At 63.1% G+C, this 56,554-nt stretch carries 52 protein-coding genes, 1 tRNA gene and 3 pseudogenes (1 of these 56 cut by a window edge); 26 read left to right on the top strand and 30 right to left on the bottom strand.

What is annotated here, in order from left to right; all coding sequences use genetic code 11:
* The 5 genes from NKI63_RS19010 to NKI63_RS18990 form a co-directional block, all read left to right on the top strand.
* On the top strand, window positions 1–2,196 hold the 3' portion of the coding sequence (locus tag NKI63_RS19010; RefSeq protein WP_352822848.1) for a [protein-PII] uridylyltransferase. The gene continues 603 nt to the left of window position 1, outside the view; only the last 2,196 of its 2,799 coding nucleotides appear in the window; its start codon lies off the left edge, out of view; the stop codon is at window positions 2,194–2,196.
* A gap of 46 nt (window positions 2,197–2,242) precedes the next feature.
* A complete protein-coding gene (murJ, locus tag NKI63_RS19005; RefSeq protein WP_352822846.1) occupies window positions 2,243–3,841 on the top strand; it encodes a murein biosynthesis integral membrane protein MurJ in 1,599 nt (532 codons plus the stop codon).
* A 281-nt stretch (window positions 3,842–4,122) separates the two neighbouring features.
* Window positions 4,123–5,199 carry a tryptophan--tRNA ligase gene (trpS, locus tag NKI63_RS19000; RefSeq protein ID WP_352822844.1) on the top strand — a complete coding sequence of 359 codons (1,077 nt, stop codon included), beginning with the start codon at window positions 4,123–4,125 and terminating at the stop codon, window positions 5,197–5,199.
* Between the two features lie 185 nt (window positions 5,200–5,384).
* Window positions 5,385–5,876: a universal stress protein gene (locus NKI63_RS18995; RefSeq protein ID WP_352822841.1), complete on the top strand. Its 492-nt coding sequence runs from the start codon at window positions 5,385–5,387 to the stop codon at window positions 5,874–5,876.
* Between the two features lie 138 nt (window positions 5,877–6,014).
* Window positions 6,015–6,584, top strand: a complete 570-nt coding sequence (locus NKI63_RS18990; RefSeq protein ID WP_023676386.1) for a NifU family protein — start codon at window positions 6,015–6,017, stop codon at window positions 6,582–6,584.
* A 110-nt stretch (window positions 6,585–6,694) separates the two neighbouring features.
* Here the strand turns inward: NKI63_RS18990 and NKI63_RS18985 are convergent, their stop codons facing one another.
* The gene (locus NKI63_RS18985) at window positions 6,695–7,312 is read right to left on the bottom strand and encodes a L,D-transpeptidase (RefSeq protein WP_352822838.1); all 618 of its coding nucleotides are present in this window, start codon (window positions 7,310–7,312) and stop codon (window positions 6,695–6,697) included.
* Window positions 7,313–7,536: 224 nt separating this feature from the next.
* On the opposite strand from NKI63_RS18985, the pseudogene NKI63_RS18980 reads away from it, so the two are divergent.
* Window positions 7,537–7,750 (top strand): annotated as a pseudogene (locus NKI63_RS18980) (MerR family transcriptional regulator); the annotation flags it as partial.
* A gap of 138 nt (window positions 7,751–7,888) precedes the next feature.
* Here NKI63_RS18980 and NKI63_RS18975 read toward each other — a convergent pair.
* Window positions 7,889–8,215 (bottom strand): GYD domain-containing protein, encoded by a 327-nt coding sequence (locus tag NKI63_RS18975; protein ID WP_352822836.1) that lies wholly within the window; start codon window positions 8,213–8,215, stop codon window positions 7,889–7,891.
* Between the two features lie 192 nt (window positions 8,216–8,407).
* Between NKI63_RS18975 and NKI63_RS18970 the strand changes: the two genes are divergently transcribed.
* The 3 genes and pseudogenes from NKI63_RS18970 to NKI63_RS18960 all read left to right on the top strand — a co-directional run.
* Complete coding sequence (locus NKI63_RS18970; RefSeq protein WP_352822833.1) at window positions 8,408–8,707, top strand: DUF1330 domain-containing protein; 300 nt, start codon at window positions 8,408–8,410, stop codon at window positions 8,705–8,707.
* 164 nt (window positions 8,708–8,871) lie between these two features.
* Window positions 8,872–8,945, top strand: a tRNA-Cys gene (locus NKI63_RS18965).
* A 16-nt stretch (window positions 8,946–8,961) separates the two neighbouring features.
* A pseudogene (locus tag NKI63_RS18960) lies at window positions 8,962–9,060 on the top strand (IS1595 family transposase); the annotation flags it as partial.
* 41 nt (window positions 9,061–9,101) lie between these two features.
* Here NKI63_RS18960 and NKI63_RS18955 read toward each other — a convergent pair.
* The gene (locus tag NKI63_RS18955; protein ID WP_352822830.1) at window positions 9,102–9,518 is read right to left on the bottom strand and encodes a hypothetical protein; all 417 of its coding nucleotides are present in this window, start codon (window positions 9,516–9,518) and stop codon (window positions 9,102–9,104) included.
* On the bottom strand, window positions 9,515–9,886 hold the full coding sequence (locus NKI63_RS18950; protein WP_352822828.1) for a hypothetical protein: 372 nt from the start codon (window positions 9,884–9,886) through the stop codon (window positions 9,515–9,517). Before NKI63_RS18950 ends, NKI63_RS18955 begins: the two co-directional genes overlap by 4 nt.
* A gap of 64 nt (window positions 9,887–9,950) precedes the next feature.
* Between NKI63_RS18950 and NKI63_RS18945 the strand changes: the two genes are divergently transcribed.
* Both NKI63_RS18945 and NKI63_RS18940 read left to right on the top strand, forming a co-directional pair.
* Entirely contained in the window at window positions 9,951–10,676 is a 726-nt protein-coding gene (locus NKI63_RS18945) for a hypothetical protein (RefSeq protein ID WP_352822825.1), read from the top strand.
* Between the two features lie 291 nt (window positions 10,677–10,967).
* Window positions 10,968–11,468 (top strand): MmcB family DNA repair protein, encoded by a 501-nt coding sequence (locus NKI63_RS18940; RefSeq protein ID WP_352822951.1) that lies wholly within the window; start codon window positions 10,968–10,970, stop codon window positions 11,466–11,468.
* Between the two features lie 423 nt (window positions 11,469–11,891).
* On the opposite strand, the gene NKI63_RS18935 is transcribed toward NKI63_RS18940, so the two are convergent.
* From NKI63_RS18935 to NKI63_RS18895, 9 genes are all read right to left on the bottom strand, one after another.
* Window positions 11,892–12,254, bottom strand: coding sequence for a nuclear transport factor 2 family protein (locus tag NKI63_RS18935; RefSeq protein ID WP_352822823.1), 363 nt, complete (start codon window positions 12,252–12,254; stop codon window positions 11,892–11,894).
* Between the two features lie 85 nt (window positions 12,255–12,339).
* A complete protein-coding gene (locus tag NKI63_RS18930) occupies window positions 12,340–12,813 on the bottom strand; it encodes a carboxymuconolactone decarboxylase family protein (RefSeq protein WP_352448517.1) in 474 nt (157 codons plus the stop codon).
* 111 nt (window positions 12,814–12,924) lie between these two features.
* Complete coding sequence (locus NKI63_RS18925; protein ID WP_352822820.1) at window positions 12,925–14,481, bottom strand: alpha/beta fold hydrolase; 1,557 nt, start codon at window positions 14,479–14,481, stop codon at window positions 12,925–12,927.
* Window positions 14,482–14,582: 101 nt separating this feature from the next.
* Window positions 14,583–14,891, bottom strand: a complete 309-nt coding sequence (locus NKI63_RS18920) for a formate dehydrogenase subunit delta (RefSeq protein WP_352822817.1) — start codon at window positions 14,889–14,891, stop codon at window positions 14,583–14,585.
* Complete coding sequence (fdhD, locus tag NKI63_RS18915) at window positions 14,881–15,711, bottom strand: formate dehydrogenase accessory sulfurtransferase FdhD (protein ID WP_352455049.1); 831 nt, start codon at window positions 15,709–15,711, stop codon at window positions 14,881–14,883. The genes NKI63_RS18920 and fdhD overlap by 11 nt, the downstream gene beginning before the upstream one ends.
* Before the next feature lie 3 nt (window positions 15,712–15,714).
* Window positions 15,715–18,627 carry a formate dehydrogenase subunit alpha gene (gene fdhF, locus NKI63_RS18910; RefSeq protein ID WP_352822813.1) on the bottom strand — a complete coding sequence of 971 codons (2,913 nt, stop codon included), beginning with the start codon at window positions 18,625–18,627 and terminating at the stop codon, window positions 15,715–15,717.
* Window positions 18,628–18,640: 13 nt separating this feature from the next.
* Window positions 18,641–20,197: a formate dehydrogenase beta subunit gene (locus NKI63_RS18905; RefSeq protein WP_352506068.1), complete on the bottom strand. Its 1,557-nt coding sequence runs from the start codon at window positions 20,195–20,197 to the stop codon at window positions 18,641–18,643.
* Entirely contained in the window at window positions 20,194–20,673 is a 480-nt protein-coding gene (locus tag NKI63_RS18900; RefSeq protein WP_352506069.1) for a formate dehydrogenase subunit gamma, read from the bottom strand. The genes NKI63_RS18905 and NKI63_RS18900 overlap by 4 nt, the downstream gene beginning before the upstream one ends.
* Window positions 20,674–20,806: 133 nt before the next feature.
* Complete coding sequence (locus NKI63_RS18895; RefSeq protein ID WP_254816176.1) at window positions 20,807–21,706, bottom strand: LysR family transcriptional regulator; 900 nt, start codon at window positions 21,704–21,706, stop codon at window positions 20,807–20,809.
* Window positions 21,707–21,899: 193 nt separating this feature from the next.
* Between NKI63_RS18895 and NKI63_RS18890 the strand changes: the two genes are divergently transcribed.
* Entirely contained in the window at window positions 21,900–22,541 is a 642-nt protein-coding gene (locus NKI63_RS18890; RefSeq protein WP_254816177.1) for a DUF47 domain-containing protein, read from the top strand.
* On the top strand, window positions 22,541–23,545 hold the full coding sequence (locus NKI63_RS18885) for an inorganic phosphate transporter (protein WP_352506070.1): 1,005 nt from the start codon (window positions 22,541–22,543) through the stop codon (window positions 23,543–23,545). Before NKI63_RS18890 ends, NKI63_RS18885 begins: the two co-directional genes overlap by 1 nt.
* Before the next feature lie 41 nt (window positions 23,546–23,586).
* Here NKI63_RS18885 and NKI63_RS18880 read toward each other — a convergent pair whose 3' ends face one another.
* On the bottom strand, window positions 23,587–23,964 hold the full coding sequence (locus NKI63_RS18880) for a VOC family protein (RefSeq protein ID WP_352506071.1): 378 nt from the start codon (window positions 23,962–23,964) through the stop codon (window positions 23,587–23,589).
* 196 nt (window positions 23,965–24,160) lie between these two features.
* Here NKI63_RS18880 and NKI63_RS18875 point away from each other — a divergent pair, with 196 nt between their 5' ends.
* The 4 genes from NKI63_RS18875 (at window position 24,161) to chrA (ending at window position 29,881) form a co-directional block, all read left to right on the top strand.
* On the top strand, window positions 24,161–25,345 hold the full coding sequence (locus tag NKI63_RS18875; RefSeq protein ID WP_352476039.1) for an Mrp/NBP35 family ATP-binding protein: 1,185 nt from the start codon (window positions 24,161–24,163) through the stop codon (window positions 25,343–25,345).
* Window positions 25,346–25,579: 234 nt separating this feature from the next.
* Window positions 25,580–27,385, top strand: a complete 1,806-nt coding sequence (locus NKI63_RS18870; protein ID WP_352506072.1) for an IlvD/Edd family dehydratase — start codon at window positions 25,580–25,582, stop codon at window positions 27,383–27,385.
* 271 nt (window positions 27,386–27,656) lie between these two features.
* A complete protein-coding gene (locus tag NKI63_RS18865; RefSeq protein WP_352822809.1) occupies window positions 27,657–28,496 on the top strand; it encodes a chromate resistance protein ChrB domain-containing protein in 840 nt (279 codons plus the stop codon).
* Entirely contained in the window at window positions 28,493–29,881 is a 1,389-nt protein-coding gene (gene chrA / locus NKI63_RS18860; RefSeq protein ID WP_352822806.1) for a chromate efflux transporter, read from the top strand. Before NKI63_RS18865 ends, chrA begins: the two co-directional genes overlap by 4 nt.
* A 3-nt stretch (window positions 29,882–29,884) precedes the next feature.
* Here the strand turns inward: chrA and NKI63_RS18855 are convergent, their stop codons facing one another.
* Window positions 29,885–31,474, bottom strand: coding sequence for a trimethylamine methyltransferase family protein (locus tag NKI63_RS18855; protein WP_352506075.1), 1,590 nt, complete (start codon window positions 31,472–31,474; stop codon window positions 29,885–29,887).
* A gap of 191 nt (window positions 31,475–31,665) precedes the next feature.
* A complete protein-coding gene (pdxR, locus tag NKI63_RS18850; RefSeq protein ID WP_352506076.1) occupies window positions 31,666–33,159 on the bottom strand; it encodes a MocR-like pyridoxine biosynthesis transcription factor PdxR in 1,494 nt (497 codons plus the stop codon).
* Between the two features lie 254 nt (window positions 33,160–33,413).
* Between pdxR and pgi the strand changes: the two genes are divergently transcribed.
* Both pgi and NKI63_RS18840 read left to right on the top strand, forming a co-directional pair.
* Window positions 33,414–35,057 (top strand): glucose-6-phosphate isomerase, encoded by a 1,644-nt coding sequence (gene pgi, locus NKI63_RS18845; RefSeq protein WP_352822801.1) that lies wholly within the window; start codon window positions 33,414–33,416, stop codon window positions 35,055–35,057.
* 5 nt (window positions 35,058–35,062) lie between these two features.
* Window positions 35,063–35,785: an HAD family hydrolase gene (locus tag NKI63_RS18840; protein WP_352506078.1), complete on the top strand. Its 723-nt coding sequence runs from the start codon at window positions 35,063–35,065 to the stop codon at window positions 35,783–35,785.
* Here the strand turns inward: NKI63_RS18840 and NKI63_RS18835 are convergent.
* Window positions 35,769–36,503, bottom strand: a complete 735-nt coding sequence (locus tag NKI63_RS18835; protein ID WP_352822798.1) for a class I SAM-dependent methyltransferase — start codon at window positions 36,501–36,503, stop codon at window positions 35,769–35,771. The genes NKI63_RS18840 and NKI63_RS18835 overlap by 17 nt on opposite strands.
* A 7-nt stretch (window positions 36,504–36,510) precedes the next feature.
* On the bottom strand, window positions 36,511–38,142 hold the full coding sequence (locus NKI63_RS18830) for a long-chain-fatty-acid--CoA ligase (RefSeq protein WP_352822795.1): 1,632 nt from the start codon (window positions 38,140–38,142) through the stop codon (window positions 36,511–36,513).
* A gap of 16 nt (window positions 38,143–38,158) precedes the next feature.
* On the opposite strand from NKI63_RS18830, the gene NKI63_RS18825 reads away from it, so the two are divergent.
* From NKI63_RS18825 to NKI63_RS18800, 6 genes are all read left to right on the top strand, one after another.
* Window positions 38,159–38,857 carry a hypothetical protein gene (locus NKI63_RS18825; RefSeq protein WP_352822792.1) on the top strand — a complete coding sequence of 233 codons (699 nt, stop codon included), beginning with the start codon at window positions 38,159–38,161 and terminating at the stop codon, window positions 38,855–38,857.
* Between the two features lie 94 nt (window positions 38,858–38,951).
* Window positions 38,952–40,544: an ABC transporter substrate-binding protein gene (locus tag NKI63_RS18820; RefSeq protein ID WP_254816244.1), complete on the top strand. Its 1,593-nt coding sequence runs from the start codon at window positions 38,952–38,954 to the stop codon at window positions 40,542–40,544.
* A gap of 58 nt (window positions 40,545–40,602) precedes the next feature.
* Window positions 40,603–41,610, top strand: coding sequence for an ABC transporter permease subunit (locus NKI63_RS18815; protein ID WP_254816243.1), 1,008 nt, complete (start codon window positions 40,603–40,605; stop codon window positions 41,608–41,610).
* Between the two features lies 1 nt (window position 41,611).
* Window positions 41,612–42,529, top strand: a complete 918-nt coding sequence (locus NKI63_RS18810; RefSeq protein ID WP_023676823.1) for an ABC transporter permease subunit — start codon at window positions 41,612–41,614, stop codon at window positions 42,527–42,529.
* Window positions 42,530–42,533: 4 nt separating this feature from the next.
* Window positions 42,534–43,409, top strand: a complete 876-nt coding sequence (locus NKI63_RS18805; RefSeq protein WP_352822789.1) for an ABC transporter ATP-binding protein — start codon at window positions 42,534–42,536, stop codon at window positions 43,407–43,409.
* Window positions 43,406–44,236, top strand: a complete 831-nt coding sequence (locus NKI63_RS18800; protein ID WP_352506083.1) for a dipeptide ABC transporter ATP-binding protein — start codon at window positions 43,406–43,408, stop codon at window positions 44,234–44,236. Before NKI63_RS18805 ends, NKI63_RS18800 begins: the two co-directional genes overlap by 4 nt.
* A 22-nt stretch (window positions 44,237–44,258) precedes the next feature.
* Here the strand turns inward: NKI63_RS18800 and NKI63_RS18795 are convergent, their stop codons facing one another.
* A complete protein-coding gene (locus NKI63_RS18795) occupies window positions 44,259–45,179 on the bottom strand; it encodes a LysR family transcriptional regulator (RefSeq protein ID WP_352506084.1) in 921 nt (306 codons plus the stop codon).
* 93 nt (window positions 45,180–45,272) lie between these two features.
* On the opposite strand from NKI63_RS18795, the gene NKI63_RS18790 reads away from it, so the two are divergent.
* Complete coding sequence (locus tag NKI63_RS18790) at window positions 45,273–46,145, top strand: NAD(P)H-dependent oxidoreductase (protein WP_352506085.1); 873 nt, start codon at window positions 45,273–45,275, stop codon at window positions 46,143–46,145.
* Here NKI63_RS18790 and NKI63_RS18785 read toward each other — a convergent pair.
* The 11 genes and pseudogenes from NKI63_RS18785 to NKI63_RS18735 all read right to left on the bottom strand — a co-directional run.
* Window positions 46,076–47,368, bottom strand: a complete 1,293-nt coding sequence (locus NKI63_RS18785; RefSeq protein WP_352506086.1) for a cysteine desulfurase-like protein — start codon at window positions 47,366–47,368, stop codon at window positions 46,076–46,078. The two genes, NKI63_RS18790 and NKI63_RS18785, sit on opposite strands and share 70 nt — an antisense overlap.
* Before the next feature lie 71 nt (window positions 47,369–47,439).
* Window positions 47,440–48,114: an amino acid ABC transporter permease gene (locus NKI63_RS18780; protein WP_292656040.1), complete on the bottom strand. Its 675-nt coding sequence runs from the start codon at window positions 48,112–48,114 to the stop codon at window positions 47,440–47,442.
* A gap of 108 nt (window positions 48,115–48,222) precedes the next feature.
* Window positions 48,223–49,014 carry an ABC transporter substrate-binding protein gene (locus tag NKI63_RS18775; RefSeq protein WP_352506087.1) on the bottom strand — a complete coding sequence of 264 codons (792 nt, stop codon included), beginning with the start codon at window positions 49,012–49,014 and terminating at the stop codon, window positions 48,223–48,225.
* Window positions 49,015–49,190: 176 nt separating this feature from the next.
* Window positions 49,191–49,586 carry a RidA family protein gene (locus NKI63_RS18770; RefSeq protein ID WP_352506088.1) on the bottom strand — a complete coding sequence of 132 codons (396 nt, stop codon included), beginning with the start codon at window positions 49,584–49,586 and terminating at the stop codon, window positions 49,191–49,193.
* 73 nt (window positions 49,587–49,659) lie between these two features.
* Window positions 49,660–50,808, bottom strand: a complete 1,149-nt coding sequence (locus NKI63_RS18765; RefSeq protein ID WP_352822782.1) for an acyl-CoA dehydrogenase family protein — start codon at window positions 50,806–50,808, stop codon at window positions 49,660–49,662.
* Window positions 50,809–51,045: 237 nt separating this feature from the next.
* On the bottom strand, window positions 51,046–51,858 hold the full coding sequence (locus tag NKI63_RS18760; protein WP_352506090.1) for an enoyl-CoA hydratase family protein: 813 nt from the start codon (window positions 51,856–51,858) through the stop codon (window positions 51,046–51,048).
* A complete protein-coding gene (locus NKI63_RS18755; protein WP_254816232.1) occupies window positions 51,855–52,325 on the bottom strand; it encodes a MarR family winged helix-turn-helix transcriptional regulator in 471 nt (156 codons plus the stop codon). The genes NKI63_RS18760 and NKI63_RS18755 overlap by 4 nt, the downstream gene beginning before the upstream one ends.
* On the bottom strand, window positions 52,319–53,092 hold the full coding sequence (locus NKI63_RS18750; protein ID WP_352506091.1) for an SDR family NAD(P)-dependent oxidoreductase: 774 nt from the start codon (window positions 53,090–53,092) through the stop codon (window positions 52,319–52,321). Before NKI63_RS18750 ends, NKI63_RS18755 begins: the two co-directional genes overlap by 7 nt.
* Window positions 53,089–55,383, bottom strand: coding sequence for a bifunctional salicylyl-CoA 5-hydroxylase/oxidoreductase (locus NKI63_RS18745; RefSeq protein WP_352506092.1), 2,295 nt, complete (start codon window positions 55,381–55,383; stop codon window positions 53,089–53,091). The genes NKI63_RS18750 and NKI63_RS18745 overlap by 4 nt, the downstream gene beginning before the upstream one ends.
* A 143-nt stretch (window positions 55,384–55,526) precedes the next feature.
* Window positions 55,527–56,126, bottom strand: coding sequence for a VOC family protein (locus NKI63_RS18740; RefSeq protein ID WP_352822778.1), 600 nt, complete (start codon window positions 56,124–56,126; stop codon window positions 55,527–55,529).
* 80 nt (window positions 56,127–56,206) lie between these two features.
* Window positions 56,207–56,554: pseudogene (locus NKI63_RS18735) on the bottom strand (ABC transporter ATP-binding protein); the annotation flags it as partial.

Raw genomic sequence — 56,554 nt, 5'->3', positions numbered from 1 at the left:
GAAGTGGTGCGCACTACCGGGCCCGAATATGTTCAGGCCAAGCTCGCCGAACGCGACGAGCGCCACGCCAAGGCCGGCGAGAGCCGCTATCTGGTCGAGCCCAACGTCAAGGACGGCAAGGGCGGCCTGCGCGACCTGCAGACGCTGTTCTGGATCGGCAAATATTTCTACCGGGTGCGCACCGGCGAGGAACTGGTCGAAAAGGGTGTCTTCACCGACGCCGAATACAGGGAATTCCAGAAGGCCGAGGACTTCCTGTGGGCGGTGCGCTGCCACATGCATTTCCTCACCGGCAAGGCCGAGGAGCGGCTGCATTTCGACATCCAGCGCGACATTGCCAAGCGGCTCGGCTACACCACCCATCCCGGCCTGTCGGCGGTCGAACGCTTCATGAAGCACTACTTCCTCGTCGCCAAGGATGTCGGCGACCTGACCCGCATCTTCTGCGCCGCGCTAGAGGAGGAGCAGGCCAAGCATGTGCCGGGCTTCAACCGCATCTTTCTCACCTTTTCGCGGCGCAAGCGCAAGCTCGCCGGCACGGCCGATTTCATCGTCGACAACCACCGCATCAACATTGCCGACGACGAGGTGTTCGAGCGCGATCCGGTCAATCTCCTCAGGCTGTTCTGGTTCGCCGACAAGCACGGCCTGGAATTCCACCCCGATGCGCTGAAGCTTTTGACCCGCTCTCTCGGCCTCGTCGGCAAGGCGCTCAGGCGCGACGAGGAGGCCAACCGGCTGTTCCTCGATATCTTGACCTCGGACCGCAACGCCGAGCTCAATCTGCGGCGCATGAACGAGGCCGGACTGCTGGCAAAGCTGATCCCGGATTTCGGCAAGATCGTCGCCATGATGCAGTTCTCGATGTACCACCACTATACGGTGGACGAGCACCTCATCCGCTGCATCGGGGTGCTGGCCGAGATCGAGCGCGGCGACGGGGAAAAGATCCATCCACTCGCCCACTCGCTGATGCCGGGGCTGAAGAAGAGCCGCGAGGCGCTCTATGTCGCCGTGCTGCTGCACGACATCGCCAAGGGCAGGCCGGAGGACCATTCGCAAGCCGGCGCCAGGATCGCCCGGCGCATCTGCCCGCATATGGGGCTGTCGCCGGCCGACACCGAAACGGTCGCCTGGCTGGTCGAGAACCACCTCGTCATGTCGATGACGGCGCAGACCCGCGATCTCAACGACCGCAAGACGATCGAGGATTTTGCCGCCATCGTGCAGTCGGTCGAACGGCTGAAGATGCTGCTTGTGCTTACCGTCTGCGATATCCGCGGCGTCGGGCCTGGGGTCTGGAACGGCTGGAAGGGCCAGTTGCTGCGTACGCTCTATTACGAGACCGAGCTTTTGTTGACCGGCGGGTTTTCGGAGGTGTCGCGCGCCAAACGGACGGCGGCGGCGCGCGAACAACTGGCCGAGGCGCTTGCCGACTGGCCGGAAAAGGCCCGCAAGCGTTATGTCGGCCAGCACTACGAGAACTATCTGCTGGCGGTCGATCTTCCCGACCAGCTCCGCCATGCCGAATTCATCCGCGAGGCCGATCACGCCGGCAAGAAGCTCGCCACCATGGTGAAAACCCACCAGTTCGAGGCGGTGACCGAGATCACCGTGCTGGCGCAGGACCATCCGCGCCTGCTCTCGGTGATTGCCGGCGCCTGTGCCGCGGCCGGCGGCAACATCGTCGACGCGCAGATCTTCACCACCTCGGACGGCCGCGCGCTCGACACCATCCTGATCTCGAGGGAGTTCGACCGCGACGAGGACGAGCGCCGCCGTGCCGAGCGCGTCGGCCGGCTGATCGAGGACGTGCTGTCGGGCAAGAGCTGGCTGCCCGAAATGATCGAGAAGCGCACCAAGCCGCGGCGCGGCGCCAAGGTTTTCCGCATCCCGCCGCGCGCCGAGATCCGCAACACGCTGTCGAACCGTTTCTCGGTGATCGAGGTCGAGGGGCTGGACAGGCCGGGCCTTCTGTCGGAGATCACCGGCATGTTGTCGGACCTGTCGCTCGACATCGCCTCGGCCCACATCACCACCTTCGGCGAAAAAGTCATCGACACGTTCTACGTCACCGATCTCACCGGCCAGAAGATCGACAGCCCGTCGCGTACGGTGACCATCCGCAACAGGCTGATCGCGGTGCTCGAGGGCACGGCGTCCGAGCGCGGCAAGACCAAAACGGCCGCCGAGTGACTGTTACCTTCCATTTGCCCCAATCGCACAGGCAGTCTTCAAGCGCATGAGCCTTGTCAAGAAATTCGCCACGGTCGCTTCCGGCACGCTGATGAGCCGCGCCCTCGGTTTCGGCCGCGAGATGCTGATGGCTGCCGCACTTGGCACCGGGCCGATCGCCGACGCCTTCAACGCCGCCTTCCAATTTCCCAACACCTTTCGCCGGCTGTTCGCCGAAGGCGCCTTCAATGCCGCCTTCGTGCCGCTGTTCGCCAAGGAGATCGAGACACACGGCACCGACGGCGCCAAGCGCTTTTCCGAAGAGGTGTTCGGCGTCTTGTTCACGGCGCTTCTGGCGCTGACCATCGCCATGGAACTGGCGATGCCGCTGATCGTGCGCTACCTGGTGGCGCCGGGCTTTGCCGATACGCCGGGAAAATTCGAGACGACGGTGGCGCTGGCGACCGTCATGTTCCCCTACCTGATCTGCATGTCGCTCGGCGCCATGATGGCCGGCATGCTGAATTCGCTGCGCCGCTATTTCGCCGCTGCGGTGGCGCCGGTGTTCCTCAACGTCATCCTTATCGCCGTGCTTGCCTATGCCTGGTACAAGGGTTCGGACGCCCGCACCGTTGGTTTCGGCCTGGCCTGGGGCGTGCTGGCGGCCGGCCTGGTGCAGCTGGCGATCGTCTGGGTGGCGGTGCGCCATGCCGGCATTTCGATCGGCTTCCGGCGGCCGAAGATGACGCCGAACGTCAAGCGGCTGCTGATCCTGGCGCTGCCGGCGGCGATCACCGGCGGCATCACCCAGATCAACCAGTTGATCGGCACGGCGATCGCGTCGGCGCAGGACAGCGCGGTGTCGTCGCTGGCCTATGCCGACCGCGTCTACCAGCTGCCGCTGGGCGTCGTCGGCGTCGCCGTCGCCATCGTGCTGTTGCCGGAACTGTCGCGGGCGCTGAAATCAGGCAATCTGGTCGAGGCCGCCAATCTGCAGAACCGCTCGGTCGAGTTTACCCTTTTCATGACCTTGCCGGCGGCGGCCGCGCTGCTGGTCATGTCCGAGCCGATCGTGCGGCTGGTCTATGAGCGCGGCGCCTTTGCCGCCAACAATTCGACGCCGACGGTCGCGGCAATCCTGGCGATCTTCGGGCTCGGCCTGCCGGCCTTCGTGCTGATCAAGGCGTTCACCCCAGGCTATTTCGCCCGCGAGGACACGCGCACGCCGATGATTTTCGCCGCCATCTCGGTCGCGGTTAACATTGCGACGGCACTGACGCTGTTTCCGACGATGGGCGCGCCCGGCATTGCCGTTGCCTCCGCTGTCGCCGGCTGGGTCAATGCGGCGATGCTGCTCGCCGTGCTGATCCGGCGCGGCCATTGGGGCCGCGACGTGCCGCTCATGAAACGCATCCCGCGGCTGGTGCTGTCGGCGGCGGTGATGGCGGCGGCGCTCTATTTTGCCGAACACTGGTTCGCCGCAAGGCTCGCCTCCGGCTCGCCGCTGGTGATCAAGGCGGTAACCCTGCTTGCGCTCGTCGCCGGCGGGGCGCTGCTTTACTTCGTCACCGCCTTCGCCACCGGCGGCGCCGATTTCGGCATGATCCGCCGCAATATCGGGCGCAAGGGCTCCCAGCCGGTCAAGGAGCAATCTCCGGATCCGTGAGGGGGAAAATTCATCAGCGCCAATTTTGTTCTTGCTTTGTGCCGGCAGCTATGCTATTAATCTCGGTATGGTGCTAATTGGCTCCAACGACCCGCCCACCGAGGCGGGTTTTTGTTTCTGGTCGGCGCCATCCCTCAAACAGCCTTCTGTTCGGCCGACGTCAAAGCCTGCGCGCCCTGGCCAACGCCCCTCTTGATCGTCTCCTCGCTCTCGTCCATAAGCGCGCCGTCGCAAGACTTTCGCCGCGCGCGAAACGGCCCTCCACAAGCCAGGGAAACACCATGACCGATCAGCCCCCCTTCAAACCACTCGTTTTTTCCGGCGTCCAGCCAACTGGCAATCTGCATCTCGGCAATTATCTCGGCGCCATCAAGAAATTCGTCGCCCTGCAGGACACCTCCGACTGTATCTACTGCGTCGTCGATCTGCATTCGCTGACCGCACAGCTCGTCCATCAGGATCTGCAGGACCAGACGCGGTCGATCACCGCGGCGTTTCTCGCCTCCGGCATCGACCCGACCAAGCACATCGTCTTCAACCAGTCGCGGGTGATGCAGCACGCCGAGCTTGCCTGGATCTTCAACTGCGTGGCGCGCATCGGTTGGATGAACCGCATGACGCAGTTCAAGGACAAGGCCGGCAAGGACCGCGAGAACGCCTCGCTCGGCCTGCTCGCCTATCCCTCCCTGATGGCCGCCGACATCCTCGTCTACCGCGCCACCCACGTGCCGGTCGGCGACGACCAGAAGCAGCATCTGGAGCTGACCCGCGACATCGCGCAGAAATTCAACAACGACTTTTCGGACCGCATCGCAGCGCTTGGCGTCGGCGTCGAGATGGAGGTCGGCGAAGAGACGGTGAACGGCTATTTCCCGCTGACCGAGCCGGTCATCGGCGGCCCGGCAGCGCGCATCATGTCGCTGCGCGACGGTTCGAAAAAGATGTCGAAGTCGGACCCGTCGGACCTGTCGCGCATCAACCTGACCGACGATGCCGGCGCCATCTCGAAGAAGATCCGCAAGGCCAAGACCGACCCGGAGCCTTTGCCCGGCGAACTGGACGGGCTTGCCGGCCGGCCGGAAGCGGAAAACCTCGTCGGCATCTATGCCGGCCTCGCCGAAATCTCGAAAGAGGCGGTGCTGAAGGAATATGGCGGCCAGCAGTTTTCGGTGTTCAAGCCGGCGCTGGCTGATCTCGCCGTGGAAAAGCTGGCGCCGATCGCCGAAGAGATGCGCCGCATCTCCGGCGACCGCGCCTATGTCGACGCGGTGCTGCGGGATGGCGGCGAGCGTGCCGGCACATTGGCCGAAGCGACGATGAAGACCGTGCGCGACATTATCGGCCTGCTGCAGGGCTAATGCATGTCGCGCAAAAGTGTGCAGCGGTTTTGCGCTAACGACATGCATAAAACAAGAACCTGAAGCGCGTCGCTGGTCGAACGCGACGCGCTTTAAGCTGCACCAGCATTGCCACAGCCGCCGGTCGCTTGCGGGCGGGCTGAGGCGGTGGCAGATTGCGACCGAAACCATCGAACAGGGTGAATATGGTCTCCAAACGCCTCAGCCGCGAAGCCGGTCATCGCCGCAAGTTCCTGGCGATCATCGACGACACGCCCGAATGCGAGCGCGCCGTCGCCTACGCCTCGAAGCGGGCGCAAAGCACGGGCGGCGTGCTGGTGCTGCTCTATGTCATCGAGCCGGATGATTTCCAGCACTGGCTGGGCGTCGAGAAGATCATGCGCGAGGAGGCGAACGCCACGGCGCGTGCCGCACTGGACAGCTACGCCAACAAGGTGCGCCAGAAGCTCGGCATCGAGCCGGAACTGGTGGTGCGCGAAGGCAAGCCGACCGAAGAGATCCACAAGCTGATCGAGGAAGACCAGGACATCGCCATCCTGGTGCTGGCGGCAGGCGCCGGCAAGGAAGGGCCTGGGCCGCTGGTCGGCGCGGTCGCCGGCAAGGGCGCCGCCTTTCCGATTCCCGTCACGGTGGTGCCGCAGAATCTGACGGACGAGGAGATCGACAGCCTCGCCTGAGCGCGCCTCGCGCAAGGCAGGGGTAAAACATTCCGCCTGCCGCTACCGCCGACGATGCCTTTCGCTTGAATGTCGGGCGGATAAAGCCTAATTAGAATTATTCCAAACTAGCTGCCCCAAACGGGCACGGAGACGGCCATGTTCATCCAGACCGAGTCGACGCCAAACCCGGCGACGCTGAAATTCCTGCCCGGCAAGGAAGTGCTGCAAGAAGGCACCGCCGATTTCCGCGATGCCGATAGCGCCGCGACGGCTTCGCCGCTCGCCGGCCGGCTGTTCGAAATCCCCGGCGTCACCGGCGTCTTCTTCGGCTATGATTTCATCACCGTGACCAAGGACGGCCCCGACTGGCAGCATCTGAAGCCGGCTATCCTCGGCGCCATCATGGAGCATTTCATGTCCGGCGCCCCGGTGATGGCCAAGGCCGGCCCCGCCGCCGAGACCAGCCAGACCGGCGAATTCTACGACAAGGCCGACGAGGAGCTGGTCGTCACTATCAAGGAGCTGCTCGACACGCGGGTGCGCCCGGCGGTGGCCCAGGACGGCGGCGACATCACCTTCCGCGGCTTCGAGAACGGCACCGTGTTCCTGCACATGAAGGGCGCCTGCGCCGGCTGCCCGTCGTCGACGGCGACGCTGAAGCACGGCATCCAGAACCTGCTCCGGCACTTTGTGCCGGAAGTGCAGCACGTCGAACAGGTCTCCTGACGCGACGTTCCATCGTCAACATCGATAGACAACAAAAAACCGGGCCAAAGTGCCCGGTTTTCTGTTCGCGACGTCTGTGTTGTTGCCTAGACGGTCCGCGTATAAGGGTTTTATATCACAATGACCTTGGCGCCGACCGAGGTGCGGTCGTAGAGGTCGATAATGTCCTGGTTCATCAGCCGGATGCAGCCCGACGACATCGCCTTGCCGATCGAATTCCATTCCGGGCTGCCATGCAGGCGATAACCCATGTCGCCGCCCTTGTTGAACAGGTACATGGCGCGCGCGCCGAGCGGGTTCTTCAACCCCGGCTCCATGCCACCGGCAAACTTGGCCAACTCCGGCTGGCGCTTGATCATCTGCGAAGGCGGTGTCCAGGTCGGCCATTCGCGCTTCAGCGCGATATGGGCGGTGCCGTGCCATTCGAAACCCTCACGGCCGACGCCGATGCCGTAGCGCATCGCTTCGCCGTCACCCATGACGAAGTAGAGGAACTTGTTCTGCGTATCGACGATAATGGTGCCCGGCTTTTCCCTGGTGTCGTAGTCGACGATCTGCCGGCGATATTTGAATGGCACCTTTTCGATCGGAACGCGCGGCAGGTGATAGCCGGCATCGGTCACCGCGCCATAATTGTTGGTGAAGACCTGCGAGCCGATGGTGCTGCAACCGGCGACAGCCGTCGACAGCGCCAGGGCCGCGACGATTGCAAGTGACTTTATGCGCATGAAAAGGTCCGATGCCCCGCCTAAACAACAGCGGCTCGAGTCGGCCGCTTTTTCATCTTCATTCATGCTGGCATTTGCTTTGCTTGCCAAGCGGGCGAAGCCTATATCCTTGGGCTTGCATGCCGGTAAACCTGCGACTATGGCATTTCGGCAACAGCCCCCGCAGGATTATGCTGCAAAATCAATGGGCCAGGAACAAGGACCCGCAGACGAGGAAATCACCCATGAATGTCGGTGACGCTGCCCGGCGCTCTGGCCTGCGGCCAAGATCATCCGTTGCAACGAGGAGATCGGCCTGATCTCGCCTGCGCGCGCCGGCAATGGCTACCGCTACTATTCCAGCGACGACGTCCATCGGCTGACGTTTCTGCGCCGGTTTTTTCTATCGACGATTGCCGCCAGTTGATGGCACTCTACCAGGACCGCCGCCGCGCCAGCCAAGGATATTGCGCGGGCGGCGCCGGCAGGCGAGAAGCGTGCTTCTGCGACCGCATAGGACCACGTCGACGAGTTCACGATGCAGCAGGGCGCGGCTGGCGGCTATGCCTCGAAAATCTGCAAAGCCGCAAGGCGTCCTTATGAGCCCGGCGGGCGATACCGGATCGACTTCGCCCTCCCAAGGGCGTCCATTGTCTCTTCGACACTTAACAGCACGGTGGTCTGGTACGAGCTGAGCGCTCCTCCCGCACCGATGGCGAGCATGACGGATGCCATCGACACGTTGTCCGGCGCCTCCCACAGGTTCCAGCCGTCGTACTCGCCGAAGGCATACCAGAACCCGTGCAGCTTTCCGCCGACCGACTCGATATAGGAACGGGCAGCCTCGCGTCTGTCCTCGGGATTATCCATCAAGCGCGCCCAGGTTTCGGGCCTGTAGCTGAATCGCGTGAGATACATCGGCATGGTTCGTCTCCTCCCAGAGCTTCCCCTACGAAGACAGTTAAGCGCCCCAATCCGGGCGAAGGCGAGTCGTTTCCGAGGCGGTGTGGCAAAAATATACGGCCGGCCATCCCTCACTGCCGGGTAGTTCGGCCGGCTTAGTTGCAGGAATGCTAATGGACGTGCTTCAATCCCCTCCTTGAGGGAGTAAGATCAATGACAGCATATCTTATTGCCGATGTTGCCATAACCGACGCCGCCGTGTTCGAGGAATACCGCCGGGAAGTGCCGGCAACCGAAGCGCGCTACGGAGGAAGATACATCGCTCGTGGCGGAGCCACCAGAGTGCTGGAGGGCGACTGGGAGCCTCATCGCCTCGTCATTGTCGAGTTCCCGGACATGGCCTCCCTCATGGCGTGGTACGATTCTCCAGAATACGGCCGGCTCAAAGCCATCCGCGAACGCTGCGCAAAGACCAGGATCATTGCTCTGGAGGGGATGATGCCGGTTAGTTAAAAGTCGAATATCTACGCATGTCACGGCGACGATAGGCCCGACTGCCCGATTTTGGAGGATATGCGGGGTGGCGGACGGCTGGTGACAAGCGTGCTTCGGCGACGGCTGGGTATCCTGGCATCGACGGGTTGACTGCGCTGATGGATTGGGCATAGAGGCACCGAGGTCTGAGGGCGGGACGGTGACGCATCGGTCTGCAAAACCGACGTAGTGGGTTCAATTCCCACTCAGACCTCCAGCCAGCCCACCGGCGCCTTCTAGTCTCGGATGCAGAACGCGCCTCAGACTTGCTTCGCATAGCCCGCGACAAGCGCCTTACCTATCGGCGGATTGGTGAAGCCGGTCACGCCTAAACAGAAGGCGCGAAACCTCCAGATGCTCCGAAAAAGAGCAGCTAAGAAACCAAAACCAACCAAACCAAAACCATAGATCCAGCGAGGACAACGTATTGTTTGGCTTCGAACAAAAACGCGCGCGCCTTGTGCGCGAATTTGTCATCGTCATACAGCTGATCATTCGACTTTTTAGCGTCCTTGATGGACACCCATCCGAACATATACTGGAGGTAATCCATTATGATGGATAGCAGGCCAATCGCCCCCATAGCCATCAGAAGACAACGATGGTCTGCCTTAACGCTCGTAGCAAAAGCTCCGTCTCCCGTCTTGATAGCATAAAAGACCGCAAGCAATCCGAATCCCACCAAGCGGCAGGCATCGCTAATTCGAGCCGTGACCCCCCTCTGGTCGTCTAAGAGGCGGTCGCGGTTCTTCTGGTATTCCTGCTTCGTAACAGTTGCGGTATCGGTCACTTGGTGGGCTCCTTTGGCGCTGAGGGACCACCATCGTCGGTTCCATCGCCAGTTATCTTTTCAAGCTTAAACGCATCTTCAAAGCCGGCATAAGCCACGGGAGGCTTCACCAAGCGGTACGCGCTTCCGTCGCCACAGTTGATGAGGCTCTTGTCTTTCAAAAGTACCCAATAGGCTTCATGAGGGCAGTCGGCGGGCCGCACTTCAAACGTCCCCAGGACAGAACTCATCATGCCAGTGTCGTAGTCGAGAATTTTCGGCGCTGTGCCGTCTTTGGGCGGGATGTACAGCGCGTTGAAATTTGTCTCCGCCGCCAGCGACGGGCACAAAATCCCACACGCAAATACGCCCGCCAACCATATGCGCATGTCATCCCCCTATGTATGTGTAACATAGAAGCACGATGGAGCGGCGGTTGCGAATCAGTTCTGCTTGGTTGACTTAGACGAGGCTGCCTTCGCCGCCTTTGTTGCTGACGACTGTTTCTTCTCAGACTTTTCGTGCGGCGTTGGCGGCGTCTTCAACAGGCGACGCAAAACCTCGTCGCACTTTTCCTGGTCTTTGTCTTTGGGGGTTTCTGACATGATCAATCCTTGGGACCCGTTCCCTTTTCCGCTCTATGGCGACCAAAATGAAGACGAAATTTACCAATGGATCGGTCGCTCTCTAGACGCTTGGGAGCATGTCGAGTTCGAACTAGCCCGAATGTATAGCCTGCTTTGCGGTGATCCTGAATGGGCAAAGATGCAAGAGTACGGCGGCTCCGGGAACATATTCCGAGACCGAATTGGCAATCTCGCTAACGTTGCCGTCTCGTATTTTCGCAGAGACCCGCATCAAGACCATGAGGGCGCGTTGGACGGATTGATAACAGCCTGCAAGGGCTTTGCAGACCGCCGTAACGAAGTGGCGCACGGGATGGTCATGGACGTCCAGACATTCCTATTCTGGCAGGACAAAATGAAAGCGGCCGCTCCAAATGTGCCTCAGCTTCTGGTCGTCCCGCCTTACTATCACGTCCGAAAACATGACAGTTTGGGCTTGCCCGGATTCGGGTATTCATCGTTCGAACTCAGCACTATCACAAATCGCCTGCTGGATTTGAGCAGGGCGATAGATGCGTTCAATTTGCGGGTGTGGCCGCGTGAATCGCGTTGAGAATATTCGTGACCATGGCGCGCGAAAGGTAGGGCTCAACACCTGTTCGCGCTCCAACACTTTCGCACCTTCCATGATGTCGCGAGCGTCCATGCCATCAGGCACCCATACGCCGCGTCCCTCATATCCTTCGATAGCGCCGGCCTGTCGCGACTCAGATGATGTTTTCGATCCTTAGTACGTCAAGTGTATAATGAGGCATATATTTCTATTTCCCGTTAGATTTGTCAAATATAAAATCGCCCGCAAAAACAGGTTCAAACCGTGAACAAAATCTGGCATGGTGCCGCCATGCCGATCATCTCACCTCTACCCCTCAATCCGCTCATCGACGGCCGCCAGTCGGAGCGCGCCATGCTGGTCAGGCGTGGCGTGCAGCGGCTGCTCAAGCAGATGGGCGCGCATGTCTTGCCCGAACTGTCGCTGGCCACCGGGCGCCGCGCCGATCTCGTGGCGCTGACCCGCCAGGGCGACATCTGGATCATCGAGATCAAATCCTCGATCGAGGATTTCAGGGTCGACCGCAAATGGCCGGACTACCAGCTGCATTCCGACCGCTTCTTCTTCGCCACGCATCCCGGCGTGCCTTCCGAAATCTTTCCGGAGGAATGCGGCTTCATTCTCTCCGACGGCTATGGTGCCGAGATTCTGCGCGATGCGCCCGAGCACCGCATGGCGGCGGCGACGCGCAAGGCGCTGATGCTGAGGATCGCACGCGCTGGTGCGTCGCGGCTGCTGGCGGCGGAGCTTGCCGGCGTGTCGGTGCCGGCGCTGGATGGCGAGAGCGAGTAGGGGGTGCGCTCTCCGTACTTATAGACGTCGCGCTGCCCCTCATCCGGCTGCCGCCACCTTCTCCCCGTAAGTGACGGGGAGAAGGGAGTAAGCCGGACTGCTATTCCACGATGCGGTAGATGTTTCATAGGCTGGTGCCCGACACGACGTAGGGCTCCATCTCCTTGCCCCATTTGGCGTGCGCGTCGATCTTGCCGATCCTGGCGAAGAACGCCTCCAACTGGCGAGGCTCTCGACCTGGTGGTGTCACTCGACCGTCGCTTCCCGCGCGCCGATCGATCCGGTCATGATCTGGAACTTGAGGTCGTCGACACCGACCAGCGAGCCGATCTCGCGTTCTTATTCTTTAACAGTTCGAGCACGGTCTGCTTGTGGTCGAACTTGGCGTCGATCTGCCATCTGGCACTGAACATCGCCGCCTCCTTATTCGTCCCAGGCCTGCACGACCGTCTGCCGTGCGATCTGGCCGTTCTTCAGCTCCAGCATCGCCGCGCAGAATACCTTGGTCCCGTCCGGATAGGAGCAGGCCTGGGTGAAGGCGAGGTTGTTGCCGTCGGCAATGGTGGTGTCGACCTCGTGGGTCATCGCCCGGCTGCAAATGTCGTCCCAGAATGTAGTGATCGCAGCGCGCCCGCGGATTTCGCGCGGCTTGCTCGGCGGGTTGTTGCGGTCGATCACCCGCACCAATGCGTCGTCGGCATAGAAGCTCGCCAGCAATTTTCCATCACGGCCCTCAATCGCCTTCTTGATCGCAGCGCCGTCTATCGTGTGTGTCTTGGTCAGCATTTTTTCCTCCATGGGCCTGTCTTCTCGGATCGGGTGGTTGCTTGATCAGGCACTGCCCGGCGCTCGTCGCCGGGCAGTGGCTTCTTCACTGCGACTTCGCCTTGACGGCCGCGAACACCTCGTCGGACTGCTTCTTGAAAGTGGCGAGATCGACCTGGCTGCCGTTGAGCATCGTCGACCAGTGGCGCACGATCGCCGCCATCGCCACCGCCTCCTTGATCTCCTCGTCGCTGGCGCCATTGAGCTTGGCCGCCTGCGTGTGGAAATAGATGCAGTACTGGCAGGGGATCTGCGAGGCGACGGCGAGGCCCATCAATTCCTTGGTCTTGCCGTCGAGCGCGGTGTTCGGGTTGAGCTGCACGCCCTTGATCTCGGCCCAGGCGCCGGCAACGGCGACATCCGGCAGCGTCTTGAACATGTCCGGTACCGAGCCGAGCGTTGCCTGGATGTCCTTGTAGGCAGCCGTCGCCGAGGCGTCTTCGGCCTTGGCAGGAACGATCGCCAACAGCGCGCCAACGCCTGCCGCCAGCACCAGTGATTTGAGTGTCGACTTCAGCATTTTATTCCTCCCTTCGCAGCGCCTTTCCCGGCGACATCCGCCTGGCCTGCATGGGACGAAGTGATAGCGCTTACGCATGCCTGGCCGCTTCGCCCGAAAGCGCCATGGCTGCTATGGCCCGTGCGGGCCAGCATGCCGGGCCGAGAACGCCGCCGCCGCCGCCCGCGACGGCAGGTCCAGCTTGAGCAGAATATTGGCGACGTGGCGCTTGACGGTGTGTTCGCTCAGCCCGAGTTCGGCGGCGATCGCGGCATTGCTCTTGCCGTCGGCGATGAGGTTCACCACCTCGCTTTCGCGCGCCGTCAGTGCGGCCGGCTCGGCAGCCGCCTTGGCCTTCGGCCGGCAGGCCGGCTCCAGGTGCTGTTCCGAGGTCGCCTGCACCAGCGCCAGCGGCTCATCCAGCTCGTCAAGCGCGATGCGCCCGGCGTCATTGAAATGAAGGCCTGAACCGGCGGCGAGGTCGGCGACCAGCCGCGAAGCGAGGATGTCGCCGCGCCCGGCATGCGCGGCAAGCTGCATCGTCACGCGCGCCGTCAACCCCGTCGGCGGCCCACGCAACTCGACCTCGCCGACATGCACGCCCTGCGCGCTGGCGACGCCGATCTCCTGCGCCGCATCGCGCAGCGCTGCCGCGCAGCGTACGGCCCGCGCCGGGCCGTCGAAGCGCGCCATCATCAGCTCGCCATGCGTGCCGGCCGGGCGGCCGCCATGGCGCCCGACCGTAAGCCGCCATGTTTTCTGAAAACGCTGGCTGCGCTCGCTCCACATGCGGTCGCCAAGCCGCGCCGTGTCGTAGATCCGGGTGACCAGCAGTGCAGCCAGCACGCGCTCGGCCTCGGCAACGGCGCGCGCTCCGGTCAGGAATTCCTCTATCAGATCGGCCACCCGGTCGATATCGCCGGTCCAGATCGGGTGGTCGCGCCCGGCCACCTCGACCAGCCGCGAATTCGGGATCTTCCTTGCCAGGAAGCGGCTGGCCTCCGAGTCGACGCGCGCATCGTTGCGGCGATGGATGAGCAGCGTCGGTGCGCTGATCGCCGCCAGCACGCCACGCACGTCGATAGCTGCATTCATGCGGGCCAGGGCGATTGCCGCGGTCGGGCTCGCCGACAGCCGCTCGAAGCGCGCCCACCATGTGGCGAAACGCGGATCGTCGACGCGGCCGGGCGCGAAATGCGGCAGGGTGGCGCCGGTGCCCCATGCGGTCTCCGCCGTCGCGATGAACGCCTCAAGGCGTTCCGGCGGCATCACCCATTTGTGGAAATGCGCATAGCCGCCATAAAGCGCCAGCGCCCGCGTCCGCTCCGGGTAGGTGGCGGCGAACAGCATTGCCATCGGCGCGCCTTCCGAAGCGCCGAGCAAGGCGGCGCGGCCGCTGCCGGTCGCATCCATCACCGCGCGTACATCGTCCATGCGGGTTTCGAGGCTGGGCAGGTGGTGGACATCGACGCGGTCGGACAGACCGGTGCCGCGCTTGTCGAACAGGATCAGCCGTGAGAACGCGGAAAGCCGCTTCAACAGCCTGGTGTAGCCCTCGTCTTCCCAGTGCAGGTCGAGATTGGAGATGAAACCCGGCACGAAGACGAGATCGAGCGATCCCTGGCCGACCACCTGATAGGCGATCCGCACGTCGCCACTGAGCGCGTATCGAGTTTCGATCGGCCTCACGAGTTGTCCGCCCGACCCGACGATTTCTTATCGCCGGATCATAGCAGAGGCGCGCTGCGGCAGATGAAACTTCAGAGAGTGTGAATGTGGGCCCGCGGCGCCTACTTCTGTGACGCGGCGGCAGTCTCGGTGTTCGCTCCGCCGACGCTAAAACCTGCGCCCTCCGGCGCGCCCGGCCGCTTGATCCTGGGCGCGGCCGCGACGACAAGCTCGTTGAACCCCTCGCGCCCGCTGTCCAGCATCTCGAACAATTGCCGGCGCATCCTCGGCTCCCAGAACTTGTTGATGTGCTCGGCGATGCCAGCAATGCCTTGCTCGCGCGGCTTGGAGTGGAAAAAGGCGGCGATCTGGTTGGCCATGCGAACCAGCTTTTCGCTGGTGCTCATGAGGTGGCCCTCGTCATGCGACATGCTTGGCAACTCCGGAAACCACGCGGTCAGGATGGGTGAAAATATCGAAATCGTCGCCGCGCACCAGCGCCACCAGCGTCATGCCGGAATCGTCCGCGGTGCGGATGGCAAGTGCGGTCGGCGCCGAGACGGCGATGATGACGGCCGAGCCGATCGCCGCGGTCTTCTGCACCATCTCGACCGAAACGCGCGACGTGACGACGACGGCCCCCGACCTGCCGTCGATACCGGCTTTGGCCAGCGCGCCAGCCAGCTTGTCCAGCGCGTTGTGGCGGCCGACATCCTCACGCGCCATGACGATGCCCTTGCCGGGGAGGTAAAAACCGGCGGCGTGGACGGCACCGGTCTCGGCGTGCAGCGGCTGCAGCTTCGACAAAAGCTTGACCGAGCGGACGATGTCATCGGCCTGAAGTGTAAGTTGCGACGCACCGACCGGGTTTACCGAGCGCATCGCCTCCTCGATCGATTCGATGCCGCACAACCCGCAGCCGACCGGGCCGGCCAGCCGTCTGCGACGCGCTTCGAAGCGGGTGTTGGCGCTGTCCTTCAGCCGGATCTGGATGTCGATGCCGGCACCGTGATCCTCGACCTCGATCGCTTCGATTTCGTCCGGCGAGGCAATGATGCCTTCGGTCAGCGAGAAGCCGAGCGCGAAATCCTCGAAATCAGCCGGGCTTGCCATCATCACCGCATGCGTGGTGCCGGCAAAGGAGAACGCCACCGGTGTCTCTTCCGGCACCATCCGGTTGGCGGCCGCGGTGCCGCCCGCGCGGCGCGCCAGCCGCGAGATCTGCGCAATGGCTTTGCGGCGCGCGGTCAAGGACTACTCCGCCGCTTCCAACTTCGCGATGCGGCGGCTTTGCTTTGCCTGCTCGTCATAGTCGCGCTGCCATTCCGACGGGCCGTTGGATGCGCCCACCTGCACCGCGGTCACCTTGTATTCCGGGCAGTTGGTCGCCCAGTCGGAGAAGTCGGTGGTGATGACGTTGGCTTGGGTGTCGGGATGGTGGAAGGTCGTATAGACGACGCCTGGCGACACCCGCTCGGTGATCAGCGCGCGCAGCGTCGTCTCGCCGGAGCGGCTGGTCAGCCGCACCCAGTCGCCGTCGCGCAGGCCGCGATTTTCGGCGTCGTGCGGATGGATCTCCAGCCGGTCCTCGCTATGCCAGACCACGTTCTCGGTACGCCGGGTCTGCGCGCCGACATTGTATTGCGACAGGATGCGGCCGGTGGTCAGCAGCAGCGGGAAGCGCGGCCCGGTCCTTTCGTCGGTCGCGACGTATTCGGTGCGGATGAACTTGCCTTTGCCGCGCACGAAGCCGCCAATATGCATGATGGGCGTGCCCTCCGGCGACTTCTCGTTGCAGGGCCACTGCACCGAGCCCACTCTGTCGAGGAGGTCAAAGGAAACGCCGGCGAAGCTCGGCGTCGTCTTGGCGATCTCGTCCATGATCTGCGACGGATGCGTGTAGGTCCAGCCGAGGCCGAGCGCCTTGGCGAGCTCCTGCGTCGCTTCCCAGTCGGCATAGCCGCATTTCGGCTCCATTACCTTGCGCACCATGTTGATGCGGCGCTCGGCGTTGGTGAAGGTGCCGTCCTTCTCGAGGAACGTCGAGCCGGGCAGGAACACATGCGCGTAGTTGGCCGTCTCGTTGAGGAAGAGGTCGTGCACGACGACGCATTCCATCGCGGCGAGACCGGCGGCGACATGCTTGGTGTCGGGGTCCGACTGCAGGATGTCCTCGCCCTGCACATAGAGCCCCTTGAACGAGCCGTCGACGGCCGCATCCAGCATATTGGGGATGCGCAGGCCGGGCTCGTCGTCGAGCTTGACGCCCCACAGGCTCTCATAGATGGCGCGCACCGCGTCGCCTGAAATGTGGCGATAGCCGGGAAGCTCGTGCGGGAACGAGCCCATGTCGCAAGAGCCCTGCACATTGTTCTGGCCGCGCAGCGGGTTCACGCCGACGCCCGGCCGGCCGATATTGCCGGTCGCCATGGCGAGGTTGGCAATGGCGATGACGGTGGTCGAGCCCTGGCTGTGCTCGGTCACGCCGAGGCCGTAATAGATCGCGCCGTTACCGCCGCGGGCGTAGAGCCGCGCCGCGCCGCGTATGTCGTCGGGATCGACATTTGCAAGCTGGCCGATCACTTCCGGGCTGTTTTCCGGCAGCGCCACGAACGATGCCCAGTCCTGGAACTCGTCCCAGTCGCAGCGCTCGCGGATGAAGGCCTCGTCGAACAGGCCCTCGGTGACGATGACATGGGCAAGTGCGGTCAGCATGGCGACGTTGGTGCCCGGCTTCAGCGGCAGATGGAACTGCGCCTCGACGTGGGCCGAGCGCACGATGTCGGTGCGGCGCGGATCGAGCACGATCAGCTTGGCGCCCTCGCGCATGCGCTTTTTCATGCGCGAAGCGAACACCGGATGCGCATCGGTCGGATTGGCGCCGATCAGCAGGATCACGTCCGTCTGCTCGATCGAATCGAAATCCTGCGTGCCGGCTGAGGTGCCGAAGGTCTGGCCGAGACCATAGCCGGTCGGCGAATGGCAGACCCGGGCGCAGGTGTCCACATTGTTGTTGCGGAAGCCCTGCCGGACAAGCTTCTGGACGAGGTAGGTCTCCTCGTTGGTGCAGCGCGAGGAGGTGATGCCGCCGATCGAGGTGCGGCCGTACTGGTATTGGATGCGGCGGAATTCATTCGCCGTGTGGGTGAGCGCCTCTTCCCACGACACTTCGCGCCACGGATCGCTGACCCGCTCGCGGATCATCGGCTTCAGGATACGGTCCTTGTGCGTCGCATAGCCATAGGCGAAGCGGCCCTTGACGCAGGAGTGGCCGTGGTTGGCCTTGCCTGCCTTGTAGGGCATCATGCGGATGACCTCGTCGCCCTTGACCTCGGCCTTGAACGAGCAGCCGACGCCGCAATAGGCGCAGGTGGTGACGGTCGAGCGCTCGGGCAGGCCTTTCGCCAGCACGGTCTTCTCCCTCAGCGCATCGGTCGGGCAGGCCTGCACGCAGGCCCCGCAAGAGACGCACTCGGAATCGACGAACGCCTCGTGCAGGCCGGCCGAGACCCTGGATTCGAAGCCGCGGCCCTCGATGGTCAGCGCGAACGTGCCCTGTACCTCCTCGCAGGCGCGCACGCAGCGCGAGCAGACGATGCATTGCGCCGGATCGTAGGTGAAATAGGGGTTGGATTCATCGCGGGCGATATAGTCGATGGTCAGCGAGCCATGGCCGGGCGCCACGCCGTTTTCCTGCTTGACGTGGTTGCGCCCGTCCACGCCATAGCGGTTCTCGGTCAGGCCGACCGTCCTGACGACCTTGTCGAACTCGCTGGCGCCGGTGCCGGCCTTCTCGCCCCGCGCCACCGGGTGGTCAGAGACGTAGAGTTCCATCACGCCGCGGCGAATGGCGTTCAGCCGGTCGCTCTGTGTGTGCACGACCATGCCCTCGCCGACCGGCGTCGTGCACGAGGCCGGCGTGCCGCCGCGCCCGTCGATCTCGACGAGGCAGACCCGGCAGGAGCCAAACGAATCCAGCATGTCGGTCGCGCACAGCTTCGGGATTTCAACGCCCGCTTCCATCGAAGCGCGCATGATCGAGGTGCCCGCCGGCACCGTCACCGACTTGCCGTCGACTGTCAGCGTTACCTGCTGTTCGGCTTCGGAGGCGGGTGTGCCGTAGTCGATTTCCTGGACCAGCGATTTGATGTCGAATGCCGCGTTCATGCCTTGTCCGCTCCTATTCCGCTGCTTCGGCGACCGGCGTCGGCCGAAAGTCGTCCGGGAAATGGTTGAGTGCACTCATCACTGGATATGGGGTGAAGCCGCCGAGAGCGCAAAGCGAGCCGAACTTCATCGTGTTGCAAAGGTCGGTGACCAGTGCGATCTGCTTTTCCGGTTCGATGTTCTGGGCGAGCCGGTCCAGCACCTCGACGCCACGCGTCGAGCCGATGCGGCACGGCGTGCACTTGCCGCAGCTTTCGATAGCGCAGAATTCCATGGCAAAGCGTGCCTGCTTCAGCATGTCGGCGCTGTCGTCGAAAACGACGATGCCGGCATGGCCGATCAGCCCGTCCTTGGCGGCAAACGCTTCGTAGTCGAATGGCGTGTCGAACAGGGCGCGCGGGAAATAGGCGCCGAGCGGGCCACCCACTTGCACAGCCTTGACCGGACGCCCGGTCGCCGTGCCGCCGCCGATATCGTCGACTATCTCACCCAACGTCATGCCGAACGCCGCCTCATAGAGACCGGGATATTTGACGTTGCCGGCAATCTGGATCGGGATGGTGCCGCGCGAACGGCCCATGCCGAAATCCTTGTAGAAGGCGGCGCCCTTGTCCATGATCACCGGCACCGAGGCCAGCGAGATGACGTTGTTGATCACCGTCGGCTTGCCGAACAGGCCCTTGTGCGCCGGCAGTGGCGGTTTGGCCCGCACCTGTCCGCGCTTGCCTTCGAGGCTGTCGAGCAGCGCCGTCTCCTCGCCGCAAACATAGGCGCCGGCGCCGACGCGGACTTCCATGTCGAATGAATTGGCCGAGCCGAGCACATTGACGCCGAGCACGCCGGCCTTGCGGGCGATCTCGACGGCCTTCTGCATCACCGCCACCGCATGCGGATATTCGGAGCGGATATAGATGAAGCCCTTGGTCGCGCCGGTGGCGATGCCGGCGATCGCCATGCCTTCGATCAGCACGAAAGGGTCGCCTTCCATGATCATGCGGTCGGCGAACGTGCCGGAATCGCCTTCATCGGCATTGCAGACGATATATTTGCGGTCGGCCGACGTATCGAGCACCGTCTTCCATTTGATGCCGGTCGGGAAGCCGGCGCCGCCACGACCGCGCAGCCCGGACTCGGTCACCTGCTTGACGATTTCGGCCGGCGTCATCGCCACTGCATTCTGCAGGCCGTTCAGCCCGCCATGCGCCTTGTAGTGATCGAGCGACAGCGGATCGGTGACGCCGCAGCGCGCAAAGGTCAGCCGCGTCTGCCTCGCCAGGAATGGGATCTTGTCGGGAGCGCCGAGCCAGCGCTTGTGGTGACCGCCGGTGAGGAAGCCGCAGTCGAACAGGCTTTTGACGTCGGATGGCTTCACCGGCCCATAGGCGACACGGCCATTGGCCGTTGCCACCTCGACCATCGGCTCGAGGAAATAGGCACCGCGCGAGCCGTTACGCACGATCTTGGCCTCGATGCCGCGCTCGGCCAATTCCGCCCGAACCGCCTTGGCAACCTTTTCCGCACCCAGCGCCAGCGCGCCGGAATCGCCGGGAATATAGATACGCGGGATCATGAGCGCACCTCGGCAACGATTTCATTGAGCTTTTCGTCGTCGAGCCGCCCGATCACCTCGCCGTCCAGCATCGCCGACGGCGAGCAGGCGCAAAGGCCGAGGCAATAGACCGGCTCCAGCGTCACCGAACCGTCGCGGGTTGTCTCGTGGAAGCCTATGCCCAGCAATGCTTTGAGCCTGGCGGCAATCGCATCCGAACCCATAGACTGGCAGGCTTCCGCCTGGCAGAGCCTCAGCACATGCCGGCCGGCCGGCTGGCTGCGATAATCGTGATAGAAGGTGACGACGCCATGCACCTCGGCCCTGGAGATGTTCAGCGCCTCGGCGATGACCGGCAGCGCACCCTGCGGCACATAGCCGAACTCTTCCTGTATGCCGTGCAGGATCGGCAACAGCGGGCCTTCGAGGCCTTTCAGCTCGTGGATGATCGCCGCGGTGCGCGATGCGATCTCGGTACTTGCAGGCTGCATCGTCATGCAGCGCCCTCCCTGGTCGTGGCGGTCTTCCGCTAAGTGCTTAGGAAATCAGAGGAAACCCGTTAAATCAATAAAGCCGATCCGTTGCTCGATAGAAATTTTCTATCGTTCGCGGTCACCAGCATTGTCTAGCCTAGCGACGGGTGCGGAAATCGTCCGCCAGCGCCATTGCCTCGTCCAACAGCGCCGAGACCAGCGGCGTGTGCGGTTCGCGCGGCGCCGCCACCAGCCCGACGGTGTGGCTGGCATCCGGCTCGACGATCGGGATAGCCCGGATCGGCTCGGAAAAGCCGAACGTTTCCGCAAGGTTAAGCGGCATGATGGACGACCATTTGCCGGTGCGGATATGCGAGAACAGCACGATCATCGAGTTGGATTCCAATGTCGGCCGCACCTGCACGCCGGCTTCGGCCAGATGCTGGTCGATGATGCGGCGGTTCTGCATGTCCGGCGTCAGCAGGCAGAGCGGCAGCTGACTGAGCTCGGCCCATGTCACTTTGTCGCGGTCGAAATACGGGTTCCCGACGGCGGTGATCAGCTGATAGCGCTCGTCGTAGAGCGGCACGCTGGTGACGCGTCCGAGCGGCTCGTTGTCGAGATAGGTGATGCCGGCGTCGATATCGAAATTGCCGAGCAGCGACAGCACCTCGATCGAGGTCCGCGACAGCACCGAGAAGGTGACGCCGGGGTGTTTTGCCCGAAACGGCGTCGTCAATCGCGCCACCATGGCCAGCGCCGTCGGGATCGCCGCGATGCGGATACGCCCTGACAGGCCGTGACGCGCCGCCCGCATCTCCTCGCGCATGGTCCTGCTATCGCCGACGATGCGGCGCGCCCACACCAGCACCTGTTTGCCTTCCGGCGTCAGTCCCTGGAAACGCGAGCCGCGCAGCACCAGCATCACGCCGAGCTGGCCCTCCAGCTGCTTGATGCCGGCCGAAAGTGTCGGCTGGGTGACGCCGCATACTTCGGCCGCCCGGCCGAAATGCTCTTCCTTGGCAAGTGCTATGAAGAATTCCAGCTTGTCGATCATGCCGTCGGGAGCCTGTCACGGACGATATGTCCTATCGTAGCGCGCAAGGTCGTGGAAATCGCCTTCGGCCGCAAGCCGCCTGTGTAAATCGTCCGCATCCACATCTTTCAGCCGGCTTACTGTTTCCCGCAATGGAATGCGGCGCTATGTGGATCAGACGGGGTCGTGGACTGGACACGACGGGAGACCGAACATGCTGGGCTGGTTCCGCAAGCTTTTGCCGCGCGAAGATCGCTTCTTCGACCTGTTCGAGCGGCATTCCCGCACCGTGGTCGGTGGCGCCGAGGCACTGCAGCAGCTTCTGCAGGGGAACGACATCGATCGCTGGTGTCAGACGATCATCGATCTCGAGGACGAAGCCGATCAGATCACCGCGGAGGTGCTGCTTGCGGTGCGGCGCTCCTTCATCACGCCCTTCGATCGCGGCGACATCAAGGACCTGATCCAGTCAATGGATGATGCCATCGACATGATGCACAAGACCGTCAAGACGGTAAGGCTGTTCGAGAAGAAGGAATTCGACCCGCTGATGCAGGAAATGGGAGGCGTCATCGTCGAGGCCGCCAAGTTGGTGGCCGAGGCGATCCCGCTGCTCGGCAAGGTCGGGGCGCACACGGTGCGCCTCAATGCCATCGCCGAGGAAGTCATGCGCGCCGAAGGCCGGGCCGACGACCTGCACGAGCAAGGCCTGAAGGACCTGTTCAAGCGGCATGGCCGCAGCGACCCGATGGCCTATCTGATCGGCAGCGAGATCTACGGCCAGCTGGAGAAGGTGGTCGACCGCTTCGAGGACGTTGCCAACGAAATCAGCGGCATCGTCATCGAGAACGTATAGTGGAAGCCGCGATAGCCTTTCCCGTGCTGGTCGGCCTTGTCGTCGTCGCGCTGTTCTTCGATTTCCTCAACGGCCTGCACGATGCCGCCAACTCCATCGCCACGATCGTCTCCACCCGGGTGCTGCGGCCGCATTATGCGGTGTTCTGGGCGGCCTTCTTCAATTTCATCGCCTTCATGTTCTTCGGTCTCCACGTGGCGGAGACGCTCGGAACCGGCATCATCGACGCCAGCATCGTCACGCCGGCAGTGATCTTCGCAGCACTTGTCGGCGCCATCGTCTGGAACATCGTCACCTGGCTCGTCGGCATCCCGTCCAGCAGTTCGCACGCGCTGATCGGCGGTTTGGTCGGCGCCGGCGTCGCCAAGGCAGGCACCGGCGCCATCGTCTGGGCCGGGTTGGGCAAGACCACGGCGGCGATCGTGCTATCGCCGGCGGCAGGCTTTCTGCTGGCGCTCGTCCTGATCCTCGCGGTCTCCTGGCTGTTCCTGCGGCAGACACCGTTTGCCGTCGACAGCACCTTCCGCGTCATGCAGTTCTTTTCCGCCTCGCTCTATTCGCTCGGCCATGGCGGCAACGACGCGCAGAAGACCATGGGCATCATCGCCGTGCTCCTCTATTCGCAAGGCATGCTCGGCGCGAATTTTTACGTGCCGCTGTGGGTCGTCATCACCTGTCAGTCGGCGCTGGCGCTGGGCACATTGTTCGGCGGCTGGCGCATCGTCCACACCATGGGCTCTAAGATCACCCGGCTGAACCCGATGCAGGGTTTCTGCGCCGAGACCGGCGGTGCGATTACCCTGTTCGCCGCCACCTGGCTCGGTATTCCTGTATCGACCACGCACACGATCACCGGCGCCATCATCGGCGTCGGCGCCGCCCGCCGCGTCTCCGCCGTTCGCTGGGGCATTGCCGGCAACATCGTGGTGGCATGGATCGTCACCTTGCCGGCAACCGCGGCCATCGCGGCTCTCACCTACCTCGCGGTCGGCCTGGCAAAGTGATGCGAACGGGCCAGCGCCTGGAGCCGCCTCTGGCGCGGCGACTACCTGTCCACAAGGTTCAGGATGTTGCCGTCCGGATCCTTGAACCACGCGACCTTCATGCCCTGGCCGACATGGACATCGCCCTCCAGCGCCAGGCCGGGCATATCGTAGTGCTCGAAGGCGACGCCCTTCGATTTCAACGCCTTGACGATTTTGCCGAGTTCGTCGCCGACCGTCCAGGTCACAGCCGTGGCCTTGTTGGTCCCAGCGAAGTTCGAACGGTAGACGTTGATGGCGGTATCGCCGCTTTCATAGACGATCAGTTCCCCACCCTCATTGTGCACCTCTTTCAGGCCGAGCGTTCCTTCGTAAAAAGCCCTGGCCTTGGCCAGGTCCTTCACAGCGAGATTGGCCGTTGCGTTGCTGTTTGCGAGCATGATTCGTCTCCTTCCCTGGCGGTCATTCCATGTCCACTGAAATAGGTTGCGTTGACGATTTGGCGACGGCCACTCCCGCTGGAAATGCTGTCGTATGGTCGCTTCCTCCCCCAATACGCCGCTGCAACTGTTGGTCCATCGCTTGGTTCTGTTCCGGAACTGCATTATCTGGAGCGGAAAAGTAGAGGAAAAACTCATGCCCGCCGCCCATGAAAACGTGACCAAGGAAATGGTTATCGAGCGCCTGAAGACGGTCAATGGGCCGGATTTCACCGGCAATATCGTCGATCTCGGCATGGTTTCCGAGATTTTCATTGCCGATGCCAAGGTGTTCTTCTCGATCACCGTTCCCGCTGCCCGTGCCCAGGAGATGGAGCCGCTGCGTGCGGCGGCCGAACGTGTCGTCAAGGCGATCCCCGGTGTCGCCGGCGCCGTGGTCGCGCTGACGGCGGAAAAGAAGGGCGGCGGCATGGAGGCGCCGGTTCCGCAAAGACCGGCTCAGAGGCCCGCTCCACCAGCCGCACCTGCCCGTCCCGCCCCACAGGCGCCTGCCTCGCACAGCCAGGGCAAGCGCGGCGTACCCGGCATCGAGGCCATCATCGCCGTCGCTTCCGGCAAGGGCGGCGTCGGCAAGTCGACCACCGCGGTCAATATCGCCCTTGGGCTTGCCGCCAACGGGCTGCGGGTCGGCGTGCTCGATGCCGATATTTATGGCCCTTCCATGCCGCGTCTGCTCAACATTCGTGGCAGGCCGCAGACCGTCGACGGCAAGATCCTGAAACCGATGCAGAATTATGGCCTCAAGGTCATGTCGATGGGCTTTCTCGTCGATGAGGAGACGCCGATGATCTGGCGCGGGCCGATGGTGATGTCGGCATTGACGCAGATGCTGCGCGAGGTCGAATGGGGACCGCTCGATGTGCTCGTCGTCGACATGCCGCCCGGCACCGGCGACGCCCAGCTGACCATGGCCCAACAGGTGCCGCTGGCCGGCGCCGTCATCGTCTCGACGCCACAGGACCTGGCCCTGATCGATGCGCGCAAAGGCCTCAACATGTTTAGAAAGGTCGACGTGCCCCTATTGGGTATCGTCGAAAATATGAGCTATTTTCTCGCCCCCGATACGGGAAAACGCTACGACATCTTCGGCCATGGCGGCGCGCGCCGCGAGGCCGAGCGTCTAGGGGTCACCTTCCTTGGCGAGGTGCCGCTCGAGATGGGCATCCGCGAAAGCTCGGATGCTGGCACGCCGGTGGTGGTCTCGAAACCCGATGGCGCCGAGGCGAAAATCTACCGCGACATCGCCGCCAAGGTTTGGGACCGCGTCAATGAAGAGCGCGGCGCGGCCGAGGCTGCAGTGCCGAGCATCGTGTTCGAGTGATGCGGATGTCCTCCCCCAAGGGGACCTTGAGGGGAGGGCGGCCGGAACGGCCGGGTAGGTCCGCGGCGACACGTTCCAGCTTTTCCGGGATAGCGGGCTGACAAACCACGATCCCGACTAGCGCGGAGGCAGATGTGTGTCTATCGCACCAAAGTGCGGATTCGGATGGCGCGTGCCCCTTGCCTGCTCCCGCGCGTTGTCATATCGATTTGTCATACAAATACGGAGACCACGATGGCAGGCGCCCCCACCAGCAAGAAAAAATTTCGCTCGCAGGAGTGGTTCGACAATCCCGACAATCCGGGCATGACGGCACTCTATCTGGAACGTTACCTGAATTACGGGCTGACGCGGGCCGAACTGATGTCCGGCAAGCCGCTGATCGGCATCGCGCAGACCGGCTCGGACCTGTCGCCCTGCAACCGCCACCACATCGAACTGGCCAAGCGCGTGCGCGAAGGCATTGTCTCGATGGGTGGCATCCCTTTCGAGTTCCCTTGCCACCCGATCCAGGAGACCGGCAAACGGCCGACTGCTGCACTTGATCGCAACCTTGCCTATCTCAGCCTGGTGGAGGTGCTCTACGGCTATCCGCTCGACGGTGTGGTGCTCACCATCGGCTGCGACAAGACGACGCCGGCCATGCTGATGGCCGCGGCCACCGTCAACATCCCGGCTATCGCGCTTTCGGTCGGGCCGATGCTCAACGGCTGGCACAAGGGCAAGCGCACCGGCTCCGGCACTATCGTCTGGGAATCGCGCCAGCGCCTGTCGGCCGGCGAGATTGGCTATGACGAGTTCATGGATATCGTTGCCTCCTCGGCGCCGTCGACCGGCTATTGCAACACGATGGGCACCGCCACCACGATGAATTCGCTGGCCGAGGCGCTCGGCATGCAATTGCCGGGCTCGGCCGCTATCCCCGCCCCCTATCGCGAACGCGGCCAGATCGCCTACGAGACCGGAAAGCGCATCGTCGACATGGTGCATGAGGATCTGAAGCCCTCCGACATCATGACCCGTAAGGCCTTCGAGAACGCCATCGTCGTCAACTCGGCGATCGGCGGCTCGACCAATGCGCCGATCCACCTCAACGCCATCGCCCGCCATCTCGGCGTGCCGCTCGACAATGACGATTGGCAGAAGGTCGGCCTCAACATACCGCTCATCGTCAATCTGCAGCCGACGGGCGAATATCTCGGAGAGGACTATCACCATGCCGGCGGCGTGCCGGCCGTGATCGCCGAACTGATGAAGGGCGGTCTGCTGCCCTATCCGGAAGCCACGACCGCTAACGGCAAGACCATCGGCGACAATTGCCGCGGCGCCGTTAACGAGAACCTCGACGTCATCCGCACGGTTGCCGAGCCGCTGAAAGCCAATGCCGGCTTCATCAATCTCAAGGGCAATCTGTTCGATTCGGCGATCATGAAGACCAGCGGCATCTCGCCCGAGTTCCGCGAGCGCTATCTGTCGAACCCGAAGGACCCCGAAGCCTTCGAGGGCAACGCCATGGTCTTCGACGGCCCCGAGGACTATCACGCCCGCATCGACGACCCGGCACAGGGCATCGACGAGCACACCATCCTGTTCATGCGCGGCGCCGGTCCGATCGGCTATCCCGGCGGCGCCGAAGTCGTCAACATGCAGCCGCCTGCCTATCTGATCAAAAAGGGCATCCACGCGCTGGCCTGTATCGGCGACGGTCGTCAGTCGGGCACGTCGGGCTCGCCGTCGATCCTCAACGCCTCGCCGGAAGCCGCCATCGGCGGCGGCCTGGCGCTGCTGAAGACCGGCGACCGCGTCCGCATCGACCTGCGCAAGGGCACCGCCGACATCCTCGTCAGCGACGACGAGATCGCGCGGCGCCGCGCCGAGCTGCAGAACAATGGCGGCTATCACTATCCGAAGCACCAGACGCCCTGGCAGGAAATCCAGCGCGGCATGGTCGACCAGTTTTCCGAAGGCATGGTGCTGAAGCCGGCGGTGAAATACCAGGATGTGGCTCATACAAGCGGCGTGCCGAGGGACAATCACTGACCAGGGTCCATCGCACGGGCCAGCCGTCAGGTCGCCGGTGTTGCGGTCTCCTCATTTCTCCCCGTTAACAGCCCGCTAACGGGGAGAAATGCCCGGCACAGAGTTGGACGCGATCGTTTGTCAAAAACGATTGTCCTGCGATAGCAGGGACAAATGCTTGACAAGCGAGCGTGACAAATCCACGATCATCGCAAGGGGTGCATCGCGACGACCCCGTGAGGCGTCAGCCCAACGTTCGCGTCCAAGCTTCTCTTTCAAGGAGGTGGACGCCATGCCGTCAACAACCGCTATCACTGTATCGCAACTGTCCCGTCTGATTGGGCTGCCGGGTGCACCCGCAATCATCGACGTCCGCATCGATGATGACTACAACGCCGATCCGCGCCTGCTGCCGGGGTCGGATTGGCGTGATTTCAGGACTGTCTCGAACTGGGCTGCCGACTTCGCCGGCAGGCAAGTGACAGTCGTCTGCCAGCAGGGGAAAAAGCTCTCGCAAGGCGTGGCCGCATGGCTGCGGCACGAGGGCATAGCCGCCGAATCGCTCGACGGCGGGTTTGAAGCATGGCGCGATGCCAAGGGCCTTCTCGTTCACGCCGACAAGATACCGCCCGCCGACGCCAAGGGCCGCACCGTTTGGGTGACGCGTACGCGCCCGAAGGTCGACCGCATCGCCTGCCCCTGGCTGATCCGGCGCTTCATCGATCCTCACGCGGTCTTTCTCTTCGTCGAGCCGGCCGAAGTGGCAGCCGTCGCCGATCGCTTTCAGGCCGTGCCTTTCGACATCGAGAACGTGTTCTGGAGCCACCGCGGCGAACGCTGCACTTTCGACACCATGATCGAGGAGTTCGGGCTTAAATCGGAAGCGCTCGATCGCCTGGCCACGATCATACGCGCTGCCGATACTGCGAGCCTCGATCTTGTTCCACAGGCGGCCGGGTTCCTGGCGGCCTCGCTTGGCCTGTCACGGATGTTTCGCGACGATCTGGAGCAGCTCGAGGCCGGCATGCTGCTCTATGATATGTTCTTCCGCTGGTGCCGCGATGCCACCGAGGAGACGCATAACTGGCCGGCCGCCGGCGCAGTCAGTCTCGGCACGGGCAAACCATCGTGAGCGCCGTCCTTTCGAAAAAGCCGGCGGAGATCCGGGAGCCGGTTGTGCCTAGCTTCCGGCAGGCCGTGAAGGTCTGGGCGAAAATCGGGGTGCTCAGCTTTGGCGGCCCGGCCGGGCAGATCGCGCTCATGCACAAGGAACTGGTCGAGGAACGGCGCTGGATCGGCGAACAGCGCTTCCTGCATGCGTTGAACTACTGCATGCTGCTGCCTGGCCCCGAGGCCCAGCAGCTTGCCGTCTATATCGGCTGGTTGCTGCACAAAACGGTCGGTGGCCTTGTTGCCGGCATTCTCTTCGTCGTGCCGGGCGCGCTTGTAATGCTCGTCCTGAGCAGCCTCTATGCGCTCTATGGCGATGTACCACTCGTAGCGGCGCTGTTTTTCGGGGTCAAGGCAACGGTGCTCGCCATTGTCATCGAGGCGGTGATCCGGATCGGCAGACGCGCGCTGAAGAACCCCGTCATGGTGTCGATCGCACTCGCCGCCTTCATCGCCATCTACGCGTTGAACGTACCGTTTCCGCTGATCGTCCTGCTTGCCGGCCTGGCAGGCTGGATCGGCAACCGTAGTGCGCCGGCATTTTTTTCAGGGGCATCACAGGGCAAGGGCTATGTTCCCGACATCAAGGGCGCGGTCGATCTGATGTTCGAGCGCGGCGAACTGACCCACGTCAGGCCGACGCGATGGCATGCGCCGCGCATTTTGGCGATCTGGCTGCCGATCTGGCTGGGGCCTGTTCTGCTCGTCTGGGCTGTCACCGGCCCTGCCAGCGTCTGGACGCAAATCGGTGGCTTCTTCAGTGTCATGGCGGTCGTCACCTTTGGTGGCGCCTACGCCGTGCTTGCCTATGTCGCGCAGGCAGCGGTCGAGTCCTTCGGCTGGCTGGCACCCGGTGAAATGGTCGACGGCCTTGGGCTTGCCGAAACCACGCCCGGCCCGTTGATCCTGGTCTTGCAGTTTGTCGGCTTCGTCGCCGCCTTCCGCCACTCCGGCGCGCTCGCGCCGCTTCTTGCCGGATTGTTTGGAGCGCTGCTTACGCTGTGGGCGACGTTTACCCCATGTTTCCTGTGGATATTCCTTGGCGCGCCTTACATCGAAGCGCTGCGCGGCAACAAGGCGCTGTCGGCGGCGCTCGGTGCGATCACCGCCGCCGTCGTCGGCGTCATCATGAACCTCGCTCTATGGTTCGGCTTGCACGTCATCTTCGGCGAAGTGCGCAATGTCGGGCTTGGAATGGACGTGCCGGTGCTTTCATCGATAGACTGGCGCGCGGCGCTGCTTTCCTGTGCCTCGATGATCGCCATCCTGAAGCTGAAGATCGGCATGCTGCCGACGCTTGCCGGATCGGCGCTGGCCGGTGTCTTGTTGCTGGCGGCGAGCGGGTAACGCTCAGCCGCCCATTCTGTCGCGCGGCAGCTTGATCATATCGCCGAAGCGGGCGCGCAATTTGTCGTCGACCGGTTTTGGCACATGGCGCGGGAAGCGTTCGGCAAGCACGCGTTTCTTCTCGATGATCGCCCGTTGCAGGATATCGGGCCTGCCTTTCTCATTCCATTCCTTCGGCGAAAAGCGGTCGCCGACGGCCGGATAGAAATATTCGGTCTGCATCAGCCGCAGCGTCTGCTCGTTGCCGAGATAATGGCCCGGCCCTTTCAGGCAGACATCGGCGATGGTGTCGATCGACAGCGACTCGTCCGTCACTTCGATGCCGCGCACGCAGCGCAGGCAGTGGCCGAGCATGTCGTTGTCGATGATCAGGCTCTCAAGGCAAAAGCCGAGCAGCGAGGCGTGCATGCCGGCCGACTCATAGACCAGGTTGAGGCCGGCGAGACCGGCCATCACGTCGGTTATGCCCTTTTCGTAGCCGGACTGAATGTCAGGCAGTTTCGAATCTGTCATGCCGGCGGCCGAACCGCCCGGCAGGTCGTAGAATTGCGCCATCTGCGCGCAGGCCGCGGTCAGCACCGCCTGCTCGGCCGAACCGCCCGACATGGCGCCGGTCCTGAGATCCGAGACAAACGGCCAGGTGCCGAAGATCGCCGGATGGCCGGGCTTGATCGCGTTGACATAGATAAGGCCGACGAGCACTTCGGCGACTGCCTGCACCACGGCGCCCGCAATCGCCGCCGGTGCCGTCGCACCCGCCTGTCCTGCCGACAGCAGCAGGATCGGAATGCCGCCCTCGACGCAGGCTTCGAGAACGCCGCAGGCGTCCTCGGCAAACTTCATTGGGGGCACGACGAAGCAGTTCGAATTGGAGACGAAAGGCCGGGCGCGAAAATTCGCTTCGCCGCCCGCGATCGCATAGAGCATATCGAGCGCCGGCTTGACGTTCTCGCGCACGGTAAACGAGGTGCCGACATGCTTCGACGTACCCAAGACGCAGGCGTAGAGCGTGTTGAAATCCATATCGAGCGGGTCGGGAATGTCGCGCGGCACCATCGGCCGCTGGAAGAAATGGATGTTGTCGAGCCCTTCGACCAGGCGCGCGGCATCGTAAATGTCCTGCAGCAGCGACTCGCGATACTCACGCTTTTCGACATCGACCAGATGCACCGCAGCACCAGCCGTGCCGTAATGCACACGCTTGCCCTGGATCACCATGTCGTGCTTCGGATACTGGCCGTGCAGGGTGAAATGCCGCGCCGCTTTCTTGATGGTGTCGAGCACAAGGCCGCGAGGAAAGCGCAGGCGGCCGTCCTCACCGAGGGTCGCACCCGCCTTGGTCAGTGCCTCGATGCAGGAGGGGATGGCATTAGCGAAGCCGACCGTCTCCAGAAGGGTAAGCACGGCCTCGTGGATACGTTCGCAATCATTGCCGCTGAGCGGGCTGTAGCTCCCGCCTTCGAGGCCGGCGCGCACCGGCTTGACGTCGTCGGCAAGCGGTGCCGCCCGCATGGCGCGGCGCGCCTCGCGCCCGCCGGACCGCCGCGAACGCTGGTCTGCGGACACGTCCTGCTTCTCATGGGCCATTGGCATGAAGGCACTCCAACTTTAGCTGCGGAGCGGGCGCGGCGGTTGGTCCACCATCTGCCTGCTTCGTCCCCTATACTCCGACTATGCCGCCGGCATTGGCACAGCCTATGTGCCAGCCGATCCCGTCGCATATGCCAAGGTGCTAAAGAACCGGAGCCGCGCCACATGCGCCGGCTCCGGTCGGGGAAGGGTGATCAAGCCGCTGCCGGCCTGCGTCCAGCTGCCGTCGCCAGTTCGCGGATGCCGGGTTCGATGTGCTGCAGCGCGATCGATGAAATGCCCAAGCGCATGAAACGCGAAGGCTTTTCGGTGCGGTCGAAGAAGCGGTCGCCGGGCTCGATGATGACGCTGCGCGAGGCCGCGGCCTCCGCCAGTCCGCGCGAATCGGTGCCGCGCGGCCCCTCGAGCCAGAGCGACGTACCGCCGGCCGAATCGGTCGAGCGCCACTCAGGCAGGAAGGCGGAAATCGCATGGACCAGACGCTTGCGCCGCTCGTCGAAGGCGCTCGACAGCCGTCGCACCAGCGCCTCGTGATGGCCGAGCGACAGGAAGAGCGCCACGGCACGCTGGTTGTTGGCCGGCGGATGGCGCAGCATGAAGCGGCGTAGCGCCCGAAGCTCGGAGATCAGCCCGGCCGAGGCGACGATGTAGCCGAGCCTGAGGCCGGGAGCCAGCGTCTTCGACATCGAGCCGACGTAGACGACGCGGCCGGACCGATCGAGGCTCTTCAGCGCCTGCTGCGGCGCCTCGTCCAGGAGCTGGCTGTCATAGCCGTCCTCGATGATGATCTGGTTGTGCCGGTTGGCGCGCGCCAGAAGATCCTGCCGCCGCTCCGCCGACAGCGGCACCATGGTCGGGCAATGGTGGCTGGGCGTGACGAAGACGAAGCCGGAATCAGTGGGAATAGCAGAGGTTACGATGCCGGAGTGGTCGACTGGAACCGGCTGAATATCGGCGCCGGCCAGCCGGAAGATCGAGCGTGCATCGGGATAGCCGGGGTCTTCCATCGCCACCTTGGAGCCCTTGGTCATCAACAGCGTGGCCAGCATGTAAAGCGCGTTCTGCGCGCCCAGCGTCACGATGATCTCGTCCGGATTGGCGAAGATGCCGCGCCGCGGCAGCAGCCGGGCCTGGATCTGCTCGATCAGGAGCGGATCGTCGCGGTCGACCATGTCGGATGCCCAGTTGCGGATTTCGAGCACCGCCAGCGCCATGCGGTTGCACTCGCGCCATTCGGCGGTCGGGAACAGCGCCGGGTCGAACTGGCCGTAGACGAAGGGGTAGGACGACTTGATCCAGTTGTCGTGCTTGGCCGGCGGTGGCATGTCGCTCGCTGCGATCTGCCGGCGCGCCTTCCAGTCGATCTCGTTGGCCTGGTCGGGCGCCTTCTGGTGCGGCTTGGCCGGCGTCGCCAGCACCTCGGGATTGACAAAATGGCCGCGGCGCTCGCGCGCCACCAGAAAGCCCTGGTCGACCAGCTGCTGGAACGCCAGCACCACGGTGCCGCGCGCTACGCCGAGTTTTTCCGCAAGAATCCGGCAGGACGGAAGCGGCATCGAAGCCGCGATCTGCCGGTCGAGGATGGCGGCGACGATCGCCTGGCGGATCTGCGCCTGCAGGGTCTGACCGGAGTCCGCCGAAATCCGGAACAGGCCGGACCATATGGCCGTGTCGTTTCGCTGTGGCATGGGAGATGTTCCTCGATGGCCAGCTTTTTTCACTTGGCTGGACCAGTCGAATGTACCGGTGGCACAAGGTGTTGCACCAATCAATTTTTCTGATCGCTGGGATTTATGCCAGTGATCCTTTGCGCCGGCCCGCGCTGCGCTGCGGCATCGCTGCGCATTGAAACAGATGGAATTCGACCCGATAGTTTGCCGCGACGACACGCGCCGGAAACATCCGGCCTGATAAGATGCACCTCAAGAACCGGAGCGAGGCAGTGGATCAACCGTCCTTTCAAAAGCAGCTCGGCGCGTTGCGCGATCATCGTGCGGCCAAATCGGGCTCGATGCGCGAGGCTTTCGCCGCCGATCCGCAGCGCTTCGAGAAATTCTCCGCCAGCGACGGCGACGTGCTGCTCGACTGGTCGAAATGTGCGGTCGATGCGCGGACGATGGAGTTGCTGGAGAAGCTGGCCGAGGCCGCCGACCTCGAAGGCCGGCGCGACGCGATGTTTGCCGGCAAGAAGATCAATGTCACCGAAGGCCGCGCCGTGCTGCACACGGCACTACGCAACCTGACCGGCAAGGGCATCGTGCTCGACGGCCAGGACGTGAAGGCGGAAGTCCTTGCCGTACTCGACGCGATGGGTGCCTTCGCCGACGCGGTGCGTTCCGGCAAGGCGGCCGGCGCGACCGGCAAGAAGATCACCGACATCGTCAACATCGGCATCGGCGGCTCCGATCTCGGCCCTGCCATGGCGACGCTGGCGTTGGCGCCCTATCATGACGGGCCGCGCGCGCATTACGTATCCAATATCGACGGTGCGCATATCCACGACACGCTGAAGGGACTTTCCGCCGAAACCACCCTGTTCATCATCGCCTCCAAGACCTTCACCACGGTCGAGACTATGACCAATGCCGAGACCGCGCGCGGATGGGTCGAGAAGGCGCTCGGCAAGGAAGCGGTCGGCAAGCACTTCGCCGCCGTCTCGACGGCGCTCGACCTGGTCGCCAAGTTCGGCATCGCGCCCGATCGCGTCTTCGGCTTCTGGGACTGGGTCGGCGGCCGCTATTCCGTCTGGGGTGCGATCGGCCTGCCGGTGATGATCGCCATCGGCCCGAAGGATTTTCGCGCCTTTCTCGAAGGCGCCCATGAAATGGACGAGCACTTCCGCACCGCGCCGCTGGCGAGGAACCTGCCGGCGCTGATGGGGCTGATCGGCTGGTGGCACCGCGTGATCTGCAAATACCCCGCTCGCGCCGTCATCCCTTACGATCAGCGTCTGTCCAGGCTCCCGGCCTATCTGCAGCAGCTCGACATGGAATCGAACGGCAAGAGCGTCACCCTGGACGGCGGCGCTGTGACGACGCCGACCGGCCCGCTGGTCTGGGGTGAGCCCGGCACCAATGGCCAGCACGCCTTCTTCCAGCTTCTGCATCAGGGCACCGATTTCATTCCAGTCGAATTCCTCGCCGCTGCCGTAGGCCACGAGCCGGAACTGAAGCATCACCACGACCTTCTGCTTGCCAATTGCCTGGCGCAGTCGGAAGCCTTCATGAAGGGCCGCACGCTGGAGGAAGCCCGCGCACAGATGCTGGCGAAAGGCATGAAGCCGGCTGATGTCGACAGGATTGCTCCGCACCGCGTCTTCTCCGGCGACCGCCCCTCGGTGACGATCCTCTACAGAAAGCTCGACCCCCACACGTTCGGACGGCTGATTGCGCTCTACGAGCACCGCGTCTTCGTCGAAGGCACGCTGTTCAACATCAACTCCTTCGACCAATGGGGCGTCGAACTCGGCAAGGAACTGGCGACCGGGCTGCTGCCCGTCGTTGAAGGCAAGGAGAACGCCGCAAAGCGGGACGCCTCGACTGCCGGACTGGTGGAATACATCCACCGCTTGCGCGGCCTGGAGTGAAAAGCTTGGCGGACATCAAGGGAATATTGTTCGACAAGGACGGCACGCTCGTAGATTTCAACGCGACATGGCTGGGCATCGCCGACTTCATGGCGATGGATGCGGCCGAAGGCGATCGCTGGAAAGCAGACAGGCTGCTTGCGGCGGCGGGCTTCGACTTCGCCAGCAAGCGCTTCAAGCCGGATTCGATTTTTGCCTCGGGGACCAACATGGACGTCGTCGAGCTGTGGTTTCCACGGCTGTCCGACGAGGACCAGATGCTTGCCGTCGCCCGCTTCAACGCCATCACTTCGGCGCAGGGATCGGCAATGGCAGTGGCGCTACCGGGCGTGGTCGAGACGCTTGGCCTGCTTCACAGAAAATCCTACCGGCTTGGCGTCGCCACCAACGATTCGACCAGCGGCGCGGAAAAGACCTTGGTCACTCTGGGCGTCGCGCAGCTTTTCGACGCCGCCTATGGTTACGATGCGGTGGCCAATCCAAAACCGGCGCCGGATACGATCCTTGCCTTCTCGGATCTGACAGGGCTCAGGCCGGCGACGATCGCAATGGTCGGCGACAATCGCCACGATCTGGAGATGGCGCGGGCCGGCGGCTGTGGCCTGGCGATCGGCGTGCTGTCCGGCACCGGCACACGGGAATCGCTGTCGCAGATCGCCGACGTCATCCTCGATTCAGTTGCCGATCTGCCCGATTTTCTTGCGGCCCGAGTCAGCGAGACGGTCTAGACTCGCAGCTAAACTGTCCGAACGAGAACACGCCACTCGGTTTCATCGCCGCATTCCTGCCTTCGCCGACATCCGGCACCTCGTATTCGGCCAGCAGGCGAAGCCGCGAGCGGGGCAGATAGGCGCGGCCCGGATCGCCGACCAGCACCTCGATGCCGGCAGCGAGGCAGCGGTCGAGGAAGGGAACGACCCGGCCGGCAAGATCATGGGCGTAAAACAGGTCGCCGACCACCACGACATCCACCGGTGGCGGCGGACCGCTGGTTATGTCCCCGCCGATCGTCGCAATCACAACGCCGTTCGCCATCGCATTGAGGCCGATCGCGGCAACGCCGTTGCGGTCGATCTCGGCCGCGATCACCGCGCTTGCGCCGGCTTTTGCCGCTGCGATGCCGACGAGGCCCGAGCCGGCGCCGAGGTCGAGCACGCGACGGCCGGTCACGGTCTCCGGCCGGTCGAAAATATAGCGGGCGAGCACCGCGCCGCCGGCCCAGACATAGGCCCAATACGGTGGCTCCGGTTCAGGTCCGTCTTCTTCGGTAGCGTGTTGGTTCCACTCGACAAGCCGCCTGAGCCCGCTTCCCGGATGGGCGGTGTAAAGCCGAATTTCGGGAATCGCAGGTACTGCCGCGATCCGCATGTTCGCCCGGATGAACTCTGCCGGATCTGGGCGCGAGCCTATACCCACCGCATTGGCGCCGGCGATGCAATCGCTCAAGCTGCGCCTAGCCCCGCAACGCCCGTCGCAGGATCTTGCCGACCGGTGTCTTGGGCAGCTCGGTGCGGAACTCGATATGCCTGGGGCGTTTGTAGCCGGTCAGGTTCTCTTTGCAATAAGCCGCCAGCGCTTCGGCGGTCAGCCCAGGGTCCTTCTTGACGACGAACAGCTTCGGCACTTCACCCGAATGCTCGTCCGGCACGCCGATCGCCGCCACTTCGAGTACGCCCGGATGCTGCGCCACCACTTCCTCGAGTTCGTTCGGATAGACGTTGAAGCCGGAAACCAGGATCATGTCCTTCTTGCGGTCGACGATCTTGGTGTAGCCAAGCTCGTCCATGAAGCCCATGTCGCCCGACTTGAAGAAGCCGTCCTCAGTCATCACCTTGGCGGTCTCGTCCGGCCGGTTCCAGTAGCCGGCCATCACTTGCGGTCCGCGGATGCAGATTTCGCCGACTTCGCCGAGCGGCAAATTGTTGCCGTCGTCGTCGCGGATGGCGATCTCGGTCGAGGGCAGCGGCAGGCCGATCGTGCCGGTGTAAACGCCGTCGCTGAATTTGTTGATGGTTGTCCCCGGTGAGGTTTCGGTAAGCCCGTAGGCCTCGCTGATCGGGCAGCCGGTCAGCGCCTTCCAGCGTTCGGCGATGGCCCTCTGCACCGGCATGCCGCCACCCAGCGTCAGGATCAGCGGCTTGAAATCGAGCTTGCGAAAATCCTCATTGTTGAGCAGCGCATTGAACAGCGTGTTGAGGCCCGGAAAGATGTGGATCGGGTATTTCTGCAGCTCTTTGACGAAGCCGGGAATGTCGCGCGGATTGGGGATGAGGACATTCTGTGCGCCTTGCTGCATGCCTACCAGCACGTTCGCCGTCAGCGCAAAAATGTGATAGAGCGGCAGCGCGCAGAGGAAGTTCAGATGCGCCGGCTTAGGCTTGACGGTAAAGGCGTCTTCAGCCCACAGCGCGTTCTGCGCGACGTTCGCCAAAATGTTGCTGTGCAAAAGCATCGCGCCCTTGGAGATGCCGGTCGTGCCGCCTGTGTATTGCAGGAAGGCGATGTCGTCGGCCGCGACCTTTGCGGGCCTGAAGGCCATGCCGGCGCCTGCCTTCAGCGCGGCGCTGAATTTGACATGGCCGGGCAGCGACCATGCCGGGACCATCTTTTTGACGCGGCGTACAACGAAGTTGACGATCGTTCCCTTGAGCCCGCCTAGCATGTCGCCCATCGAGGCGACCACGATATGCTTGACTGCGGTCCTGGCGATCACCGCCTGCAGGGTGCAGGCGAAATTTTCGAGGATGACAATGGCTTGAGCGCCGGAATCCTTGAGCTGGTGCTCCAGCTCGCGCGGCGTGTAGAGCGGATTGATATTGACCACGACATAGCCGGCGCGAAGCACTGCCATGATCGCCACCGGATATTGCAGCACATTCGGCATCATCAGTGCGACGCGCGCGCCCTTCTGCAGCCCCGTTGATTGCAGATAGGCGCCGAAGGCGGCCGACTGTCGCTCGAGGTCGGCATAGGTGATCGATTTGCCCATGCAGACGAAGGCCGGCCGATTCGCAAATTGCTTGCACACGGTGACGAGAAAGTCGCCGATCGAGCTGGAGGGCAGAGCGCCGATCTCGGCCGGCACGATCTTTGGATAACTCTTGAGCCACGGTTTTTCCGGCAGGCCGGCGGCCAGCGACGTGATCGCCTTTGGTAATCTCTTGGCCGGACCTGCCGACGGTCGGGGCGCTGTCGGCACTGCCTTCGCCGCCGGCTTGCCGGCAGACTTTGCAGCAGGCGCCGTCTTGCGGGTTGCCGGTTTAGCAGCCGTTCCAGCCGTGGTCTTCGCCGCCGGCTTCGCGCTTGCCTTCGCGGTAGCCGCCGGCTTGGCGTCGGCCGCTTTTGACTTGACTGCTTTCGATGTTGCCTCGGCCTTTGCTTTCGCCGCGCTGGTTGTCTTTGCCGGTTTTGCCACCTGTCGCTCCCTCAATCGTTCTTATTGTTTCGGCATGCTTGCGCGCCACCACCGCCCTGATCAACAAAGATATCCCAACGCTTGCCGCAATGCCCGAAACCCGGGAAAATTCGGCACGCTGCCCATCTATCTATGTATTGCCACAAGCGGCGGCCATGCAAGCCTTCGCCACCAGGAGTGCGGTAAGACTTGCCGTCAAACCTCTAGGCCGCGACCGGTTTTCGGACGCGGGTCTCTTGAACCGAAAGGCTCGATTCCCACAATTGGCGGCATCGCCGATCAACAAAAAATTGAAGTCGCTAATAATGTCGTGATCTGCGGATTCGGCTCGTTTTTTCCACAATTTGCCGCGTGCCGGAATTTTTTTCTGCTTCCCGTGGGTTAGGCAAACAAGCAGTTCCAAAGCTAGAAAAACGGTGCTTATATGCGGCCTTCGCGAGCCTGATAGAGGGGCTTGGAAGAACATCAGGGAGTGCTCAATGAAAAAGAAACTGACTTTTGCAGCCGCGTTGCTGGCTGCAAGCGTCCTCGGCGGCATGGCCAACGCAAAACAACTGGTCTATTGCTCGGAGGCTTCGCCGGCCGGCTTCGACCCGTCGCCATGGAGCGGCGGCAACGACTTCGACGCCTCGTCGCGCACCATCTATTCGCGCCTGGTCGAGTTCGAGCATGGCAAGACCACCATCTCCCCCGGCCTGGCAGAGAGCTGGACGGTTTCCGACGACGGTCTCGAATACACCTTCAAGCTTCGCCCTGGTGTGAAATTCCAGACGACCGATTATTTCACGCCGACGCGCGACCTCAACGCCGACGACGTGATCTTTTCCTTCGAACGCCAGTGGAAGAAAGAAAGCCCGTGGTACAGCTATCTGGAAGGCACCGGCTGGGAATATTTCACCGGCATGGGCTTCCCCGATCTCCTGAAGGAAATCGTCAAGGTCGACGACCTGACGGTGAAATTCGTGCTGAACAAGCCTGAAGTCGCGTTCCTGCCGGACCTCGGCATGGATTTCGCCTCGATCGTTTCCAAAGAGTATGCCGACCAGCTCGACAAGGCCGGCACCAGGCAGCAGTTCACCCAGAAGCCGGTCGGCACCGGTCCGTTCCAGTTCGTCGACTACCAGGTCGACGCGGTCATCCGCTACGCGGCATGGGACGGCTACTATGGCGGCCGCCAGAAGATCGACGATCTGATCTTCGCCATCACGCCCGATCCCGCCGTGCGCGCGCAGAAGCTGAAGGCGGGCGAATGCGATATCATGTCGTACCCGGCGCCAGCCGACATTGCCGGACTGCAGGCCGACACGAACCTCAAGGTCGATGAGCAGGAAGGCCTGAATATCGGCTACATGGCCTATAACACAACGCAGCCGCCCTTCGATAAGGTCGAGGTCCGCAAGGCCCTCAACATGGCGGTGAACAAGAAGGCAATCATCGACGCGGTCTATCAGGGTGCCGGCACGCCGGCCATCAACCCGATCCCGCCGACCATGTGGTCCTATAACAAGGACATCAAGGACGATCCCTACGATCCGGAGGCGGCCAAGAAGATGCTGGCCGACGCCGGCGTCAAGGATCTGTCGATGAAGATCTGGGCTATGCCGGTCAGCCGCCCCTACAACCCGAACGCCCAGCGCGTCGCCGAGTTGATCCAGGCCGACTATGCCGCCGTCGGCGTCAAGGCGGAGATCGTCAGCTACGAATGGACCGAGTATCGCCAGCGCGGCAAAGCCAAGGATCGCGACGGCGCCTTCCAACTGGGCTGGACCGGGGACAATGGCGATCCGGACAACTTCTTTTTCCTGCTCGGTTGCGATGCCATCGGCCAGTCCAATTATGCGATCTGGTGCAATCAGGAATTCGAAGCCCTGCTGAAAAAAGGCAAGGCAACGACGGACGTCGCCGAGCGCACCAAGATCTACGAGGAAGCTCAGGTGGTGTTCAAGCGTGAGGCTCCGTGGCTGACCATCGCCCACTCCAAGGTCTTCATGCCGATGAACAAGAAGGTGTCGGGCTTCGTTATGGACCCGCTCGGCATTCATCGGTTTGACGGCGTCGACGTCACCGAATAAGTCCTGAGAAATTGAACGGCGGCGCTGGACTTCCCGCGCCGCCGTTCTATGAAGCAAGATGCTCCGTTATCTCCTCCACAAGCTCGCTTTGATCATCCCGACCGTGTTCGGCATATCGCTGGCGGCGTTCGCTTTCGTCCGGCTTCTGCCCGGCGATCCCATCCTGGCCCTGGCCGGCGAGCGCGGCGTCAGCCCCGAACGCTACGCCCAGCTCATCGAGCAGTTTGGCTACAACCGGCCCTATGTCATCCAGTACCTGGAATATATCGGCAGGGTCCTCACCGGCGATTTCGGCATATCCATTGCCACCAAGCGGCCAGTGCTCGGCGAATTCCAGGCGCTGTTTCCGGCCACGCTGGAACTGGCGACGGTGGCGTTGATCATCGCCATCCTGCTTGGCATCCCTGCCGGCATTTTCGCTGCGGTCAAGCGGGGCTCCTGGTTCGACCAGGCGACGATGGGTGTCGCGCTGACCGGCTATTCGATGCCGATCTTCTGGTGGGGGCTGCTGCTCATTATCTTCTTCTCCGGCTATCTCGGCTGGACGCCGGTTTCCGGCCGCATCGGCCTGCAGTATTTCTTCAGGCCGACGACCGGGTTCATGCTCATCGACAGCTTGATCTCCGGCAGGAGCGGCGCTTTCAAATCCGCCGTCAGCCATCTGATCCTGCCATCGATCGTGCTGGCGACGATCCCGCTCGCCGTCATAGCGCGCCAGACGCGCTCGGCGATGCTCGAGGTGCTGGGCGAGGACTATGTCCGCACCGCGCGTGCCAAGGGCCTGGCGCCGCGCCGTGTCATCGGGCTGCATGCTTTTCGCAACGCGCTGATCCCAGTGGTCACCACCATTGGACTGCAGGTCGGCACGTTGATGGCAGGCGCCATTCTGACCGAAACCATTTTTTCCTGGCCAGGCATCGGCAAATGGATGATCGACGCCATCGGCAAGCGCGACTATGTCGTCGTGCAGAGCGGATTGCTGATCATCGCGCTGATCGTCATGGCGGTGAACCTGATCGTCGACGTGCTCTACGCGGTCATCAATCCGCGCATCCGGGTGCAGTGAGATGACCGACGAATCCGCCGCCGAAGCCACCGCTGCCTCCATCCCGACAGGCGGCAGGCAAAGGGCGTTTGCCGAGTTCTGGCATTACTTCTCGATGAACACCGGGGCCGTCATCGGTCTTGTCGTGTTTTCGGCGCTGGTGCTGGTGGCGATCTTTGCGCCGTTCGTCGCCCCGCATTCGCCCGACGAGCAGTTTCGCGATGCACTGCTGGCGCCTCCTGCCTGGCAGGAAGGCGGCAAATCGATGTTCCTGCTCGGCACCGATGCCGTCGGCCGCGACATGCTTTCGCGGTTAATCTTCGGGGCGCGTTTTTCGCTGTTCATCGGCCTGGTGGTCGTCGTCTTCTCGCTCACCAGCGGCATCGTGCTTGGCGTGCTCGCCGGCTATTTCCGCGGCTGGGTCGACACGCTGATCATGCGCATCATGGATATCATCCTGGCCTTCCCGTCCCTACTTCTGGCGCTGGTGTTGGTGGCGATCCTCGGCCCGGGCCTGTTCAATGCCATGCTGGCGATCGCACTGGTGCTGCAGCCGCATTTCGCACGTCTCACCCGCGCCGCCGTGATGGCCGAAAAGAACCGCGAGTATGTGATCTCCGCCAAGGTGGCCGGCGCCGGTCATCTTCGCTTGATGGTGAGGACGATCTTGCCGAACTGCCTGGCACCGCTGATCGTGCAGGCCACGCTGTCCTTCTCCAACGCTATTCTCGAGGCTGCGGCGCTCGGCTTCCTCGGTGTCGGTGCGCAGCCGCCGACGCCGGAATGGGGGACGATGCTCGCTTCGGCGCGCGAATTCATCCTGCGCGCGCCTTGGGTGGTGACCTTCCCCGGCCTTGCCATCCTGATCACTGTGCTTGCAATCAATCTGATCGGCGACGGCCTGCGCGATGCCTTCGACCCCAAGCTGAAGAGGTCATGATCCAATGCCTCTTCTCGAGATCACGAACCTGACCGTTTCCTTCGACACCGCCGCCGGACCATTCATGGCGGTACAAGGCATCGACCTGTCGGTCGAACCGCGCGAGGTGCTGGCGATCGTCGGCGAATCCGGTTCCGGAAAATCGGTGGCGATGCTGGCGGTGATGGGGCTCTTGCCCAACACGGCGACGGTGAGGGCCGACCGCATGGCCTTCGACGGCATCGACCTGCTCAAGCTCGGCCCATCCGAGCGGCGCAAGATCGTCGGCAAGGACATTTCGATGATCTTCCAGGAACCGGTCGCAAGCCTCAACCCATGCTTCACCGTCGGCTTCCAGATCGAGGAGGTGCTGCGCTTTCATATGGGCATGGACCGTGCTCAGCGCCGGGCGCGCGCCATTGAACTGATGAAGCTCGTCGGCATCGCCGACCCCGAGGAACGGCTGGGCTCGTTCCCGCATCAGATGTCGGGCGGCCAGTGCCAGCGCGTCATGATTGCCATCGCCATCGCCTGCAATCCGAAGCTTTTGATAGCCGACGAGCCAACCACGGCACTCGACGTCACCATCCAGAAGCAGATCCTCGATCTGCTGGTCGGCCTGCAGGCCAAATACGGCATGGGCCTGATCATGATCACCCACAATATGGGGGTGGTTGCCGAGACCGCCGACCGTGTCATCGTCCAGTACAAGGGCCGCAAGATGGAAGAGGCCGACGTGCTGTCGCTGTTCGAATCCCCCAAGAGCAATTACACCCGCGCGCTCCTGTCGGCGCTGCCGGAAAACGCCGTCGGCGACCGGTTGCCGACTGTTTCCGACATGCTGTTCGAGCCGGCCCCCTCTGTAGTCGCAGCCCGATCCGCAGGAGGAACCGCCTCATGAGCGTGACGGTAGTCGAAGGCAAGAACATCGTGCGCGACTATCATGTCGGCGGCGGGCTTTTCCGCCCCTCCCGTACGGTTCATGCGGTTAAGGGTGTTTCGTTCAGCGTCGACAAGGGCAAGACGCTGGCCATCGTCGGCGAGAGCGGCTGCGGCAAGTCAACACTCGCCCGCATCATCACCCTGATCGACCCGGCGACCTCCGGCGAGCTTTTCATCGATGGCAAGAACGTCGACATCGCGAGGGATGGTCTGTCGAAGGAAATGCGCCGCAAGGTGCAGATCGTCTTCCAGAACCCCTATGGTTCGCTCAATCCACGCCAGAAGATCGGCGACGTGCTTGGCGAGCCGCTGCTCATCAACACCGACAGCACGGCCGACGAACGGCGCGATCTCGCCATGAAGATGCTGAAGAAGGTCGGTCTTGGCCCCGAGCACTATAATCGCTACCCGCATATGTTTTCGGGCGGCCAGCGCCAGCGGATCGCCATTGCCCGCGCGCTGATGCTCAACCCCAGCCTTCTGGTGCTGGACGAGCCCGTCTCGGCACTTGATCTTTCGGTGCAGGCGCAGGTGCTGAACCTGCTCGCCGACCTGCAGGATGAGTTTCAGCTGACCTATGTTTTCATCAGCCACGACCTGTCGGTGGTACGCTATATCGCCGACGACGTGATGGTGATGTATTTCGGCGAGGCGGTCGAATACGGCTCGCGCGACGAGGTCTTCGCCGACCCCAAGCACAGCTACACCAGGACGCTGTTCGCGGCGACGCCGCGTGCCGACGTCGCCAGCATCAAGGCAAGGTTGGCGAAAAAGAAGGCCGCCTGATCCGGCGAGGTTTGCCGGCCGGCTACGGCTTCTCGATCCCCGGAATGCTGGAGATCTGCTCGACGAGAAAGTCGACCAGCAGCCGCACCCGGGCAATGCCGGCGCGTTCCGGGACGATCAGCATGCTCAGCGGGACGGGGGGCGGAAAACAGCCCGGCAGGACCACTTCCAGCCGGCCGGCCGTCAGGAGATCGTCGACAAGCCAATGGTGGGCGGGTGCGATGCCGCGTCCGGCGACAAGGGCTTCGCGCGCGGCAAGCCCATGGTCGACTCGAAATCGACCGCCAAAGGGCACCGCAAAGGTCTCGCCGCCTGGCCCCTGCAAGGTGAGTGTGTCGCTTCCCGCGATGTTCGACATCCGGATGCCTTCATGGCCAGGCAGACCCTGCGGGACAGCCGGTCTGCCCCGCGCCGCCAGATAGGCCGGCGCCGCCACCAGCAGACGCCGGGATTGCCCGAGCGCCCGCAGTTTCATCGAGCTGTCGGTGAGCGGACCCAGGCGAAGCGCAATGTCGACGCCCTCCCGCACAAGGTCGATGCGCTCGTCGGTGAGGCTAAGATCGATGCCGATATCGGGATAGCGGTCCTGAAAGGCGAAGATCAACCGGCTGACGTGCAAGACCCCGAGCGCCGCCGTGCAGGATATCCGGATCGTGCCGGCCGACGCGCCGCGCGTGCCCCGCGCCTCATCGCCGGCCTGCTCAACGAGGCGCAGGATCTGGACGCTGTCGGCATAGTAACGGCTGCCTTCATCGGTCATCGTCACACGCCGGGTGGTCCTGCTGAGCAAGGGCACGCCGACGGCCTCCTCGAGTTCTCGCAAATGCCGTGTGACCGTCGACTGCCCAACTCCGAGCTCGCGCGCCACCGCCGAGAGGCTGCCGCGCTCGGCGACGCGAACGAAGGTGCGCATGCGCTCGAGAGTGACGTCCGATCTATCCATTATTCGGCATAATCTTATACATTTCCTACATATAGTGGATCCGCCCGCGGCTGGCTATCTTTGGTGTCTATCGTCCTTCTTCGGAGTAGACCCATGAAAGTCCTGCTTGTTTTTGCTCATCCTGAGCCGCGTTCGCTCAACGGCGCGCTGCGTGACGTCGCCATCAGGGAACTCCAGGCCCAGGGCCACGAGGTGCGGGTGTCCGACCTCTATGCCGATGGCTGGAAATCCGAGGTGGACCGTGCCGACTTTCCGTCGTGGCCGCCGGAAGCACGTTTCCTGCCGGCCGGCGCCTCCAAAAAAGCTTTTGCGAGCGGCACTCTGACCGATGACGTCAAAGCCGAGATCGACAAGCTGCTATGGGCCGACACCCTGATCCTCCAGTTCCCGCTGTGGTGGTACGCCATGCCGGCGATCCTCAAGGGCTGGGTCGATCGCGTGTACGCCTACGGCTTCGCCTATGGCGTTGGCGAGCACAGCGACAAGCGGTGGGGTGACCGCTTTGGTGAGGGAACGCTCGCCGGCAAGCGCGCAATGCTGATCGTGACCACCGGCGGCTGGGAGGAGCATTATTCTGCCCGCGGCGTCAACGGCCCGATCGACGACGTGCTGTTCCCGATCAATCACGGAATTCTCTATTATCCGGGCTACGACGTGCTTCCGCCGTTCGTGGTTTACAGGGTGGACCGTTTTGGGGAAGCCGATTTCGAGCCTGTCGCGGAGCGGCTGCGCGAGAGGATGCGGACGCTCGAGACAATCCGGCCCATTCCTTATCGGCAGCAGAATGGCGGCGATTACCTGATCCCAAGCATGCAGTTGCGCCCCGGCCTGGAGAGCCCGGGTGCAACCGCTTTCGCGCTCCACCAGAACGGCGCAAGCGCAGCCGGACAGCCCGATCAGGACAGCCGGGCGATGACGGTACGCAGCGCCTCGCCGAAACGCCGAACTTCCTCAATCGTATTGTAATGCACCAGCGAGGCGCGGACGGCGCCGCTGTCCATGCTTAAGTTGAGCCGCTTCATCAGGCGCGGCGCATACATATGGCCGTCGCGAATGCCGATCTGCATCTCGGCCATTTCCTCGACGATCCTCTGCGGCGACAGCGTGCCGATGTTGAAACAGAAAGTCGGCACGCGCTCGCTGAGGCGTGCTTCGTCGGCGACACCATAGATCGTCGCGCCGCAACCCTTGAGCACCGCCAGCATTTCGCGCGCCAGCACCTGCTCGTAATCGCGGATGGCATTCATGCCGGCGACGATGTTGTCGCGACGCGACCGGTTATTCTCGGACAAGAAATTGCGGCCGATCGACTCGAGATAGCGCACCGCGGCATCCATGCCGGAGACGTTCTCGTAAATGAAGGTACCGGCCTCGATCTTGTAAGGCGGCTCGTCGGGGATGAAATCCTCGCGGAAGGTCGGCAAGCGCTTCAGTGTTTCGAAGCGGCCCCACAGGAAGCCCATATGCGGCGAGAAATTCTTGTAGCCGGAGCAGACCAGATAATCGCAATCCCAGGCCTGCACATCGATCAACCCGTGCGGGCCGTAATGCACGCAGTCTAGGAACACTTCGGCGCCTGCCGCATGCGCAATCCTAGCCACGGAAGCAACGTCGACAATCGAGCCGATCGAATGCGCCGTCACCGTGCAGGCGACGAGCCGGGTGCGCTCTGAGACCAGCGGGCGCAAATCGTCGACATGCAGATTGCCGTCCTCGCGCATCCGCCACCATTTGAACTTGGCGCCGGCGGGCGCCAGCGCCAGCCACGTCGCGATATTAGCGTCGTGATCCATGTCGGTGATGACGATCTCGTCACGCTCCCCGTTTGGGCGCTCGGAAAGCATCTGGCCGATGCCGAGGCTGACCAGGCGGATGAACGAAGTGGCGTTCATGCCGAAGCAGATCTCCGCCGGGTTGGTAGCGTTGATCAGCAAGGCCACGCTTTCGCGCGCGCCGGCCACTGCTTGATCGACGGTGACGCTGCGGCCATAGCGGCCGCCGCGCTGCACATTATGCGCGACCAAATGGTTGGTGACCGCATCGAGCACGCTTTGCGGGATCTGCGCGCCGGCGGCATTGTCCATGAAGACGAAGTCTCCGGCTTGCTGCAAGGCGGGAAACATGGCGCGGATCGTCTCGACCGGGAAAGCTGCGGCATCGCCGGTTTTCGAAATCTGATGCTGGTTCAAGCTCGTCTCCTGCGAAGTGCCTAACGGAAGTTGATATTCGGGGAATTGGCGGACGGAAATCGTTGGCGACCTCAGCGGGTCTTTTCGGTCTGGAAGCGGCGTTCCAGGAGGCTGACGAGTCGGACCATCGGCCAGAGAAAGATCAGATAGACCAGCGCCGCGCCGATCAGCGGTGAGGGATTGGCATAGAGCGATTGCGCGTTGGTCGCTTCCTTCAGCAGTTCAGGCAATGCTACCGTGGAGGCGAGCGAGGTGTCCTTGAACATCGACACGCAATTGCTGGTCATTGGCGGAATGACGACGCGGATCGCCTGCGGCAGCACTACCTTGCGCAAGGTCAGCAAGAACGGCAGGCCGAGCGCCTGCGCCGCCTCGAACTGGCCGCGCGGAATGCTCTCTATGCCGGAGCGGAACACCTCGGCCGAATAGGCCGCCATGATGATGGCGAAGGCCATCACCGCGGAAGTCCACGATGACAGGCGAATGCCGAGGAACGGCAGCGCATAGTAGATCAGGATCAGCACCACCAGCACCGGCATCGCCCGGAAAATGTCGATGTAGCCGACAGCCAGCAGCCGAAGCGGCTTTGGCGCATAGAGCCGCACTAGGCTGATCGCGAGGCCGACGGGAATACCGATGCCGATGCTCATGATTCCAAGCAGCAGGGTGTTCAGGAAACCGCGCAGCAGCGCCGGCAGGCTGGAGACCATGACGTCGGCGTTGAAGAAGGTGTCCAGCAGCGACATCGCAGCATTCCCGAAACGTTTGGCGTCCCGCGACGCTCGAGCCCGAGCCCGAAATCCGAAATCGTGCCGGCACGAAAGCCGGCACGACATTTAAGCGCGAACTGCCGCTCAGGCCTTCGGCATAGGCATGTCCTTGACGGTCGAGGAATCGGCCGGTGCGTCGCTGCCGAACCACTTCTTGTGGATCGCGGCCAGCGTGCCGTCCTTCTTCATCGCGGTCAGCGCGTCGTTCAGCTTGCCGAGCAGCGGGTGGTCCTTGGTCATCATCAGACCGTACTGCTCGCCGGTCTTGATGCGCTCTTTTACGGCGAGATCCTTCATCCTGGTGAAAGAATATTCCAGGCCCGGAATATCGCTGACCGCCGCATCGACGCGGCCGGAGCTGAGGTCGAGCAGCAAATTCTGCTGCGTGTCGTAGCCTTTGACGTCACTGAACCCGTCCGCTTCCTGGTGGGCCTTGACCCAGGCTTCGCCGGTCGAGCCGGACAGCACGCCGACGATCTTGCCCTTGAGGTCGGCCTCGGCTTTGATTGGGCTGTCGGCCTTCGCGGCGATGCCCATGTCGGAATCATAGTAGGGCTGCGTGAACGACTGCGACTTCAGCCGCTCCGGCGTGATGGTGATCGACGAGATGGCGACGTCGATGCGCTTCGAGGTGGTGGCGGCGAACAGCGCCTGGAAACCGAGGTCGGCGATATCAGTGGTCATGCCGATACGCTTTGCCGCCTCATTGATGATGTCGACTTCGAAACCCTCGAACGTGCCGCTCTCGTTCTTGTATTCAAAAGGCGGATTGGTCGGATAGGCGCCGACATTCAGCGTGCCTTCGGCATAGGCCGGGCCGCCGGCGATGCCGATGGCGGCAGCAAGAAGCAGCAGGTTGCGACGGGTGAAGTTCATTTTCGTTCCCTCTGGTTGTGATCGGACGGGTTGGCCCCGCACGGCTTTGATACGCCAAGTGACCGGACTGCCGGAAAGCCCTCCCGGCACGGCAGTCGTAAGATCGGATGCTATCCAAAGTACCGCGCTTTTCAAGGCGAAAGTTTTAAGCTTAAAAAATTTGCCGCGTGTTGCCGTCACTCCGGAATAACCGCCGTGGCCTGGATCTCAACCTTGGCGCGGTCCTCGACAAGCGCCATCACCTGGATAGCGGCCATCGCCGGAAAATGCCGGCCGATCACCTCGCGATAGGCCTCGCCGATCCCCTTGAGATTGGCCAGATATTCCGCCTTGTCGGTAAAGTACCAGGTCATCGAGGTGATATGCTCAGGCGTGGCGCCGGCCTCGGCGAGCACGGCGACAATATTGGCCAGCGTCTGCCGCACCTGGCCGACAAGATCATCCGTCTCGAAGCGGCCCTGTCCGTTCCAGCCGACCTGCCCGCCGACGAAGACAAGCTGTCCACGCGCGGCGACGCCATTGGCGTAGCCGACGGGTTTCGCCCAGCCTTCCGGCTGCAGGATGGTGTGCATGTCAAAACCTCCCAATGCTCAAATCCGGTCGCTTAAAACTCAAAGACAATCAATTCTTCCACACAACTCCGTCTCAGGCCGCCCCCATCACCTGCCGTGCAATCACCACCTTCTGCACGTCGGACGCTCCCTCGTAGATGCGCAGTGCCCGGATCTCGCGATACAGTCTTTCGACGATATGGCCCTTGCGGACGCCGTCGCCGCCATGCAGCTGTACAGCCTTGTCGATCACCTCCTGCGCTTTGTCGGTAGCGAACAGCTTGGCCATGGCGGCTTCGCGGGTAACCCGGGCCGCGCCCATGTCCTTGGTCCAGGCGGCGCGGTAGACCAGCAAGGCGGCGGCATCGACATCCAGCGCCATGTCGGCGATATGGCCCTGCACCATCTGCAGCTCGGCCATCGGTGCACCGAACAGCTTGCGCTCGGCCACTCTTGTGATGCTTTCGTCCAGCGCGCGCCGGGCAAGGCCGAGCGCCGCTGCGCCGACGGTCGAACGGAACACGTCGAGCACGGACATGGCGATGCGAAAACCGTCACCGGGTTTGCCGATCAGCGCCGAGGCTGGAATGCGTGCATTGTCGAAGGACAGCCGGGCGAGCGGGTGCGGCGCGATCACCTCCAGCCGCTCGGCAACGATCAGCCCCTCGGTGTCGGAAGGCACGACAAAGGCGGAAAGCCCCTTGGCGCCGGGCGCTTCGCCGGTGCGGGCAAAGACAGCATAAAAGTCAGCGATACCGCCGTTGGAGATCCAGCTCTTTTCGCCGGATAGGAGATAGCTGTCGCCGTCACGCATGGACGTCATTTCCATATTGGCGACGTCCGAGCCCGAGCGCGGCTCCGACAGCGCGAAAGCCGAAATCGCCTTGCCGGCCCGTGTCTTCGCCAGCCAGCTCTGCTGGTCGGGCGAGCCGAACAGGCTGAGCGCGCCAGTGCCGAGCCCTTGCATGGCGAAGGCGAAATCGGCCAGCCCATCATGCCGGGCCAGCGTCTCGCGCGTGAGGCAGAGCGTGCGCACGTCGAGCGGCGAGGGGTTTTCGGTGTCGAGCGCCGTCGGCTTCAGCCAGCCGTCCCGGCCGAGCTTGGCCACCAGCTCGCGGCAAGCGGCGTCGACATCGTCATGGGCGACCGGCAGGGTCTTGGAGCACCATGCGTCCAGCCGCTCGGCCAGTTCACGATGGCGGTCCTCGAAGAACGGCCAGTTGAGGAAAGAGCGGTCAGGCATTTCTGCCTCCGCTATGCTTCGGGCCTCGCGCTCTACGGCGCCCCCCTCTGGCCTGCCGGCCGTCTCCCCCTCTAGGGGGGAGATTGGCAGCTCCGGCGTCCGCCCGCATCTTGCGGCGGTTGCGATTGGCTAAGGTGGGAACCAAAGTCGATCTCCCCCCTTGAGGGGGAGATGTCCGGCAGGACAGAGGGGGGCGCTGTCCCGCGAACCTGTCGGTCTTTATCGAAGAAAACATCCTCAATTCCCCTCGAACACCGGCTTTTCCTTGGCGACGAAAGCCTCGTACGCCCGTTCGAAATCGCGTGTCTGCATGCAGATCGCCTGCGCCTGCGCTTCCGATTCGATAGCCTGGTCAAGCCCCATCGACCATTCCTGATTCAGCTGCGTCTTGGTCATGCCGTGGGCGAAGGTCGGGCCGGAAACGACGCGCGCGGCCATGTCGAGCGCGTCGGCCTCAAGCGTTGCGGTATCGACCAGCCGGTTGTAGAAGCCCCAGCGCTCGCCTTCCTCGGCACTCATCGTGCGGCCGGTATAGAGCAGCTCGGCGGCGCGGCCCTGGCCAATGATGCGCGGCAGGATCGCGCAGGCCCCCATGTCGCAGCCGGCAAGGCCGACGCGGGTGAACAGGAATGCTGTCTTGGCCTGGGGCGTGGCGATGCGAATATCGGAGGCCATGGCGATAATCGCGCCGGCGCCGACCGCCACGCCATCGACCGCCGCAATAATCGGCTTGCCGCAATTCAGCATCGCCTTGACGAAATCGCCGGTCATGCGGGTGAAGGCGAGCAGCGCCTTCATGTCCATCTTGACCAGTGGGCCGATGATTTCGTGGACATCGCCGCCCGAGCAGAAATTGCCGCCATTGGGCAGGAACACCACAGCATCGACATCATCGGCGTAGACAAGGTCGCGAAATATGTCGCGCAATTCGGCATAGCCGTCGAAGGTCAGCGGGTTCTTGCGCTCCGGTCGATCGAGCCGGATCTTTGCGATCTTGCCTTCGACCTGCCAGAGGAAATGCTTCGGCTTGCGGCCGGCCAGCTTCGTCATTCCCGTCCCTCCCAATTGCTGCGGAAGGAGGTCAGCATGCCGGTCAGCCGGCGCGCCTCGTCCTCGCTCACATTGCCCAGCAACTCGCCGACCCATTTTTCATGCGCGGCGGCGATCACGGCGAAAGTCTTCGATCCCTCTTCCGTCAGCCGCACCATCGAAGTGCGGCGGTCGCCATTGCGTCGGGCCCGCATCACCAGCCCTTCCGAGACCAGCCGGTCGATGATGCCGGTGACATTGCCGTTGGACACCAGCAGGAAGCGCGAAAGATCGCTCATCAGCATGCCCTCCGGCGCGCGGTAGAGCGCGGCCATCACGTCGAAGCGTGGCAGCGTTGTGTTGAACTCTTGCCGCAGTCGTTCGCGCAGTTCGGCCTCGATGGTGCGCGAGGCGCGCAGCAGGCGAATCCACAGCCGCAGGCGGTCCTTGCCGGGTCCGGACGGGGCGGGTAGGGGACCGGCTACCATGTCTCACCTCCGGAGATCGAAATCGTCTGCCCGGTAATCGACCGGGCGGCGTCGCCACACAGATAAAGTACCGCGGCCGCAATTTCCTCCGGCTGGATGAAGCGGTCTTGCGGGTTGGTCGCGGCTAGGCTTGTCCGTGCCTGCTCGGACGAGCGGCCGGTCGTTTGGACGATGCGCTGGACGGTGCTCTCCAGCATCTCGGTTTCGACAAACCCTGGGCACACGGCATTCACTGTTATGCCGGACTTGGCGGTCTCGACGGCGAGTGCCCGCATCAGGCCGACGACGCCATGCTTGGCGGCAACGTAAGCTGCGACATAGGGATAGCCTTTCAGTCCGGCGGTGGAAGCGACGAAGATGATACGGCCAGTCTTGCGCACTGCCATGCCGGCCAGCGCCGGCTTCACCGTCAGGAACGCACCGGTCAAGTTGACGTCGAGCGTGCGCTGCCAGTCTGCCAGCGAGGTCCGCTGCGCCGGAGCACTGCCGGACATTCCGGCATTGGCAACGACGATGTCGAACGCTCCGTGTGCCGCTTCCGCGGCCTCGTAGAGTGCCGTCATCGATGCCTCGTCGGTGACGTCGGCGGCAACTGCGAAGATGCGCTTGTTCTCGGCGGCAACCTCGGCAAGCGGCTCCACGCGCCGGCCGCAGATGGTCACGTTAATGCCCGCGCCGGCCAGCGCCAGCGCGATCGCGCGGCCGACGCCGGAGCCGCCGCCGGTGACCAGCGCATGACGTCCCGAAATCATCGCCACGGCACTCATACTTTCAACCCCGCTGCCGCTTCGCGCTCGGCCAGCCGGTAGAGCTGGTCGCGGCCGGGCAGATAGGGATCCGGCCATTTGACGCCGCGGTCGCCAAGCGTGACGGCCGCGTGCAGTGTCCAGTACGGATCGGCAAGATGCGGCCTAGCCAGTGCGACGAGATCGGCGCGGCCCGCCATCAGGATCGAGTTGACGTGGTCCGGCTCATAGATATTGCCGACCGCCATCGTCGCCATGCCGACCTCGTTGCGGATGCGATCGGAAAACGGCGTCTGGAACATGCGGCCATAGACCGGTCTTGCCACGGCCGAAGTCTGGCCGGCCGATACGTCGCAGATGTCTACGCCGGCCTCATGCAGCAGCCGCGCGATCTCTACGGCGTCGGCCGGCGTCACGCCTTCGATACCCAGCCAGTCATTGGCGGATATGCGCATCGAGATCGGCTTCTCGGCCGGCCATGCGGCGCGCACCGCATGAAAGATTTCCAAGGGATAGCGCATGCGGTTTTCCAGCGAGCCGCCATAGGAGTCGGTGCGCCGGTTGGTCAAGGGCGTGATGAAGGAGGACAGGAGATAGCCGTGCGCGGCGTGGATTTCGAGCATGTCGAAGCCGCACCGCGCCGCCATCTCGGCCGAAGCGACAAACTGGTCGCGCACCATATCCATGTCGGCGCGGTCCATCGCCTTCGGCACCTGGTTTTCCGGCGACCACGGCACGGAAGAGGCTGCCATGACCGGCCAATTGCCTGAGGGCAGCGGCACGTCGGTTCCCTGCCAGCCGAGCCTGGTCGACCCTTTGGCACCGGAATGGCCGATCTGGGCGCAGATCTTGGCCTCGGTTTCGGCATGGACGAACTCGACCAGCCGCTTCCAGGCGACCTCATGCTCGGGCGCATAGAAACCGGGGCAGCCAGGCGTGATGCGGCCCTCCGCGCTGACGCAGGTCATCTCGATGTAGAGGAGACCGGCGCCGCCCTTGGCCCGTTCGGCGTAATGGGCGAAATGCCAGTCAGTCGGACAGCCGTCGACCGCTTTGTACTGCGCCATCGGCGAGACGACGACGCGGTTCTGCAGCGCCATGCCGCGCAGCCGGAACGGCGCGAACATCGGCGCGCGACGCAGATTGTTGCCGCCGGCGCCGGCCTGACGCTGGAACCATTCCTCGGCGCCGGCCAGCCATTCGGCATCGCGCAGCCGCAAATTCTCGTGACTGATGCGCTGCGAACGCGTCAAAAGCGAATAGTTGAACTGCACCGGATCGAGGCCGAGATAGCGCTCGACCTCTTCGAACCATTCGAGCGAATTGCGCGCCGCCGACTGCAGCTTCAGCACTTCGGTGCGGCGGGCGTCCTCATATTTGCGGAAGGCTGCTTCGAGGTCCGGTTCGGACTCGACATAGTCGGCCAGCGCCACCGCGCTTTCCAGCGCCAGCTTGGTGCCGGAACCGATCGAGAAATGCGCGCTCGCCGCCGCGTCGCCCATCAGCGCCAGGTTCTTGTAGGACCAGCGTTCGCACAAGACGCGCGGGAAATTGATCCACGCCGAGCCGCGGATATGATTGGCGTTGGTCATCAGCGCGTGGCCGCCGAGATGACGGGCAAAGATGCGCTCGCAGACGGCGATTGATTCCTGCTGCGACATCGCGCCGAAGCCGAAGCGCTGCCAGGTCTGCTCGCTGCATTCTACGATGAAGGTCGCGGTATCGCTGTCGAACTGGTAGGCATGCGCCCACACCCAACCATGCTCGGTTTTCTCGAAGATGAACGTGAAGGCGTCGTCGAATTTCTGGTGGGTGCCGAGCCAAACGAACTTGCATTTACGGATGTCGATATCGGGCTTGAACACGTCGACGAAGGTGCCCCGCGCTTTCGAGTTCAGCCCGTCGGCGGCGACAACCAGGTCGTGCGTCTCCATAAACGGCTTTGGATCGGCGATGTCGGTTTCGAAGACCAGCTTGACGCCGAGCTCGCGCGCCCGCCGTTGCAGCAGGGTGAGCAGCCGCTTGCGGCCGATGCCGCAAAAGCCATGACCGGTCGAGACCGTTCGCACGCGGTCATGGATGACGGCGATGTCGTCCCAATAGGCGAAATGCTTGCGGATCCAGACGGCGCTGACCGGGTCGTTTTTGGTCAGGTTCTCCAGCGTTTCGGCCGACAGCACGACGCCCCAGCCGAACGTATCATCGGCACGGTTACGCTCGAATACCGTGACCTCATGCGCGGCATCCCTGAGCTTCAGCGAGATTGCAAAGTAGAGCCCGGCTGGTCCGCCGCCGAGAACCGCAACTTTCATCGTGCGATCTCCTCTTCGCTTCTGTCTGTCGAGTTTACGCCTGAAGCGGATTAATTCAAGCTTGAAGTTTCAGGATTGAAACAATCCGCCTCAGAAACCAAGCTTGCCGGCAGTCGGCTTGCGCTGGCCAGGGAAGCTCCGGGCTATTTCTCCGGGTTCTTCGGGCTCCACAGCACCGTCTCCGCATCTTTTTCATAGGCCATGCCATTGGGATAGCTGATCGCTTCCAACTGCAAGCCCCAGGGCGCCTGGAAGTAGAGGATAGTCTGGCCGGCGGCCGGGCCTTCGGTAACCGGCAGCGGCCCCATCCGCGTCTTGACGCCCTTGCCGTCAAGATAGGCTTTTGCGGCGGCGATGTCGTCGACATAGAAGGCGATGTGGAAGCCGCCTATGTCGCTGTTGCGAGGCGTCAGGTCCTTCTGGTCCGGCGCGGTGTATTTGAACAGCTCGATGTTCGACCCGTGTCCGCAGCGGACCAGGGTGATCTCCTCGATCACTGCCTTGGGATCGACGTCCAGCAGATCCTGCATGAACGTGCCCTTGTCGTCGGCGAACGGGCCGAACGACATCGCCTTCTTGCAGCCGACCACCTCGGTAAAAAACTCGACGGCCTGCTGCATGTCGGGGACGGTGACGCCGGTGTGGTCGTGGCCACGCATGCCGGGTATCGAATCAGCCGAGGCTGCTCCCATCGAGCCGGCCAGAGCGGCCGCAAGCATCGTGTTTCTGATTGCGTATTTCATTCCAGTTCTCCTCCGTTTCGCGAGCTGACTTGTCGGCGCACGTCCGAGGCCCGCTCTTCGGTGTGCGAGTAGGAATGTGTTCATGCCGGCGCCTTTGCGGCGGGAAGCAGCCAGGCGTCATCGATCTCGGGCAGCGGAATGGCGGCGAGGAGGTCGCGCGTGTAAGCCTGCTGCGGCTTCTCGAACAAAGTATCCGTCGCACTGGCTTCGACGATCGCGCCTTCGCGCATGACGATCACTTGCCGGCAGAGCCGCCGGATCACCGACAGGTCATGGCTGATGAAGGCAACGGTCAGGCCCATCTCGGCGGCGAGTTTTTCCAACAGCGTCAGGATCTGTGCCTGGGTCGACACGTCGAGGCCTGAGACGATTTCGTCGGCTAGCACGAATTTCGGCGACAGCGCCAGCGCGCGGGCAATGCCGCCGCG

It is taken from the genome of Mesorhizobium sp. M0410 (genome assembly GCF_040321435.1).
In the GTDB taxonomy this organism is placed as follows: domain Bacteria; phylum Pseudomonadota; class Alphaproteobacteria; order Rhizobiales; family Rhizobiaceae; genus Mesorhizobium.
Note: the sequence above shows the minus strand (reverse complement) of the source record. Positions and strands in the feature narration are given on the sequence as shown.

What these genes read in the sequence shown, in the direction of transcription:
- murJ (WP_352822846.1), top strand. Translation starts at nt 2,243, where the DNA reads ATGAGCCTTGTCAAGAAATTCGCCACGGTCGCTTCCGGCACGCTGATG.
- trpS (WP_352822844.1), top strand. Translation starts at nt 4,123, where the DNA reads ATGACCGATCAGCCCCCCTTCAAACCACTCGTTTTTTCCGGCGTCCAG.
- NKI63_RS18995 (WP_352822841.1), top strand. Translation starts at nt 5,385, where the DNA reads ATGGTCTCCAAACGCCTCAGCCGCGAAGCCGGTCATCGCCGCAAGTTC.
- NKI63_RS18990 (WP_023676386.1), top strand. Translation starts at nt 6,015, where the DNA reads ATGTTCATCCAGACCGAGTCGACGCCAAACCCGGCGACGCTGAAATTC.
- NKI63_RS18985 (WP_352822838.1), bottom strand. Translation starts at nt 7,312, where the DNA reads ATGCGCATAAAGTCACTTGCAATCGTCGCGGCCCTGGCGCTGTCGACG.
- NKI63_RS18975 (WP_352822836.1), bottom strand. Translation starts at nt 8,215, where the DNA reads ATGCCGATGTATCTCACGCGATTCAGCTACAGGCCCGAAACCTGGGCG.
- NKI63_RS18970 (WP_352822833.1), top strand. Translation starts at nt 8,408, where the DNA reads ATGACAGCATATCTTATTGCCGATGTTGCCATAACCGACGCCGCCGTG.
- NKI63_RS18950 (WP_352822828.1), bottom strand. Translation starts at nt 9,886, where the DNA reads ATGCGCATATGGTTGGCGGGCGTATTTGCGTGTGGGATTTTGTGCCCG.
- NKI63_RS18940 (WP_352822951.1), top strand. Translation starts at nt 10,968, where the DNA reads ATGCCGATCATCTCACCTCTACCCCTCAATCCGCTCATCGACGGCCGC.
- NKI63_RS18935 (WP_352822823.1), bottom strand. Translation starts at nt 12,254, where the DNA reads ATGCTGACCAAGACACACACGATAGACGGCGCTGCGATCAAGAAGGCG.
- NKI63_RS18930 (WP_352448517.1), bottom strand. Translation starts at nt 12,813, where the DNA reads ATGCTGAAGTCGACACTCAAATCACTGGTGCTGGCGGCAGGCGTTGGC.
- NKI63_RS18920 (WP_352822817.1), bottom strand. Translation starts at nt 14,891, where the DNA reads ATGTCGCATGACGAGGGCCACCTCATGAGCACCAGCGAAAAGCTGGTT.
- fdhF (WP_352822813.1), bottom strand. Translation starts at nt 18,627, where the DNA reads ATGAACGCGGCATTCGACATCAAATCGCTGGTCCAGGAAATCGACTAC.
- NKI63_RS18905 (WP_352506068.1), bottom strand. Translation starts at nt 20,197, where the DNA reads ATGATCCCGCGTATCTATATTCCCGGCGATTCCGGCGCGCTGGCGCTG.
- NKI63_RS18900 (WP_352506069.1), bottom strand. Translation starts at nt 20,673, where the DNA reads ATGACGATGCAGCCTGCAAGTACCGAGATCGCATCGCGCACCGCGGCG.
- NKI63_RS18895 (WP_254816176.1), bottom strand. Translation starts at nt 21,706, where the DNA reads ATGATCGACAAGCTGGAATTCTTCATAGCACTTGCCAAGGAAGAGCAT.
- NKI63_RS18890 (WP_254816177.1), top strand. Translation starts at nt 21,900, where the DNA reads ATGCTGGGCTGGTTCCGCAAGCTTTTGCCGCGCGAAGATCGCTTCTTC.
- NKI63_RS18880 (WP_352506071.1), bottom strand. Translation starts at nt 23,964, where the DNA reads ATGCTCGCAAACAGCAACGCAACGGCCAATCTCGCTGTGAAGGACCTG.
- NKI63_RS18875 (WP_352476039.1), top strand. Translation starts at nt 24,161, where the DNA reads ATGCCCGCCGCCCATGAAAACGTGACCAAGGAAATGGTTATCGAGCGC.
- NKI63_RS18870 (WP_352506072.1), top strand. Translation starts at nt 25,580, where the DNA reads ATGGCAGGCGCCCCCACCAGCAAGAAAAAATTTCGCTCGCAGGAGTGG.
- NKI63_RS18865 (WP_352822809.1), top strand. Translation starts at nt 27,657, where the DNA reads ATGCCGTCAACAACCGCTATCACTGTATCGCAACTGTCCCGTCTGATT.
- NKI63_RS18855 (WP_352506075.1), bottom strand. Translation starts at nt 31,474, where the DNA reads ATGCCAATGGCCCATGAGAAGCAGGACGTGTCCGCAGACCAGCGTTCG.
- pdxR (WP_352506076.1), bottom strand. Translation starts at nt 33,159, where the DNA reads ATGCCACAGCGAAACGACACGGCCATATGGTCCGGCCTGTTCCGGATT.
- NKI63_RS18820 (WP_254816244.1), top strand. Translation starts at nt 38,952, where the DNA reads ATGAAAAAGAAACTGACTTTTGCAGCCGCGTTGCTGGCTGCAAGCGTC.
- NKI63_RS18815 (WP_254816243.1), top strand. Translation starts at nt 40,603, where the DNA reads ATGCTCCGTTATCTCCTCCACAAGCTCGCTTTGATCATCCCGACCGTG.
- NKI63_RS18810 (WP_023676823.1), top strand. Translation starts at nt 41,612, where the DNA reads ATGACCGACGAATCCGCCGCCGAAGCCACCGCTGCCTCCATCCCGACA.
- NKI63_RS18805 (WP_352822789.1), top strand. Translation starts at nt 42,534, where the DNA reads ATGCCTCTTCTCGAGATCACGAACCTGACCGTTTCCTTCGACACCGCC.
- NKI63_RS18800 (WP_352506083.1), top strand. Translation starts at nt 43,406, where the DNA reads ATGAGCGTGACGGTAGTCGAAGGCAAGAACATCGTGCGCGACTATCAT.
- NKI63_RS18795 (WP_352506084.1), bottom strand. Translation starts at nt 45,179, where the DNA reads ATGGATAGATCGGACGTCACTCTCGAGCGCATGCGCACCTTCGTTCGC.
- NKI63_RS18790 (WP_352506085.1), top strand. Translation starts at nt 45,273, where the DNA reads ATGAAAGTCCTGCTTGTTTTTGCTCATCCTGAGCCGCGTTCGCTCAAC.
- NKI63_RS18780 (WP_292656040.1), bottom strand. Translation starts at nt 48,114, where the DNA reads ATGTCGCTGCTGGACACCTTCTTCAACGCCGACGTCATGGTCTCCAGC.
- NKI63_RS18775 (WP_352506087.1), bottom strand. Translation starts at nt 49,014, where the DNA reads ATGAACTTCACCCGTCGCAACCTGCTGCTTCTTGCTGCCGCCATCGGC.
- NKI63_RS18770 (WP_352506088.1), bottom strand. Translation starts at nt 49,586, where the DNA reads ATGCACACCATCCTGCAGCCGGAAGGCTGGGCGAAACCCGTCGGCTAC.
- NKI63_RS18765 (WP_352822782.1), bottom strand. Translation starts at nt 50,808, where the DNA reads ATGCCTGACCGCTCTTTCCTCAACTGGCCGTTCTTCGAGGACCGCCAT.
- NKI63_RS18760 (WP_352506090.1), bottom strand. Translation starts at nt 51,858, where the DNA reads ATGACGAAGCTGGCCGGCCGCAAGCCGAAGCATTTCCTCTGGCAGGTC.
- NKI63_RS18755 (WP_254816232.1), bottom strand. Translation starts at nt 52,325, where the DNA reads ATGGTAGCCGGTCCCCTACCCGCCCCGTCCGGACCCGGCAAGGACCGC.
- NKI63_RS18750 (WP_352506091.1), bottom strand. Translation starts at nt 53,092, where the DNA reads ATGAGTGCCGTGGCGATGATTTCGGGACGTCATGCGCTGGTCACCGGC.
- NKI63_RS18745 (WP_352506092.1), bottom strand. Translation starts at nt 55,383, where the DNA reads ATGAAAGTTGCGGTTCTCGGCGGCGGACCAGCCGGGCTCTACTTTGCA.
- NKI63_RS18740 (WP_352822778.1), bottom strand. Translation starts at nt 56,126, where the DNA reads ATGAAATACGCAATCAGAAACACGATGCTTGCGGCCGCTCTGGCCGGC.